The 56,975-nt window shown below is 70.0% G+C and carries 51 protein-coding genes and 1 riboswitch (1 of these 52 cut by a window edge); of the genes, 20 read left to right on the forward strand and 31 right to left on the reverse strand.

Going from position 1 to position 56,975, the window contains the following annotated elements:
- On the forward strand, window positions 1-660 hold the 3' portion of the coding sequence (locus BFN33_RS29825; protein ID WP_069763232.1) for a long-chain fatty acid--CoA ligase. The gene continues 1,137 nt to the left of window position 1, outside the view; only the last 660 of its 1,797 coding nucleotides appear in the window; its start codon lies beyond the left edge, outside the window; the stop codon is at window positions 658-660.
- Window positions 661-679: 19 nt separating this feature from the next.
- Here the strand turns inward: BFN33_RS29825 and BFN33_RS29830 are convergent, their stop codons facing one another.
- Window positions 680-2,260 (reverse strand): GMC oxidoreductase, encoded by a 1,581-nt coding sequence (locus BFN33_RS29830; RefSeq protein WP_069763233.1) that lies wholly within the window; start codon window positions 2,258-2,260, stop codon window positions 680-682.
- Window positions 2,261-2,343: 83 nt separating this feature from the next.
- Window positions 2,344-3,486, reverse strand: a complete 1,143-nt coding sequence (locus tag BFN33_RS29835; protein WP_069763234.1) for a glycosyltransferase family 4 protein — start codon at window positions 3,484-3,486, stop codon at window positions 2,344-2,346.
- Window positions 3,487-3,618: 132 nt separating this feature from the next.
- On the opposite strand from BFN33_RS29835, the gene BFN33_RS29840 reads away from it, so the two are divergent.
- Complete coding sequence (locus BFN33_RS29840; RefSeq protein ID WP_069763235.1) at window positions 3,619-4,860, forward strand: glycosyltransferase family 87 protein; 1,242 nt, start codon at window positions 3,619-3,621, stop codon at window positions 4,858-4,860.
- Between the two features lie 50 nt (window positions 4,861-4,910).
- Here BFN33_RS29840 and BFN33_RS29845 read toward each other — a convergent pair whose 3' ends face one another.
- The 5 genes from BFN33_RS29845 to BFN33_RS29865 form a co-directional block, all read right to left on the reverse strand.
- Window positions 4,911-6,104, reverse strand: a complete 1,194-nt coding sequence (locus tag BFN33_RS29845; protein ID WP_069763236.1) for a hypothetical protein — start codon at window positions 6,102-6,104, stop codon at window positions 4,911-4,913.
- A 34-nt stretch (window positions 6,105-6,138) separates the two neighbouring features.
- Window positions 6,139-7,149, reverse strand: coding sequence for a C40 family peptidase (locus tag BFN33_RS29850; protein ID WP_069763237.1), 1,011 nt, complete (start codon window positions 7,147-7,149; stop codon window positions 6,139-6,141).
- A gap of 225 nt (window positions 7,150-7,374) precedes the next feature.
- Window positions 7,375-8,409 carry an NlpC/P60 family protein gene (locus tag BFN33_RS29855; RefSeq protein WP_069763238.1) on the reverse strand — a complete coding sequence of 345 codons (1,035 nt, stop codon included), beginning with the start codon at window positions 8,407-8,409 and terminating at the stop codon, window positions 7,375-7,377.
- Window positions 8,410-8,618: 209 nt separating this feature from the next.
- Complete coding sequence (locus tag BFN33_RS29860) at window positions 8,619-9,962, reverse strand: NYN domain-containing protein (RefSeq protein ID WP_069763239.1); 1,344 nt, start codon at window positions 9,960-9,962, stop codon at window positions 8,619-8,621.
- A gap of 35 nt (window positions 9,963-9,997) precedes the next feature.
- Complete coding sequence (locus tag BFN33_RS29865) at window positions 9,998-10,237, reverse strand: hypothetical protein (RefSeq protein WP_020137397.1); 240 nt, start codon at window positions 10,235-10,237, stop codon at window positions 9,998-10,000.
- A gap of 171 nt (window positions 10,238-10,408) precedes the next feature.
- On the opposite strand from BFN33_RS29865, the gene BFN33_RS29870 reads away from it, so the two are divergent.
- The 3 genes from BFN33_RS29870 (at window position 10,409) to BFN33_RS50310 (ending at window position 12,461) form a co-directional block, all read left to right on the forward strand.
- A complete protein-coding gene (locus BFN33_RS29870; protein ID WP_069763298.1) occupies window positions 10,409-11,167 on the forward strand; it encodes a rhomboid family intramembrane serine protease in 759 nt (252 codons plus the stop codon).
- 42 nt (window positions 11,168-11,209) lie between these two features.
- Window positions 11,210-11,491, forward strand: a complete 282-nt coding sequence (locus BFN33_RS29875; protein WP_057611794.1) for an Lrp/AsnC family transcriptional regulator — start codon at window positions 11,210-11,212, stop codon at window positions 11,489-11,491.
- 559 nt (window positions 11,492-12,050) lie between these two features.
- Window positions 12,051-12,461: a hypothetical protein gene (locus tag BFN33_RS50310; RefSeq protein WP_079141069.1), complete on the forward strand. Its 411-nt coding sequence runs from the start codon at window positions 12,051-12,053 to the stop codon at window positions 12,459-12,461.
- A gap of 896 nt (window positions 12,462-13,357) precedes the next feature.
- On the opposite strand, the gene BFN33_RS29880 is transcribed toward BFN33_RS50310, so the two are convergent.
- The 6 genes from BFN33_RS29880 to BFN33_RS29905 form a co-directional block, all read right to left on the reverse strand.
- Window positions 13,358-14,719, reverse strand: coding sequence for an aminotransferase class V-fold PLP-dependent enzyme (locus BFN33_RS29880; RefSeq protein ID WP_069763240.1), 1,362 nt, complete (start codon window positions 14,717-14,719; stop codon window positions 13,358-13,360).
- A 120-nt stretch (window positions 14,720-14,839) separates the two neighbouring features.
- A riboswitch (SAM riboswitch) is annotated at window positions 14,840-14,956 on the reverse strand.
- A 71-nt stretch (window positions 14,957-15,027) separates the two neighbouring features.
- On the reverse strand, window positions 15,028-16,092 hold the full coding sequence (trpD, locus tag BFN33_RS29885) for an anthranilate phosphoribosyltransferase (protein ID WP_069763241.1): 1,065 nt from the start codon (window positions 16,090-16,092) through the stop codon (window positions 15,028-15,030).
- A 118-nt stretch (window positions 16,093-16,210) separates the two neighbouring features.
- The gene (locus BFN33_RS29890; protein ID WP_069763242.1) at window positions 16,211-17,857 is read right to left on the reverse strand and encodes a cytochrome bc complex cytochrome b subunit; all 1,647 of its coding nucleotides are present in this window, start codon (window positions 17,855-17,857) and stop codon (window positions 16,211-16,213) included.
- A complete protein-coding gene (locus BFN33_RS29895) occupies window positions 17,854-18,909 on the reverse strand; it encodes a ubiquinol-cytochrome c reductase iron-sulfur subunit (protein ID WP_069763243.1) in 1,056 nt (351 codons plus the stop codon). Before BFN33_RS29895 ends, BFN33_RS29890 begins: the two co-directional genes overlap by 4 nt.
- Window positions 18,906-19,715, reverse strand: a complete 810-nt coding sequence (locus tag BFN33_RS29900; RefSeq protein WP_069763244.1) for a c-type cytochrome — start codon at window positions 19,713-19,715, stop codon at window positions 18,906-18,908. Before BFN33_RS29900 ends, BFN33_RS29895 begins: the two co-directional genes overlap by 4 nt.
- A gap of 60 nt (window positions 19,716-19,775) precedes the next feature.
- Window positions 19,776-20,396, reverse strand: coding sequence for a heme-copper oxidase subunit III (locus BFN33_RS29905; protein WP_069763245.1), 621 nt, complete (start codon window positions 20,394-20,396; stop codon window positions 19,776-19,778).
- Between the two features lie 145 nt (window positions 20,397-20,541).
- On the opposite strand from BFN33_RS29905, the gene BFN33_RS29910 reads away from it, so the two are divergent.
- Entirely contained in the window at window positions 20,542-20,943 is a 402-nt protein-coding gene (locus BFN33_RS29910) for a response regulator transcription factor (protein ID WP_057611786.1), read from the forward strand.
- Between the two features lie 19 nt (window positions 20,944-20,962).
- Here the strand turns inward: BFN33_RS29910 and BFN33_RS29915 are convergent, their stop codons facing one another.
- From BFN33_RS29915 to coxB, 4 genes are all read right to left on the reverse strand, one after another.
- Window positions 20,963-22,222, reverse strand: a complete 1,260-nt coding sequence (locus tag BFN33_RS29915; RefSeq protein ID WP_069763246.1) for an Ig-like domain-containing protein — start codon at window positions 22,220-22,222, stop codon at window positions 20,963-20,965.
- Between the two features lie 131 nt (window positions 22,223-22,353).
- On the reverse strand, window positions 22,354-22,752 hold the full coding sequence (locus tag BFN33_RS29920) for a cytochrome c oxidase subunit 4 (protein WP_069763247.1): 399 nt from the start codon (window positions 22,750-22,752) through the stop codon (window positions 22,354-22,356).
- A complete protein-coding gene (ctaD, locus tag BFN33_RS29925; protein ID WP_069763248.1) occupies window positions 22,749-24,491 on the reverse strand; it encodes a cytochrome c oxidase subunit I in 1,743 nt (580 codons plus the stop codon). Before ctaD ends, BFN33_RS29920 begins: the two co-directional genes overlap by 4 nt.
- Window positions 24,488-25,453: a cytochrome c oxidase subunit II gene (gene coxB / locus BFN33_RS29930; protein WP_062037760.1), complete on the reverse strand. Its 966-nt coding sequence runs from the start codon at window positions 25,451-25,453 to the stop codon at window positions 24,488-24,490. Before coxB ends, ctaD begins: the two co-directional genes overlap by 4 nt.
- A 269-nt stretch (window positions 25,454-25,722) precedes the next feature.
- On the opposite strand from coxB, the gene BFN33_RS29935 reads away from it, so the two are divergent.
- On the forward strand, window positions 25,723-27,084 hold the full coding sequence (locus BFN33_RS29935) for a cysteine desulfurase/sulfurtransferase TusA family protein (protein ID WP_069763249.1): 1,362 nt from the start codon (window positions 25,723-25,725) through the stop codon (window positions 27,082-27,084).
- Window positions 27,085-27,102: 18 nt separating this feature from the next.
- Here the strand turns inward: BFN33_RS29935 and BFN33_RS29940 are convergent, their stop codons facing one another.
- Window positions 27,103-28,077 (reverse strand): carbohydrate kinase family protein, encoded by a 975-nt coding sequence (locus BFN33_RS29940; RefSeq protein WP_069763250.1) that lies wholly within the window; start codon window positions 28,075-28,077, stop codon window positions 27,103-27,105.
- A 152-nt stretch (window positions 28,078-28,229) separates the two neighbouring features.
- Here BFN33_RS29940 and BFN33_RS29945 point away from each other — a divergent pair, with 152 nt between their 5' ends.
- Window positions 28,230-28,439, forward strand: coding sequence for a hypothetical protein (locus BFN33_RS29945; protein ID WP_069763251.1), 210 nt, complete (start codon window positions 28,230-28,232; stop codon window positions 28,437-28,439).
- Window positions 28,440-28,603: 164 nt separating this feature from the next.
- Window positions 28,604-30,640: a hypothetical protein gene (locus BFN33_RS29950; protein ID WP_370743325.1), complete on the forward strand. Its 2,037-nt coding sequence runs from the start codon at window positions 28,604-28,606 to the stop codon at window positions 30,638-30,640.
- An 80-nt stretch (window positions 30,641-30,720) separates the two neighbouring features.
- Here BFN33_RS29950 and BFN33_RS29955 read toward each other — a convergent pair whose 3' ends face one another.
- Window positions 30,721-31,077, reverse strand: coding sequence for an iron-sulfur cluster assembly accessory protein (locus BFN33_RS29955; protein ID WP_020137379.1), 357 nt, complete (start codon window positions 31,075-31,077; stop codon window positions 30,721-30,723).
- Between the two features lie 269 nt (window positions 31,078-31,346).
- On the opposite strand from BFN33_RS29955, the gene nadA reads away from it, so the two are divergent.
- Window positions 31,347-32,531, forward strand: a complete 1,185-nt coding sequence (gene nadA / locus BFN33_RS29960; RefSeq protein ID WP_069763300.1) for a quinolinate synthase NadA — start codon at window positions 31,347-31,349, stop codon at window positions 32,529-32,531.
- A gap of 18 nt (window positions 32,532-32,549) precedes the next feature.
- On the opposite strand, the gene BFN33_RS29965 is transcribed toward nadA, so the two are convergent.
- From BFN33_RS29965 to BFN33_RS30000, 8 genes are all read right to left on the reverse strand, one after another.
- Entirely contained in the window at window positions 32,550-34,781 is a 2,232-nt protein-coding gene (locus tag BFN33_RS29965) for a PQQ-binding-like beta-propeller repeat protein (protein WP_069763252.1), read from the reverse strand.
- A 93-nt stretch (window positions 34,782-34,874) separates the two neighbouring features.
- Window positions 34,875-36,020, reverse strand: a complete 1,146-nt coding sequence (locus BFN33_RS29970; protein ID WP_069763253.1) for an RNA polymerase sigma factor — start codon at window positions 36,018-36,020, stop codon at window positions 34,875-34,877.
- On the reverse strand, window positions 36,013-36,435 hold the full coding sequence (locus tag BFN33_RS29975) for a YciI family protein (protein ID WP_069763254.1): 423 nt from the start codon (window positions 36,433-36,435) through the stop codon (window positions 36,013-36,015). The genes BFN33_RS29970 and BFN33_RS29975 overlap by 8 nt, the downstream gene beginning before the upstream one ends.
- Before the next feature lie 163 nt (window positions 36,436-36,598).
- A complete protein-coding gene (locus BFN33_RS29980; RefSeq protein WP_069763255.1) occupies window positions 36,599-39,706 on the reverse strand; it encodes an efflux RND transporter permease subunit in 3,108 nt (1,035 codons plus the stop codon).
- Window positions 39,707-39,849: 143 nt separating this feature from the next.
- Window positions 39,850-40,527: a response regulator transcription factor gene (locus tag BFN33_RS29985; RefSeq protein WP_069763256.1), complete on the reverse strand. Its 678-nt coding sequence runs from the start codon at window positions 40,525-40,527 to the stop codon at window positions 39,850-39,852.
- The gene (locus tag BFN33_RS29990) at window positions 40,524-41,753 is read right to left on the reverse strand and encodes a sensor histidine kinase (protein WP_069763257.1); all 1,230 of its coding nucleotides are present in this window, start codon (window positions 41,751-41,753) and stop codon (window positions 40,524-40,526) included. The genes BFN33_RS29985 and BFN33_RS29990 overlap by 4 nt, the downstream gene beginning before the upstream one ends.
- 115 nt (window positions 41,754-41,868) lie before the next feature.
- On the reverse strand, window positions 41,869-42,147 hold the full coding sequence (locus tag BFN33_RS29995) for a hypothetical protein (protein ID WP_069763258.1): 279 nt from the start codon (window positions 42,145-42,147) through the stop codon (window positions 41,869-41,871).
- A gap of 22 nt (window positions 42,148-42,169) precedes the next feature.
- Complete coding sequence (locus BFN33_RS30000) at window positions 42,170-42,943, reverse strand: PspA/IM30 family protein (protein WP_256122899.1); 774 nt, start codon at window positions 42,941-42,943, stop codon at window positions 42,170-42,172.
- A 226-nt stretch (window positions 42,944-43,169) separates the two neighbouring features.
- Here BFN33_RS30000 and BFN33_RS30005 point away from each other — a divergent pair, with 226 nt between their 5' ends.
- Together BFN33_RS30005 and BFN33_RS30010 are read left to right on the forward strand one after the other, a co-directional pair.
- Window positions 43,170-43,847, forward strand: a complete 678-nt coding sequence (locus BFN33_RS30005) for a DUF3043 domain-containing protein (RefSeq protein ID WP_088245420.1) — start codon at window positions 43,170-43,172, stop codon at window positions 43,845-43,847.
- Between the two features lie 83 nt (window positions 43,848-43,930).
- On the forward strand, window positions 43,931-44,632 hold the full coding sequence (locus tag BFN33_RS30010) for a bifunctional 2-polyprenyl-6-hydroxyphenol methylase/3-demethylubiquinol 3-O-methyltransferase UbiG (RefSeq protein WP_069763260.1): 702 nt from the start codon (window positions 43,931-43,933) through the stop codon (window positions 44,630-44,632).
- A 57-nt stretch (window positions 44,633-44,689) separates the two neighbouring features.
- On the opposite strand, the gene BFN33_RS30015 is transcribed toward BFN33_RS30010, so the two are convergent.
- Window positions 44,690-44,905 carry a hypothetical protein gene (locus BFN33_RS30015; RefSeq protein WP_062037728.1) on the reverse strand — a complete coding sequence of 72 codons (216 nt, stop codon included), beginning with the start codon at window positions 44,903-44,905 and terminating at the stop codon, window positions 44,690-44,692.
- Between the two features lie 152 nt (window positions 44,906-45,057).
- Between BFN33_RS30015 and BFN33_RS30020 the strand changes: the two genes are divergently transcribed.
- Window positions 45,058-46,260: a bifunctional adenosylcobinamide kinase/adenosylcobinamide-phosphate guanylyltransferase gene (locus BFN33_RS30020; RefSeq protein WP_069763261.1), complete on the forward strand. Its 1,203-nt coding sequence runs from the start codon at window positions 45,058-45,060 to the stop codon at window positions 46,258-46,260.
- On the opposite strand, the gene BFN33_RS30025 is transcribed toward BFN33_RS30020, so the two are convergent.
- The gene (locus tag BFN33_RS30025; protein WP_256122897.1) at window positions 46,249-46,851 is read right to left on the reverse strand and encodes a class I SAM-dependent methyltransferase; all 603 of its coding nucleotides are present in this window, start codon (window positions 46,849-46,851) and stop codon (window positions 46,249-46,251) included. The genes BFN33_RS30020 and BFN33_RS30025 overlap by 12 nt on opposite strands.
- A 126-nt stretch (window positions 46,852-46,977) precedes the next feature.
- Between BFN33_RS30025 and cobT the strand changes: the two genes are divergently transcribed.
- From cobT to BFN33_RS53300, 3 genes are all read left to right on the forward strand, one after another.
- On the forward strand, window positions 46,978-48,066 hold the full coding sequence (gene cobT / locus BFN33_RS30030) for a nicotinate-nucleotide--dimethylbenzimidazole phosphoribosyltransferase (protein ID WP_069763262.1): 1,089 nt from the start codon (window positions 46,978-46,980) through the stop codon (window positions 48,064-48,066).
- 61 nt (window positions 48,067-48,127) lie between these two features.
- Complete coding sequence (locus BFN33_RS30035; protein ID WP_069763263.1) at window positions 48,128-49,894, forward strand: phosphatidylglycerol lysyltransferase domain-containing protein; 1,767 nt, start codon at window positions 48,128-48,130, stop codon at window positions 49,892-49,894.
- A gap of 10 nt (window positions 49,895-49,904) precedes the next feature.
- Window positions 49,905-50,597: a hypothetical protein gene (locus tag BFN33_RS53300; RefSeq protein ID WP_069763264.1), complete on the forward strand. Its 693-nt coding sequence runs from the start codon at window positions 49,905-49,907 to the stop codon at window positions 50,595-50,597.
- A 185-nt stretch (window positions 50,598-50,782) separates the two neighbouring features.
- Here the strand turns inward: BFN33_RS53300 and BFN33_RS30045 are convergent, their stop codons facing one another.
- Entirely contained in the window at window positions 50,783-51,541 is a 759-nt protein-coding gene (locus BFN33_RS30045) for a hypothetical protein (RefSeq protein ID WP_069763265.1), read from the reverse strand.
- A gap of 73 nt (window positions 51,542-51,614) precedes the next feature.
- On the opposite strand from BFN33_RS30045, the gene BFN33_RS30050 reads away from it, so the two are divergent.
- Window positions 51,615-52,397 (forward strand): adenosylcobinamide-GDP ribazoletransferase, encoded by a 783-nt coding sequence (locus tag BFN33_RS30050; protein WP_069763266.1) that lies wholly within the window; start codon window positions 51,615-51,617, stop codon window positions 52,395-52,397.
- On the opposite strand, the gene BFN33_RS30055 is transcribed toward BFN33_RS30050, so the two are convergent.
- A complete protein-coding gene (locus BFN33_RS30055; RefSeq protein WP_069763267.1) occupies window positions 52,394-53,185 on the reverse strand; it encodes an endo alpha-1,4 polygalactosaminidase in 792 nt (263 codons plus the stop codon). The two genes, BFN33_RS30050 and BFN33_RS30055, sit on opposite strands and share 4 nt — an antisense overlap.
- A gap of 230 nt (window positions 53,186-53,415) precedes the next feature.
- Here BFN33_RS30055 and BFN33_RS30060 point away from each other — a divergent pair, with 230 nt between their 5' ends.
- The 3 genes from BFN33_RS30060 to BFN33_RS30070 all read left to right on the forward strand — a co-directional run.
- Window positions 53,416-54,963 carry a leucyl aminopeptidase gene (locus BFN33_RS30060; protein ID WP_069763268.1) on the forward strand — a complete coding sequence of 516 codons (1,548 nt, stop codon included), beginning with the start codon at window positions 53,416-53,418 and terminating at the stop codon, window positions 54,961-54,963.
- A gap of 313 nt (window positions 54,964-55,276) precedes the next feature.
- Window positions 55,277-56,665, forward strand: coding sequence for a dihydrolipoyl dehydrogenase (gene lpdA, locus BFN33_RS30065; RefSeq protein WP_069763269.1), 1,389 nt, complete (start codon window positions 55,277-55,279; stop codon window positions 56,663-56,665).
- Between the two features lie 61 nt (window positions 56,666-56,726).
- Window positions 56,727-56,975 (forward strand): biotin/lipoyl-containing protein (locus tag BFN33_RS30070; RefSeq protein WP_305144236.1); only part of this gene is annotated, 249 nt, incomplete at its 3' end.

Consider the following 56,975-nt stretch of genomic DNA (forward strand, 5'->3'; position numbering starts at 1 on the left):
TGTGCCGCGACCGCGTTCAACCCCTGGGACCGCACGAAGATCGGCACGGTCGGTCAGCCGCTGCCGGGCTCGGTGATCCGGATCGCGGACGACGGCGAGGTGCTGCTGCACGGCGAGCACCTGTTCAAGGGTTACTGGAACAACGAGGCCGCCACGGCCGAGGCGCTGACCGACGGCTGGTTCCACACCGGTGACATCGGCACCCTCGACGAGGACGGCTACCTCCGGATCACCGGCCGCAAGAAGGAGATCATCGTCACCGCGGGCGGCAAGAACGTCGCGCCGGCCGTGATCGAGGACCGCATCCGGGCGCACGCGCTGGTGGCGGAGTGCATGGTGGTGGGCGACGGGCGGCCGTTCGTGGGCGCGCTGATCACCATCGACGAGGAGTTCCTGGGCCGTTGGGCCGACGAGCACGGCAAGCCGGCGGGTTCCACCGCGGCGTCGCTGGCCGGGGACGCGGACCTGAACGCGGCGATCCAGGCCGCGATCGACGACGGCAACGCCGCGGTGTCGAAGGCGGAATCGGTGCGGAAGTTCCGCATTCTGTCCTCCCAGTTCACGGAGGAGACGGGCCACCTCACGCCGTCGCTGAAGCTGAAGCGCAATGTGGTGGCGAAGGACTACGCGGACGAGATCGAGGCGATCTACACGAAGTAGTACGCCTGTTGAAGGAGCGTCATGGCGCGGTGTCCTCGGCGAGGACCCGCGCCATCGTGCGTTCGGCGAGCGCGGTGATGGTGACGAACGGGTTGACCCCGATGTTGCCCGGGATCAGCGAGCCGTCGGTGACGTACAGCTTCGAATAGCCCTTCACCCGGCCGTAGTTGTCGGTGGCCCTGCCCAGCACGCAGCCGCCCAGCGGGTGGTAGGTGAAGTCGTCGGCGAAGACCCTGCTGGGGGAGCCGAAGAGGTCGTACCGGTAGATGGTCGAGTTGGCGGAGTTGATCCGGTCGAAGAGCTTCTTGGCCATGCCGGAGGAGACCGAGCTCTGCGCGGCGCTCCAGTCGAGGTTCAACTTCCCTCCGCTGTAGGAGAATCTGGCGCGTTGCGGGTTCTTGGTGATCGCCAGATACAGGCTCACCCAGTGCTCGAGTCCCGTGGGTAAAGGCGCGATCTCGGCGAAGACGGGGTTGTCGGTGTTGGCCCAGTCGTCGATGCCCATGACCGGCATGGTCGACTGGTTGGCGCCGACGGTGTCCCACAGGTGGTTGGCCCGTCCGAGCATCGTGTTGCCGTTGGGTCCCCAGCCGGCCCCGACGCTCGCGTCCAGTGCCGGGAGGGTGCCCGACTGCCGTGATCGCAGCAGGAGTTCGCTCGTGCCGAGGCTGCCGCCGCCCAGGAACAGATAGGTGCAGCCGTACTGCTTGGTCTCGACGACCGCGCCGGTGTAGTCGATGCGGTCGGCGGTCAGCACCCAGCTGCCGTCGCTCGCCCGGCTGATCCCGGTGACCTTCTCCATGGTGTGGATGGTGACGTTGCCGGTGCCGAGCGCGGACGCCAGATACGTCTTGTCGAGGCTCTTCTTGCCGTGGTTGTTGCCGTAGATGACCTCCTGGCCCAGGGCCGACTTGGTGGCGGTGCCGGCGGCCTCGCGCTGCATGTGGCCGAAGTCGTAGACGCTGGGCACGAAGGTGGTCTTCAGGCCGGTGTTGGTGGCGTGCTTCCGGGAGACCCGGCTGAACTGGTACCACTCGGTCGACTCGAACCAGGCCGGGTCGACGGTGTTGACGCCGAGCATGGCGCGGGCGCGCGGGAAGTACGTGCCGTACATCTCCGCGGTGTCGACGCCCGGGAACTGCTCGGCGAAGTAGGACTGGAGCGGGGTGACCGCCATCGAGCCGTTGACCAGGGAGCCGCCGCCGACCCCGCGGCCCACGAAGACGGACATGTTGGAGAAGCGGACGCGGTCCAGGACGCCGGGGTAGGGATTGATGTCCTTGTTGACGACGTCCAGCCACAGGAAGGTCGCCAGCGGCGCCTCGGTGCGGGTGCGGAACCACATGGACCGCTGGTCGGGGTTGGCGGTGTTGCAGAAGACGTTGCCGTCGGGGCCGGCGGTGTTCCAGAGCCGGCCCATCTCGAGGACGAGGGTGCGGATGCCGGCCTGGCCGAGGCGGAGGGCGGCGACGGAGGCGCCGTAGCCTGAGCCGACGACGATGGCGGGCGCGGACTCGACCGCTGCGGGCTCGTCCGCGCGGGCCGACTGGAGCCCGACTCGGGTGAAGCCGAGAGTGGCCGCCGTCTGGAGGGCGGCCATACCAAGGATCTGACGTCTCGTCAGCTGACGCTGTATCAGTTTTTCTGTCATGCGCGCAGCATCGGCGGATTATCGGGCTCCGGCTATAGCAGGGTCTTCAACTTTTCCGCCAACAAATCCCATCGCCACTTCTCCTCGACCCACTCCCGTCCCCGCTGCCCCATGCGGCTCCGCAGTTCCGCGTCGCCGAGGAGGACGGCGATCCGCTCGGCGGTCTCCTCGGCCGATCCGCCGCGCACGACCCAGCCGGTCTCGCCGTCGAGGACCGCGTCCGGAGCGCCTCCGGAGTCCCCGGCGACGACGGGCAGACCGGTCGCGGAGGCCTCCAGGTAGACGATCCCGAGCCCCTCGACGTCGAGCCCGCCCCGGCGGGTCCGACACGGCATCGCGAAGACGTCCCCTGCGCCGTAGTGGGCGGGCAGCTCGGCCCAGGGCACGGCTCCGGTGAAGCGCACGGAGTCGGCGACACCGGTCTCGTGGGCGAGCCTGCGCAGCTCCTTCTCGTAGGGCCCGCCGCCGACGATCAGCAGCACGGCGTCGGGCTCCTTCGTGAGGATGCGCGGCATGGCGAGAATCAGCGTGTCCTGCCCCTTGCGCGGCACCAGCCGGGACACGCACACGACCACCGGCCGGTCCGTCAGCCCCAGCCGCGCCCGCACGGCGTCGCCGCCCGACCCGGTATGGAAGGTCTTCTCGTCGACCCCCGGCGGCAACTGCACCATCCGCCCGGCCGCCTGCGGCGTCAGCGCGCCGGCGATCCGCGAGCGGGTGTACTCGCCGAGGTAGGTGAGGGTGTCGGTCGACTCCCCGATCCGGCCCAGCAGCTGCCGCGCGGCGGGCAGTTGGGCCCACCCGGCCTCGTGCCCGTGGGTCGTGGCCACCAGCCGCCGGGCACCCGCCCTCCTGAGCGCCGGCGCCATCAGCCCGAGCGGCGCGGCCGCCCCGAACCACACCGACGTACAGCCGTGCTCACGCAGCAGCCCGACGGCCCTGCGGGTGGCCCCGGGCGTCGGCAGCAGCATGGTCGTGGAATCCCGTACGACGGTGAAGGGCTGCTCCGCGTCGAAGGCGGCGGTCGCCTCGATGCCCTCCCGGCTCCGCTTCCATGTGGAGGCGTGGACGACCAGGCGATCGGGGTCGAGCCGGAGCGCCATGTTGTGCAGGAACGCCTGGATACCACCCGGGCGGGGCGGGAAGTCGTTCGTCACGATCAGGGTCTTGTCCATCGCCGCCGACCCTACCGAACCGGCAGCTCACAGCCGGGGACGGCCGCCCTTATGGCACCCTCACAGGAGAGCGGGACATCATGTTCTCCTCAAGTGACCATTTCGGGGCGACGGCGAACGGCGGGGAACCACGTGGAGACGACGGGCGTGCGGCGGTCCCTGACGTGGCTGCTGCTGACCTGGGGCGTGACCAGGCTGTTGCTGCTCCTGGTCGTCTTCAAGGTGTACGTCTTCCCCGGGCCGGACGTCACCAGTGACGTGTCGGTCATCTACCAGGGCTGGTACGACGTCCTGCGCACCGGAACGTTCCCGCAGTCCGACGTGACCTGGCAGTATCCGCCCGCCGCCGCCCTCGCGATCCTCTCCCCCGCGCTGCTGCCCTTCCTGGAGTACACACAGGCCTTCTTCCTCATGGCCTTCGCCGCGGACCTGGCCGCCCTCCTCCTGCTGCTGTACGCGGGGCTGCGTCCCGGACGGCGGCTGCGGGGAGCGTGGGTGTGGGTGGCGGGCGTACCTCTGCTCGGCCCGACCGTCTACTCCCGTTACGACGTGATGGTGACCGCGGTGGCCGTCGCCGCGGTTCTCGCGGCCGCCCGGCATCCGAAGGTGGCCGGGGCGCTGGTGGGCTTCGGGGCGCTGCTGAAGGTGTGGCCGGCGCTGATCCTCGTCGGGATCCGCAGGCGCAGCGTCTGGGCCTCGGCGGGGGTGACGGTCGCGGTGGTGGCCGGACTGTTCTCCGTCGCGATGCCCGGGGCCTTCGCCTTCCTGACCTTCCAGCGGGAGCGGGGCACCGAGGTGGAGTCGCTGGGCTCGCTGGTCTTCCACATCGCCCGGCACCACGGCTGGAACGGCTCGGTCCTGCTCAACTACGGCTCGGTCGAGTTCCTCGGCCCGTGGGTGACCGCGGTCAGCACGGCCGCGCTCGCGCTGACCGGCATGGCCTTCGGACTGCTGCTGCTGTGGCGGCTCGCGGCCACCCGGTTCGAGGCGCACACGGCGGCCGACGCGGCGCTGGTGGCGGTGCTGATGTTCACCACCACCAGCCGCGTGATCAGCCCGCAGTACATGGTGTGGCTGGTCGGTCTCGCGGCGGCCTGTCTGTGCTTCCGCGGGAGCCGGATGGGCGTGCCGGCCGCCATGGTGCTGATGGCGTGCTTCGTGACGGTCCTGGAGTTCCCGATCTGGTTCGCGGACATCGTGGGGAGCACCCCGCGCGGCATCACCCTCCTGATCGCGCGCAACGGCCTGCTGGTCCTCGCCACCGTCATCGGCATGCGCGAGCTGTGGAAGGCGACGGTCCACAAGCCCGCCCCGGCGCTCCCGGCACCGGATCAGACCGAGGCACCCGCCCAGGAGGCCTCCGCCTCCTCCTGAACCCCGGCACACCATCGGAACCCTGAGGCGGAGGCCGTCGAGCGTTTGGATCAGCCGAGCTGAGCCCTCAGGTACTCCCGCCACTCGGCGGTGAAAGTCTTCAAGTCGGTGCCGAGCACCTTCGCCATGGCCTCCTCCACCGCCCCCGGCCGCTCCTTGTGGGTGCCCACGGCCCGGTAGAAGGCGTCCAGCTTCGCCTCGCCCCACCGGTCCGCGATCATCCGGCAGGCCATCCAGCCGCTCTCGTAGGACTTGGCGAGCGCGGTCGCGCTGCCGGCGAAACCGAAGTCCGCGTCGGACGGCAGGACCGTCGGTATCCGGCGTTCCGCGACGGCTCCTCCCAGCTCCGGTGCGGCCTCGGCCGGGGTGCGTCCGGTGCCGCGGTAACCGACCCAGTCGGCGTACCCCTCCGACAGCCACAGCGGGGTCGCGGCGGTGGTGTCGGCGCGGGTGGCGACATGGGTGGTCTCGTGGGTGAGCACGACCTGCCCGCCCACGGTGCCGAGGAGGCCGTACGCGTCGGGGTTGACGATGATCCGGTCCGCGGGCGCCTGCGCCGGGGCGCCGGTCTCGCCGGTGGTGACGGCCGCGATCCCGCGGTACGAGGAGGCGGGCGAGCCGAGCAGGCCCCCCATTCCCTGCACGGACCTCGGTACGAGCACGACGACGTGCCGGGACCACCCGGCGCCCCAGGCGTCCGACACGGCGGGCACGGCGTGGTCGGCCAGATCCGCGAAGGAGTGCAGCTTCTCGCCGGAGTGTCCGACGCCGAGGACCATGCTGTGCCTGCCGCGGACGACGGTCACCTCGCCCTGGTCCCACAGCTGTTGTGGTGCCTTCCTGGCGGGCTTCTCAGCGACGACGTACCACTGGCCGGACGCGTCCAGGGAGAGGTCCAGGGTCCGGGCGACGGTGACGGGTGCGCTGTCGTAGCCCTGGACCTGGTAGCGCAGTTCCGCGTCGGCGGTGGCGGTGGAGCCGCTGCGGTGGACGCCGGTGACCTTGTAGGACCAGGAGGCGAGCGGTACCGCGCTGACGTCCTCGAACCAACTCGCGGTGCCCGTCCGGGCGATCGCCGCCTTGTCCCGGTCGAGGACGGCGGCGGCCCGCCGGTCGAGGACGCGCTGCACGTCGGCCTTGGCGGTGTCGGTGGCCGTCGGTCTCCCGCCGCAGGCCACCAGGGAGGTCAGCAGCAGGCACAGCACCACGACACCGTGTTTCGACGCCCGCCTTCGACCAGCCATGTTTCCCGATCGTACGGGTATCGGATGCCGTCGGTCAGGGGCGTGTGACCGTCGCCCCCGGCATCATGCCCACCGGGTCGTAGCGCACCGGGGCGCCGGGATAGGGGGCGTGGACGACCTGACCGTTGCCGACGTACATGCCGACGTGGCTGGCGTCGCCCCGGTACGTGACCAGGTCGCCGGGCATCGCCTGGGAGAGCGGGACCTGGCGGCCGGCGTAGCGCTGGGCCTGGGAGGTGCGGGGCAGGGAGACGCCGGCCTGGGCGTAGGCCCACTGCATCAGGCCCGAACAGTCGAAGCCGGTGGGCCCGTTGGCGCCCCACACGTACGGCATGCCGATCGCGGACTGCGCGGCGGCCACCGCGGCAGCTGCCCGACCCGAGGGCGCCACCGCACCCGAGAGGTCGGGCAGCCGGCCGGAGCGGGAGGCCCGGTCGTAGGCGGCGCGTTCGTCGGACGGCAGGGAGTTGAGCAGCTCGCGCGCTCTGGCGAGCTTCCTCTCGACGGTCCGCTTGTGGGAGGCGACCGCCTTGCGGCTCTTCTCCAGTTCGCCGAGCTTGAATGCCGCTTCGCTGCGCTCCTGGGCGAGTTCGCGCATGGCCACCTCGAGGTCCTTGAGCTCTCCCGCCTGGTGGGCGCTGATCCGGTCGAGGACGGCGGCCTTGTCGAGGTACTCGTCCGGGTCGTCGGAGAACAGCAGCGCGAGAGACGGGTCGAGGCCGCCGGAGCGGTACTGGGCGCCGGCCAGCGAACCGAGCGCCTCCCGCATGGAGTTGATGCGCTCCTGCTGCCGCGCGATGCCGTCCTGCGCGGTGCTGACCTCCTCGCGCAGCGAGTCGGCGCGCTCGTCGGCCTTGTTGTAGGCCTCGGTGGCGTGCTCGGCCTCCTCGTAGAGACGGTCCACCTCGGCCCGGGTGTCGTCGGACGGGGCGGCGACGGCCGGTACGGCGCCGAGCGCGGCAGCCGCCGCGGACAGCACGCCCAGGGCGGCACCGGCGCCCCGGTTGAACCCGGACGTCTGGACAAGGCGGCGATGGGACCCCACGGGAAGCCGCGCTCCTTCCACTGACGGACAGAGACGTTCCCCGGCGAGGGGGAAACGCGGCCGACAGTAGCCCCGCGGCGGGGACGTATCCAACGTCCTCCATGGGCACACAACGTGACACCCCGCCTATGACGCAGGTCATGGGCGGGGTGTGGAGTCAGTCGAGCTTGTCGCGATTCGCCCGAACGGACGGCGAGCAGTCGCGATCTTGAGCAGTCGGGAGGCTCAGATCCGCACGCCGAACTGGAACGGCATGTTGTTGATCGACTCGTAGCGCACGACCGTGCCGGTGCGCGGGGCGTGGATGACCTGGCCGTTGCCCGCGTACAGGGCGACGTGGTGCAGGTCGCCGTAGAAGATGACCAGATCGCCGACCTTGAGGTCGCTCATGCTGTAGATGCGGGTGCCGGCGTTGGCCTGGGCCTGCGAGGTGCGCGGGATGGTGATGCCGGCCTGCGCGTAGGCCCAGGAGGTCAGGCCCGAGCAGTCGTAGGAGGCGGTGCCGGTGGCGCCGTAGACGTACGGCTTGCCGAGCTGGGTCTGGGCGGCGTTGAAGGCGGCCTGGGCCCGGGCGGAGGACGCGGGGGCGTCACCGAGGTCCACGCGCTCGCTCGCGGAGCGGCTGGCACGGGCGTCGGCGGCGGCGATTGCGGCCTTCTCGGCGGCCGTCAGCGTGTTGAGGAGCTTCTGCGCCTCGCCGAGCTTGCCCTGAACGGACTTCTTCTGCTTGGCCAGTTCGGTGCGGGTGCTCGCGAGGTCCTTGAGCTTCTCGGAGGCCTCGGCGCGGTCCTGGGCCAGCTCGCGCTGCTTCTCCTGGATCTTCTTCAGCGCCTCGACCTGCTGGGAGCTGAGCTGGTCCGCGGTGGATGCCTTGTCCAGGTAGTCCTCCGGGTTGGAGGACAGGAAGAGCTGGAGCGAGGAGTCGATGGTGCCGCTGCGGTACTGCGCGGCGGCCGCGAGGCCTATGGAGTCCCGCAGTTCGTTCAGGTCGTCCTGGCCGCGGGCCACGTTGTCCTGGATGGTGGAGATCTCCTTCTGGAGCTTCTCCTGCTTCTCCTTGGCGCCGTTGAGCTTCTCGGTGGCCTGCTCGGCCTGCTCGTAGAGGGCGTCGACCTTCGCCTTGACCTCGTCCTTGCTCGGCTTCTCGCTCGGCGCGGCGTTGGCGGCATTGGCACTGAGGGCCACGGCGGCAGCGGCTGCGGTCGTGAGCACGGTCACGCGCGTACGGCTCGGCTGCTTGGGTCGACGGTGGGACGCCACGGAGGTGAACTCCTTCTTTTGAGTGATCACCCGCTCGGAGGTTCGAGCCCAGACCCTAGTGACCTTCCCGTGATCATTCAAATCCTCAGGAGCAAAATCTGGTCACGCCTTGCAATCTTTACACACAACTCACGTGCAGTGATCCGCGCTTGACGCTACGTTGCGTGATGATACGACCAATTCGGTCGTTAAACCGCTAACTTCGAGGTTTAGGACAGCCGCTTCAGAAGCACCGCAGAAGCGACCGGCCGTGCCCCCGCCTTGGCGATGCCGTCGGCGACCTCGCGGTCGGTCGAGGCGACGATCACCGGCCGTCCGGGCGGCTCGGCGCGCACCAGCTGGCGGATCAACTCGTCGGCGGTGACACCCGCCTTGGAGAACAGCACCCGCACCCCGCGCGGCGGCGCGAGCAGCACGGGCGCGGCCAGCTCGGCCCCGTCGAAGACACAGGTCACCTCGGCCCCCGTCTGCGCGGCGAGCTGGGAGAGCTGCCCGAGGAGCCTCAGGCGCTGCTTCTCCAGCGGCATCTGGGGATAGCCGGTCTTGGTGACGTTGTAGCCGTCGACCACCAAGTGCGCCTGGGGCAGGGCCAGAAGCTGGTCCAGGATCGCGGGGTCGTTCTCGGACAGTGCCCGCGCGGCGATGTCCTTCGGGGTCATGCGGCCCGGTTCGACCGCGTCCACCGTCTCGGCGGGCCGCACGGAGACCGGCGGCAGCGCCAGCTCCCGCCGCAGCCCCTGGGCCGCGTCCAGAACGGTGTCCAGAAGCAGACGCACGCGCATGTCCTCGACACTGCGCCCCTCCCGCGCTGCTCTGCGCGTGGCCTCCAGGGCGGCCTCCGACTCCCCGAGGCGGGCCTTCAGGCGCCGGGACTCGCTCTCGGCGGCGGACACCTGAGCCTGGCTCTCGGTGCGTGCGGCGTCCATCTCGGCCTGCAGCTTGCGCAGGGCGGCCTCGCCGCGCTTGACGTCACTGAGTGCCGCCCGCAGCTTGCGGTGCAGCGATTCGGCTTCCTTCCTGGCGGACTCCAGGTCGGTGCGCAGCCGCTCGGTCTCGGCACGCGTCTGGTCGCGGGCGGCCGTGAGCTCCTCGCGCAGCCGCTCCAGCTCGGCGCGGCTCTCCTCGTCGGCCCGCTCGGCGTCCGCCCGCAGGGCCTCCTCGCCGGCCGCGGTGACCAGCTTGACCCAGCCGGTCGGCCGCAGAACATAGGCCGCGGCCGCCACATCGAGCGGGTCCGCGGCCGGGGGCGGCGCACCGGAGTCGAGCGCACCGGCGAGCTCCGGCTGGGCCTCTCTGAACTTCTCCCCGATCCGCTGGCGGAACAGCGGATCGGTCTCCAGCGCGGCCGCCATGGCGTTGCCCGCGAACTTGGCCCGCCGGTTCGGCGCGAAGCGCGCGTACTGCCTGAGCTGTGCGGGCAGTTCGCCGACGGTCAGCCCGCCGAAGCCCTCCGAGACGATGTGCACGACCCTGCGTCGCACACCGTCGGGCAGCGGACGGTCGAGCACCTCGGCGGCGCCGTCGCCCGGCTCCCCGCCTTGTGTCTCCACCATCCGTCACACCCCATCACTGTGCGGGGCCGGCTCTGTCAGGAGTCGGCGCCCGGCCTGTCCACGAGTTCCACCTGGTCCACGGCATTGCACCAGCGGCACCGCACCGACTCGATGGTCTCACTGACCACCTCGCGCTCCTCGACCTTCGGCTCTCCGGCCAGGTCGAGGTGGACGTACTCGACGACCTTCGACGAGCGGGTCACGTCGAAGCGCGTGAGGTTGCCGCAGAGGGTGCAGCGCCACCGCGTCGAGGCGGTCGGGAGGGGAACCGTCATCGTGACTGTGCTCTTTCCTACTAGCCATTGTCCGTGACACACCGGCGGCCCGGTGCGTGTGGCTCGTAACCCTAAGGCCTGGCGGGTACTCGCCGCTCGGGCGTCCACAGGGCCTCCCCGACGGCGAGGCGGTCTGTGCGGTTGCGTCCCGTTACGCCATGCTCTGTGTTCGTGATCAGTAACTGGAGGGTGACGGTCGGTGGAGCGAAGAGGTCGCTGTGGGGGCCGGCACCGGTCACCTACGGCCTGATCGCCCTGTGCTGTCTGGTCTTCCTGGTCGGCCCCGCCTCGGGTCTCGATCCGGCGTACGGCTCCGGGGGCGCGGCCCTGGCCGCCCAGCGGGCCTACTTCCACCGGTGGGGCGTGGTGCCCGCGGAGCTCTTCGCGGACTCCCCCGGTGCCGCCCTCACCCCGGCGACCGCGCTGTTCGTGCACGGCAGCTGGGTGCATCTGCTGGGCAACATGCTCTTCCTCTATGTCTTCGGGGTGATGACCGAGGAACGGATGGGCCGGGTGCAGTTCCTCCTCTTCTACGTCGGCTGCGGCTACCTCGCCCTGCTGGGCTACGCGGCCGCCAACGCCGACTCCGAGCAGTCCCTGGTCGGTGCCTCCGGGGCGATCTCGGCGGTCCTCGGCGCGTTCCTGTTCCTGTTCCCCGGGGCCCGGGTGACCAGTCTTCTGCCGTTCCTCTTCTTCCTGCCGCTGCGCTTCCCGGCCTGGGTCGTCCTCCCCTTCTGGGCGGCCCTGCAGTGGCTGGCGGCGGGCCGCGCCTCCGACGGTCCGGGGGTGGCCTATCTGGCCCACCTGGTGGGCTTCGGCCTGGGCCTGGTCTTCGCGTGGGTGCGCTTCGGCCGTACCACTGCGGTGTCTTCCCGGGGGCCAGCCCCCGGACCCCCGGCAGAAAAACCAGGCCAGCCGGACCGCGAGTAGGGTGAGAGCCCCGCCACCGGCCTCCGAGGGAGAGAACCAGCAGTGATCACCGCGATCGTCCTCATCAAGACCAGCGTGGACCGGATCCCCGAGATCGCGGAGCGGATCGCCGCGCTGGAGTCCGTGAGCGAGGTCTTCTCCGTCACGGGCACGTACGACCTGATCGCCATGGTCCGGGTCAAGCAGCACGAGGACCTCGCCGAGGTCATCCCCGGCAGCATCAGCAAGATCCCGGGCGTGGAGGGAACGGACACCCACGTGGCGTTCCGGACCTACTCCCAGCACGACCTGGAGGCCGCGTTCGCGATCGGCCTCGACGGCTGATGTGATGCGCTCAAGCGCAACTAGGGGCGCTTATTCATAGCCATGTCACGAGTCCTGCGGATGTTGGGCTGCCCGCCACAGGCGTCGAAGCCGTTCCCCTCCAGTACAGGCGTTGGTCAACGCGCTCTGCCAGGTCCAGGACTGTGACCCACCGCCTTGCCTGCGCAGGAGCACCCAGCTGAGGGCAGTACCGCCTGCCGTGGCTCAAGGCAGCGCTCCGTGCCTCGCCGGTCAAGATGGCACCGATCGCTGCGAGCATCCATCTCAGTCGGCTCCCCGCACGACCTGCCTGGATGATTCTCACTACGGGGGGTCAGGTTCCGGAACGCTTTCCGGTGCGGAATGAATCAGTTAACGAAAACGACGCTCGTCGAAATCTGGAGGTTCCCGATCACTCTCCCATAAAAGGCATTAATCTATCGCCTCTTCCCATCAGCATGGCGAATTTCAGCCTACTTCACATGCTCGGGCACTAAAGCAACTCTTGACTCACTTCCGTCACCTTGGTTGCATCCCTCCCAGCGATCAAGCTGTGCTGCGACAAGCCCCTGGGGGAGAAATGAACCGCCTGATTGCCCGCACGCTGGCGACACTTGGCGTAGCCGGAGCCGCTGTGGCCACCACAGTGAGCGTTGCACCCAACGCGGCTGCTGCAACGTACAACGGCGGCTGCGGCGCCGGATACGGCGTGGTGAACTCGGCATCCGTCGGCACGGTGGGCACTGTCTTCCTCACCTACAACTCATCGACTGGGAGGAACTGCGTCGTCACCATTCGAAACTCTTCCGGCAGCGCTACCACCATCTGCGAGAAACTGTGGACCGACAGCGACAGCAACAGCAAATGCGAACCCAACCTGACGACTTGGGGAGGCCCCATCTACCTGTACGCCTCCGGTGAATGCGTCTCCTGGCGCGGCACCATCGGAAGCGTGACCGGCGGCAAAAACGACACGAACTGTGGTACATGATTTACCGGCCAGTGGCGGCTCAATGCCCATTCGTCTCGCGCAGCTCCGTAGTGGTGCGGGGCTTTCGCCAGTGCTGGGCAGCCCATTTGGAGGTATAGGCGGGGTCGACCGCGCTACCGGGCGGCCGGCGGAGAGGTTGTAGTCGAACCATCGAGCCGCCCGGTGGTCAGCGTTGGTGTCGACGCCGACCAATCCGCCCATGCGCACCTGGCCGAGGGGCACGGTCTTGGCCGGTGGAATCTGCCAGGCAGCCGTGAGGTACGTACGTTCGGTCCACTCCTGACCTCGGCGTTGGAAAGCAACGCCGGAGACAAGTCTCGTTCCCGAAGCGCTTGCCCCCCCTCCCCATCCGCTTGAAGGAACCGGCGCCTGGCCCGCAGCGGCGGCGCCAGGCACTTCGGGGAGCTGCGCCCGATCCAGGTTGTGCCGGGTGTTCAGCATTCGCTTGCCGCCGCGTGTCACCCGGACGCGCCCGGCTTCATGCTCGGCCCGCTCCGCCTGGAGCCGATCGGCGAGCGCACATAGGCGTCGGTTCTTGACGAACCACTCCTGTCGGGTGCGGTACCCGCCCGGGGTCCGCCCGCTTCCCGGTTCGCCCACCGGCAGCGACAGCCGATGGGAGATCGTGGCGACATCGGCCTCAAGGATCTGAATTTGCGCCGCCTTGGCACGCCGGGCCAATGCCCACTGATCATGCGTGGCCTTCGTGAGCGACCCGGCTCAACGCGAAGAGGATTCGCTGGTCAAGGCTCGTTTCCGCCCAGCCCACGCGTCGACCTCGTGATCAAACCCGGCAGCGCTCCGGTCCTTGTCGGCGGGCGGATACCAGCCCCGCGCTCCCCCTGCCTCCGCACGGCTGTCGAGCGAGCGTATACGCGGGGTAGGACGTCAGTACGTCAGACGGCCGGTACGCAACGGCCGTCCTCGGTGCGGTACGTCCACTTCGCGCCGTCCGCGACCAGTTCCTTCACGGCGCGCACAAACCGCTCCACGTGCTCGTCCGGTGTGCCCGCGCCGAAGCTCACCCGGATCGCGTTGAGGGACTTCTCTCCGGGCGCGGCCTCGGGGGCGCCGCACTCGCCCTGGGACTGCGGGTCGCTGCCGAGGAGGGTGCGGACGAGGGGGTGGGCGCAGAAGAGGCCGTCGCGGACGCCGATGCCGTACTCGGCGGAGAGGGCGGCGGCGAAGTGGGAGCTGTTCCAGCCCTCGACGACGAAGGAGATCACGCCGACGCGGGGGGCATCGTCGCCGAAGAGGGAGAGGACACGGACCTCGGGGACCTCGGCGAGGCCGGTCCGCACCTTCTCGATCAGGTGCTGCTCGCGGGCGACCAGGGTGTCGAAGCCGGCCTCGGTGAGGGCCCGGCAGGCGGAGGCGATGGAGTAGGCGCCGATGACGTTCGGGGAGCCGGCCTCGTGGCGGGCGGCGCTCTCGTGCCACTCCACGTCCACTCCCCCGTCCTCGCGCCGCGTGACCTTGCGGCTGGCGCCGCCGCCCGCGAGGTAGGGATCGGCGGCCCGGAGCCAGTCGGCGCGGCCGGCCAGCACGCCCGAGCCGAAGGGGGCGTAGAGCTTGTGGCCGGAGAAGGCGACCCAGTCGACGTCGAGGTCACGGACGCTCAACGGGTGGTGCGGGGCGAGCTGGGCCGCGTCGAGCACGATCCGGGCGCCGTGGGCGTGCGCGGCCGTCGCGAGTTCCCGTACGGGCCACAGCTCACCGGTGACGTTGGAGGCGCCGGTGACGCAGACCAGGGCCGGGCCCTGGGGATCCCGGTCGGCGAGGGCCTTCTCCAGGGTCTCGACGGCCTGCCGCGGGGTGCGCGGGGCGTCGAGGTAGGTGACCCGGGCGTCCTTCCACGGCAGCAGCGAGGCGTGGTGCTCGGTCTCGAAGACGAAGACCTGGCAGTCGGCGGGGAGGGCGGCGGCGAGGAGGTTGAGCGAGTCGGTGGTCGACCGGGTGAAGACCAGCTGGTCGTCGTCCCGGCAGTCGAGGAACTCGGTGACGGTCCTGCGGGCGTTCTCGAACAGGTCGGTCGACAGCTGGGAGAGGTAGCCGGCGCCGCGGTGCACGCTGCCGTAGTAGGGCGCGTACGCCGCCACGTCGTCCCAGACCCGCTGGAGGGCGGGGGCGCTGGCCGCGTAGTCGAGGGCCGCGTAGGTGACCTCACCGCCGGTGACGAGCGGGACGGTGACATCCCTGCCCAGAACGGGCAGCTGGGCACAAATGGTCTGAACGGAGGCAGCGGTGGAGACAGACATGGGGGACTCCCGTGAAAAGAAAGGTGAGATGGGTGTGCGGAGGCGGGGCTCGGCGCCCTATCGCATTCGCTTGCTCACGGAAGACTCCCTCGAATGACCAGGACCCCTGGTTTCGAGAGGGGCCCGCGCTTGCCGTAGACCTCGCTGCCTACGGCCTGGTCTTCACCCGGGGCACCCCGCCACGGACGGAGGGTTGCCGGACAGTCGGCCGGGGCCTCATGACTGTCACTCATGACCTGGTGCAAAAACGTACGTGAAGTGATCGCGGTCCCGCAACCCGTGTCCGGATGACGGGACCGCGATGCCGGCTAGGCGTGGCTCGCGGCCACCCAGCGTTCCAGCGTGCGCTTGGCGGACCCGGAGTCGATCGACTCGGCGGCCCTCGTCATGGCGGCGCCGATCTGCTCGGCCAGCGTCCCCGGACCCGGGTCCAGCGCCACCAGCGCCGCCGCCGAGTTCAGCAGTACGGCGTCCCGTACCGGGCCCGTCTCGCCGTCCAGCAGCCGCCGCGCGACCTCCGCGTTGTACGACGGGTCCGCGCCCCGCAGTGCCTCCACCGGGACCAGCTCGATGCCGACGTCCCGCGGGTCGAAGCTCTCCTCGGTGACCTTGCCGTCGCGCACGACCCACACCCGGGACGTGGACGTCGTGGTCAGCTCGTCGAAGCCGTCGTCGCCGCGGAAGACGAGGGAGGAGTTGCCCCGCTCGGCCAGGACGCCGGCGATGAGCGGCGCCAGGCGGGGGTCGGCGACGCCCACGGCCTGTGCCTTCACCTTGGCCGGGTTGGTCAGCGGACCGAGCGCGTTGAAGGTGGTCCGGATCCCCAACTGCCCTCGTGCGGCGGCCACATGACGCAGCGCCGGATGGAACTTGATCGCGAAGCAGAAGGTGATCCCGGCCTCCTCGGCCACCTCGGCCACCCGCTTCGGTGTCAGCTCCAGATTGACGCCGAGCTTCTCCAGGACGTCCGAGGCGCCGGACGCGGAGGAGGCGGCCCGGTTGCCGTGCTTGACGACCTTCGCGCCGGTGCCGGCGATGACGATCGAGGACATCGTGGAGATGTTGACCGTCTTCGCCCCGTCGCCGCCCGTGCCGACGATGTCGACGGTCCGGCCCGGCACCTCGATGACGTTCGCGTGCTCGTACATCGTCCGGACAAGGCCGGTGATCTCCTGGACGGTCTCGCCCTTGGCGCGCAGCGCCACCGCGAACCCGGCGATCTGCGCGTCCGTGGCCTCACCGCGCATGATCAGGTCCATCGCCCACGCGGTGTCGTCGGCGGACAGGTCACGGCCCTCCAGCAGGCCGTTGAGGAGAGCGGGCCAGGAACGGCCCGCCGCGGTGTCGCCTCCAGCGGGGGTCACAGCGCTCATGGGGCCGCTCCAGATGTCGTAGAACAAGGTGTTCCCACCCTATCCAGCCCGGGGCACGGCAAAGGGCCCCGTCCGGCGTTCGGACGGGGCCCTTCATCGCGCGTGGCGAGCGCAGCGATCAGTGGTGGCCGTGGCCGCTCGTGATCTCCTTGTACTCCTCGACGGTGGGCTTGGGGATCTGGGACTCCTCGCCGTAGTACGCCTCGCTCAGCTTGGCGCGCAGCTTCTCGGAGCCCTTCACCTTGCGCTCGACGCCGTTCTCGTCGACCGTGGCACCGATCGCGGCCGGCTCGTACTGATCGTGCGCCGTGAGCGTGTGCAGCTGCTCCTGGCTGAGCGGCTCGTGCACCTCGATGAACTCACCGTGCGGCAGGCGCTTGATGATGCCGGACTCGCGGCCGTGCAGCACCTTGTCCTTGTCGCGGCGCTGGAGGCCGAGGCAGATCCGCTTGGTGGCGATGAACGCGAGGACCGGGGCGACGAAGAACGCGACCCGGACGAACCAGGTGATGGCGTTGATCGACAGGTGGAAGTGGGTGGCCCACAGGTCGTTTCCACCACCGATCAGCAGCACCATGTACCAGGTGATCCACGCGACGCCGAAGGCGGTACGCGTCGGCGCGTTGCGCGGGCGGTCCAGGATGTGGTGCTCGCGCCTGTCGCCGGTGACCCAGGACTCGATGAACGGGTAGACCGCGATCGCGACCAGGACCAGCGGGAAGATCACCAGCGGGATGAACACACCCAGAACGAGCGTGTGACCCCAGAAGTTGATCTCCCAGCCCGGCATCACACGGATCAGACCCTCGGAGAAGCCCATGTACCAGTCCGGCTGGGCGCCCGTGGACACCTGGTCGGGACGGTAGGGGCCCATCGACCAGATCGGGTTGATCGAGGCGATGGCCGCGATGGCCGCGATGACACCGAAGACCAGGAAGAAGAAGCCTCCGGCCTTGGCCATGTAGACCGGCAGCAGCGGCATGCCGACGACGTTGTTGTTCGTCTTTCCGGGGCCCGCGAACTGCGTGTGCTTGTGGTAGAAGACCAGGATCAGGTGGCCGACGACCAGGCCGAGCATGATGCCCGGCAGCAGCAGCACGTGGATCGAGTAGAAGCGGGCCACGAAGTCGCCGCCCGGGAACTCGCCGCCGAAGAGGAAGAACGACAGGTACGTGCCGACGATCGGCACGGACAGGATCGCGCCCTCCATGAAGCGGACACCGGTGCCGGAGAGCAGGTCGTCCGGGAGCGAGTAGCCGGTGAAGCCGGTGAACATGCCCAGGACGAACAGCAGGAAGCCGAACAGCCAGTTGACCTCACGCGGCTTGCGGAACGCGCCCGTGAAGAACACGCGCATCATGTGCACGAACATGCCCGCGAGGAAGATCAGCGCCGCCCAGTGGTGGATCTGCCGGATCAGCAGACCACCGCGCACATCGAAGGAGATGTGCATGGTCGAGTTGAACGCCTCGGACATCAGCTGGCCCTGCAGCGGGACGTAGCTGCCGTGGTACTCCACCTCGTTCATCGACGGGTGGAAGAACAGCGTCAGGTACACACCCGTGAGGATGATGATGATGAAGCTGTAGAGGCAGACCTCACCCAACATGAACGACCAGTGGTCGGGGAAGATCTTGCGCATGTTGGACTTGGCCAGGGAGTAGATCCCCAGCCGGCCGTCGGCCCAGTCGGCGACGCGCTCGCCGGCCGGGGCTGCCTTGTCGCGCCGCGCCCCGTTGGCCGCGGTGCTCTCGTTTGTGCTCATCCGCGCTCCCAGAATGCAGGACCGACGGGCTCCTCGAAGTCGCCGAGCGCTTCGAGGTAACCCTGGTCGTTCACGCCGATGCGCAGCTGCGGCAGGGCGTGACCGGCGGGGCCGAAGATCACCCGGGCACCGTCGGAGAGGTCGAAGGTGGACTGGTGGCAGGGGCAGAGCACGTGGTGCGTCTGCTGCTCGTACAGGGAGATCGGGCAACCCACGTGGGTGCAGATCTTTGAGTACGCGACGATCCCCTCGTGCGACCACTCGAGTTCGCGCTTGTCCTTGATGTTGTCCGGCTGGATGCGGACGATCATCAGGGCGGCCTTGGCGATCTCGGTCTGGAACTCCTCGTCGTGCTCCTCCAGGCCCTCGGGCTTGGCGAAGGTCAGCGAGCCGACCGCGACGTCGGAGGCACGCAGCGGTTCGTTGGTGTTCATGTTGACGAGCAGCTTGCCCTTGGACCACAGGGTGTGGCGCAGCTTGGTGCCGGGCAGCGGGCCGAGGTCGCGCAGCAGCATGACGCCGGAGAGCGGGAACAGGGCCAGCGCGCCGAACATCGTGTTGCGGATCAGCTTGCGACGGCCGAGCGCCGACTCCTTGGCGCCCTGCTTGAAGTCCGCGTGGACCTTCGCGCGGACCTCGGGGGGCGCCTCGATCGGGTGGCGCTCGTCGGCGATCTCCTCGTCGGACATCAGGGTGCGGGCCCAGTGGACCGCACCCGCGCCGATCGAGAAGAGGGCGAGACCGAGGGTCAGGCCCAGCGCGAAGTTCAGCGCGTTGATGTGCCCGATCGGGAAGACGAAGATCGACTTGTCGTGGGGGATGCCCACGTACGAGGCGATGAACCCGACGGTGGCCAGCATCGACACCGTGAAGAGCATGGCCACCGTGCGCTCGGACCGCCTGGCGGCCCGCTCGTCGATGTCCTGCACCCGGTGCTCGTGGGGCGGGAGGCCGGGGTCCGCGAAGGGGTTCTTCTCGTCCGCGACACCTACCGCGCCGTGCGCGTCCTGCTCTGCGGGCAGGTTCTCTTCTGGAATGTCTTGGCTACTCATGACTTCTTGGCCTTTGCGGTCCGAGCGGCGACCCAGACGGCGACCGCGATCAGCGCGCCGAGGCCGAAGATCCAGGCGAACAGGCCTTCGGAGACCGGGCCGAGACCGCCCAGCTCAAGGCCGCCGGGGCTCACGGTGTCGTCGCCGTTGACCGCGTTCAGGTACGCGATGATGTCCTTCTTGTTCTGCTCCGACAGCGTGGTGTCGGGGAACGACGGCATGTTCTGCGGGCCGGTCTGCATGGCCTCGTAGATGTGCTTCGGGTCGACACCCTCGAGGCTCGGCGCGTACTTGCCGTGCGTCAGCGCGCCACCCTTGCCGGTGAAGTTGTGGCACTGCGTGCAGTTGTCACGGAACAGTTCGCCGCCCTTGGCGATGTCGGCACCGTCGGGGCCGTACTGCGCCTTGGTCGGGATGCTCGGACCTGCGCCCAGCGAGGAGATGTACGCGGCCAGCTGGTCGATCTCGGCCTGCGTGTAGACGACCTTCTTGCGCGGGATCTGCGCGCCCGGCTGCTGGGCCGGCATACGGCCGGTGCCGACCTGGAAGTCGACGGCCGCGGCGCCCACGCCCACGAGGCTCGGACCGTCGGAGGACCCCTGACCGCCGGTGCCGTGGCAACTGGCGCAGCCTACGGCGAAGAGCTTCTTGCCCTCGTCGATGGCCAGGGACTGGGCGGTTTCATCTGCCTGCGCCTTGCTCGCGGGTGCGAACACGGCGTACAGCCCCCCGGTGCATGCCAGCGCGAGGAGTAGGACGACGAGCGCCGCCAGCGGGTGGCGTCGTCGTGCGGAGAGCTTTTTCACGGATTACCCCGGTGTCAGGATCTTCTGCGTCGATGTCTGCGATGTCGGGAGCGGGCCCGGCTACTTGATCAGATAGATCGTGGCGAAGAGGCCGATCCAGACGACATCGACGAAGTGCCAGTAGTAGGACACGACGATGGCCGCGGTCGCCTGTTCGTGGGTGAACCGCTTCGCCGCGTACGTACGGCCGAGGACGAACAGGAAGGCGATGAGGCCGCCTGTCACGTGCAGACCGTGGAAGCCGGTGGTCAGGTAGAAGACCGACCCGTACGGATCGGACGAGAGGGAGATCCCGTCCTTCTTCACCAGCTCGGTGTACTCGTAGATCTGACCGCCGATGAAGATGGCACCCATGATGAAGGTGATCATGAACCAGCCCCGGAGCTTCTTCACGTCACCTCGCTCGGCAGCGAAGACGCCGAGCTGGCAGGTGAGGGAGGAGAGCACCAGGATCGTGGTGTTCGTCGCCGAGAACGGAACGTTCAGGGCGTGCGCCATCTCTTTCCAGTGATCAGGACCCGTCACCGATCGCAGGGTGAAGTACATCGCGAAGAGGGCCGCGAAGAACATCAGCTCGGAACTCAACCAGATGATGGTTCCGACGCTGGTGAGGTTCGGTCGGTTGACCGACGGGTGCGCGTGCCCGGTTGTCTCTGTCGTTGCTGTCGCCACGACCGACATTATGTCGGTCGCTTATCCCGCCCTCACCCCGGGGGGTGCCGTTCGGAGTGTCTCCCTGTTCCATACCGGTGTTGACGTGGTGTTCAAGGGAGTAGCATCCGGCCCAACGGGCCTGTCCTTACGACGCTGACGTCACGGAGGAACAATGCAGCCGACCGCCACGGTGCTGGTCTACAGCGACGATTCCAACACCCGCGAGCAGGTACGGCTCGCGGCGGGCCGTCGACCGGCTCCCGACGTCCCGTTGGTCGAGTTCCTGGAGTGCGCCACGCCTGCGGCGGTGCTCAAGGAGCTGGACAAGGGCGGGATCGACGTCTGTGTGCTGGACGGGGAGGCCGTGCCGATGGGGGGCATGGGGCTCTGCCGGCAGATCAAGGACGAGGTGTTCGACTGCCCGCCGGTGCTGCTGCTGATCGGGCGGCCGCAGGATGCGTGGCTGGCGACGTGGAGCCGGGCGGAGGCCGCGGTGACCCATCCGGTGGATCCGGTGGAGTTCGCCTCGGCGCTGGCTTCCCTGCTGCGGGACCGGAAGGCCCTGAGCGCCTGAGAGCCGCCCCCACGGCCCTCTAGATGCTCTGTGGCCTCAGCCTTGCCGTCTGGTCGGGGCGGGTGTCCGGGGTGCCGGCCACCAGGGCGCTGCCGTCGCGCCATTTCGTCCAGTCCAGGTTCCAGTCGCCGAAGCCGTTGCCGAACGGCTCCATGGTGTTGCCGTCCGAGTTGACGACCTGGACCACGTCGCCCTCGTGGACGGTGTTGAAGAACCACTCGGCATTGGACGTGCTCATGCCGGTGCAGCCGTGGCTGACGTTGGCGTAGCCCTGGGAGCCGACCGACCAGGGGGCGGCGTGGACGTACTCACCGCTCCAGGTGACGCGGGTGGCGTAGTAGACCGGGAGGTCGTACGAGTCCGAGGACCCCTCGGCGATCCCGATACTGGTGCCGCGCATACGTACGAAGTACTCCTTGCCCAGCACGACCTTGACGCCGTTGCGGGTCTCGAAGCCGGGCTTGCCGGTGGTGACCGGGAGCTCGTTGATGACCTCGTCGTTCTTGTAGACCGTCATCGAGTGTGACGAGGCGTCCGTCACGGCGATGATGCGGTCCCCGGTGGTCAGCTTCAGGGGCTTCGCCTTGCCGCCCCAGAGCCGGTCGCCGATCTTGATGCCCTCCAGCTCGCTGCGGACCTGGATCGTGGCGTGCGCCGGCCAGTACTCCTTGGGCCGGTAGTGCAGTTCCTTGTCGTCCACCCAGTGCCAGGCGCCCGGTACGGCGGGCGTGGAGTCGACCCTGAGGGCGCGCTCTATGACGGCCCGCTGAGCCTTGTCCTTGACGGGTCTGTCCAGCTTGGCGGTGACGGGCTGGCCGACGCCGTACGTGCCCGACTTGGGGCCGAAGGTGACCTTCAGACGCGTCTTGCCCAGCGGCTTGCTGGTGTCGAAGTCGAGGACCTTGCGGCCCGGTGCCCCGTCCTCGTCCTCGGTGCTCACCCGGACGGTGTAGTGGGCGTTTGCGGCCAGCGGGGAGGTGCTGCGCCAGCGGGTGCCGTCGGCGGAGAGTTCGCCCGCCAGATAGCGGCCTGTGGCGTCCGTGGCCGTGACGTCGGTGATGCGGCCGTCGTCTTCGTCGGCGGTGACCTCGAGCGGCTTGTCCGGGTCGGCCTTCTTGCCGTCGCCGGTGGGCGCGTTGAAGGAGATCTGGTCCGCCGCGTCGAACGGTGTGGCCGCCAGCGGGTTCCCGTCGGACCCGCAGGCGGCGGCGCTCGCGCCGAGGGCGATCACCAGCAGCGTGCAGCTCACGAGGATGCGGGTACGCGGTGCGTGGTTCATGACTTCACGCTAGGAAGCCCCGTCAAGAACGGCGCGCTGGGTGACTCGTACGAGGGACAAGGATTACGGCAGAAGCAGGAGCCCGGACCCTCCTGACGGAGAGTCCGGGCTCCTGCTGAGCTGCGCTCGTGCTACTGCGTGCGGTTCTCACCGCGGTAGTACTCGAAGACCCAGCCGTACAGGCCGATCAGGATCACCGGCACCGAGAAGTACATCAGCCACCAGCCGATCGCGACCGACAGGAAGGCGAGGGCGCCGCCGAAGCCGAGGGCGAGCGGCTGCCAGCTGTGCGGGCTGAAGAACCCGACCTCGCCGGCGTCGTCCGCGACGTCGGCCTCCTTGTTGTCCTGCGCGCCGGCGTCCACCCGCCTGGCCGTGAAGCCCAGGTAGAAGCCGATCATGATGGACAGCCCGAAGGCCAGGAAGAGCGCCGTGGTACCGGCCGGCTCCTTCGACCACACGCCATAGACGATCGCCATGACGAGGATGAAGACGCTCAGCCAGATGAACATCCGTCCCTGGATCTTCACTTGCCGGCCTCCTTGCCGCCGTTGCCGGCCAGAGCCTTCTCACCGTGACCGGAGTTCTCGAGCTGGTCGAGAGCGGCGATCTCGGGGTGGTGCAGGTCGAACGCCGGGGATTCGCTGCGGATCCGCGGCAGGGTGAGGAAGTTGTGGCGCGGCGGCGGGCAGGAGGTCGCCCATTCGAGCGAGCGGCCGTAGCCCCACGGGTCGTCGACGCCGACCGGCTTGCCGTACTTGGCCGTCTTCCACACGTTGTAGAGGAACGGCAGGATCGACAGGCCGAGCACGAAGGAGCTGATCGTCGAGATCGTGTTCAGGGCGGTGAAGCCGTCGGCCGCCAGGTAGTCGGCGTAACGACGCGGCATGCCCTCGGCGCCCAGCCAGTGCTGGACCAGGAAGGTGCCGTGGAAGCCGATGAACAGCGTCCAGAACGTGATCTTGCCGAGGCGCTCGTCGAGCATCTTGCCGGTGAACTTCGGCCACCAGAAGTGGAAGCCGGAGAACATCGCGAAGACGACGGTGCCGAAGACGACGTAGTGGAAGTGCGCCACCACGAAGTACGAGTCCGAGACGTGGAAGTCCAGCGGGGGCGAGGCCAGGATGACACCGGTCAGACCACCGAAGGTGAAGGTGATCAGGAAGCCGGTGGCCCAGAGCATCGGTGTCTCGAAGGACAACGACCCCTTCCACATCGTTCCGATCCAGTTGAAGAACTTCACGCCCGTCGGTACGGCGATGAGGAACGTCATGAAGGAGAAGAACGGGAGCAGCACACCGCCGGTGACGTACATGTGGTGCGCCCACACCGTCACGGACAGACCCGCGATCGCGATGGTCGCCGCGATCAGACCCATGTAGCCGAACATCGGCTTGCGGGAGAAGACCGGGATGACCTCGGAGATGATGCCGAAGAACGGCAGGGCGATGATGTACACCTCTGGATGGCCGAAGAACCAGAAGAGGTGTTGCCACAGCAACGCTCCTCCGTTCGCGGCATCGAAGACGTGTGCCCCGAATTTCCGATCCGCCTCCAGCGCGAACAGCGCGGCGGCGAGGACGGGGAAGGCGAGCAGGACCAGCACCGCGGTCAGCAGCACGTTCCACACGAAGATCGGCATGCGGAACATGGTCATGCCGGGCGCGCGCATGCAGATGATCGTGGTGATGAAGTTGACCGCACCGAGGATCGTGCCGAAGCCGGAGAAGGCCAGACCCATGATCCACAGGTCGGCGCCGATGCCCGGCGAGCGGACGGCGTCGGAGAGCGGGGAGTAGGCGAACCAGCCGAAGTCGGCCGCGCCCGAGGGGGTGAGGAAGCCACCGACCGCGATCGTCGAGCCGAACAGGTACAGCCAGTAGGCGAACATGTTCAGCCGCGGGAACGCCACGTCGGGCGCGCCGATCTGCAGCGGCATGATCCAGTTGGTGAAGCCGGCGAACAGCGGCGTCGCGAACATCAGCAGCATGATCGTGCCGTGCATCGTGAACGCCTGGTTGAACTGCTCGTTCGACATGATCTGCAGACCCGGCCGGGCCAGCTCGGCGCGCATGAAGAGCGCCATCACGCCGCCGATGAGGAAGAACGCGAACGACGTGGCCAGGTACATCGTGCCGATCGTCTTGTGGTCAGTGGTGGTGAGCCACTTGATGACCACGCTGCCGCGGTTCTGGCGCCGGACCGGAAGTTCGTCCGCGTAGTGGGACCCCGCTTCGGCGGCACCCTGGGGTTCGTTGAGGATGCTCACAGGTTCGTCGTCTCCCGGTCCTTCTCGTGGGCGGTCTGCTCGATGCCCGCGGGAACGTAACCGGTCTGCCCCTTCTTCGCGAGGTCCTTGAGGTGCTGCTCGTAGCGCTCGGGAGAGACGACCTTCACGTTGAACAGCATCCGGGAGTGGTCGACGCCGCACAGCTCGGCGCACTTGCCGAGGAAGGTGCCCTCCTTGTTGGGGGTCACCTCGAAGGCGTTGGTGTGGCCCGGGATGACGTCCTGCTTCATGAGGAACGGCACCACCCAGAAGGAGTGGATGACGTCACGCGAGGTGAGGACGAAGCGGACCTTCTTGCCCTTGGGGAGCCAGAGGGTCGGGCCGGGGTTGCCGGTCTGCGGGTTCCTCGTGGCGGGCGTACCGAAGTCGTAGACACCGCCGGCGTTCGCCGGGAAGTCGTTCTTGAACCGGGTCGGAATCGCGTCCAGGTTCTTGTCGGTCTTCGCGTCGCCCGTGGAACCCGCGACGGGCTCGATGTAGTTGAAGGCCCAGCTCCACTGGTAGCCGACGACGTTGACGGTGACGTCGGGCTCATCCTTGAGGCTGAGGAGCTTCGACTCGTCGCGGGCCGTGAAGTAGAAGAGGACCGAGACGATGACGAGCGGAACGACCGTGTACAGCGCCTCGATCGGCATGTTGTACCGGGTCTGCGGAGGAACCTCGACCTTGGTACGGCTGCGCCGGTGGAAGATCGCGCTCCACAGGATCAGGCCCCACACCAGCACACCGGTGGCCAGCGCGGCAGCCCAGGAGCCCTGCCACAGGGAGAGGATCCGCGGAGCCTCTTCCGTGGTCGGGGTGGGCATACCAAGGCGGGGGAAGTCTTCCCAGTTGTACGAGCAACCGGTGGCGGTCGCCAGGACCAGGCCCGCAATCATTGCCTGCAGCAGCTTCCGCCGCATCGGGCGCCGCGGCGAGCGGTCGGAGCCGTTGGGACTCACGTAGCGCCTTCCCGAGAGTCTCGCCCGCGCGGATTGGCTGCGGCCTGCCCTTACTCGGTGGTCGGTCGCCGCCCTGCGTCGGGCAGGGGTTTGGATGTTTATGCGGACCAAACCCTAGCCGACGCTCTCCGGGGGTTCAGCGGGAGGGGTGGCCTAGTGGGTGGGTTGGTTCGCTGGATTGGCGGCTGCGGGTTGTTTGTGGCTTATCGCGCCCCGCGGCGGAGCCGCTGTCGGATACAGCCCCGCGCTCCTGGGGTTAGCGTGGCTGTGTGTCATATTTCGACGCTGCCTCCAGTGCGCCCCTTCACCCTGTTGCCCGTCAGGCGCTGTTGGCCTCTTTGGATGAAGGGTGGGCTGATCCCTCCCGGTTGTACCGGGAGGGGCGGCGGGCCCGGATGTTGCTGGACGCCGCTCGGGAGGCCGCTGCCGAGGCCGTGGGGTGCCGGCCTGACGAACTGACCTTCACGTCCTCCGGGACGCGGGCCGTGCACGACGGGATCGCGGGGGCGTTGGCCGGGCGACGGCGGATCGGACGTCACCTGATCGTGTCAGCCGTCGAACACTCCTCGGTACTGCATTCGGCGGAGCCGTTCGAGGTGACCGAGGTTCCGGTCAGCCGTACGGGTGCGGTGAGCCCGCAGTCGTACGTCGAAGCTCTTCGCCTCGACACCGCGCTGGCGTGTCTCCAGTCGGCGAACCATGAGGTGGGCACCGTGCAGCCGGTGGCCGAGGTGGCCGCCGTGTGCCGTCGGGCCGGGGTGCCGTTGCTGGTGGACGCGGCGCAGTCGCTCGGGTGGGGGCCGGTCGGGGGTGAGTGGTCGCTGTTGACCGCCAGCGCGCACAAGTGGGGCGGCCCGTCGGGCGTCGGCCTGCTCGCCGTGAGAAAAGGTGTCCGCTTCTCACCCCAGGGACCGACCGACGAGCGGGAGTCGGGGCGGGCGCCGGGGTTCGAGAACCTGCCGGCCGTCGTCGCGGCGGCGGCCTCGCTGCGGGCGGTGCGGGCCGAGGCCGCGCAAGAGGCCGTACGGCTGCGGGAGCTGACGGCGCGGATCCGGGCCCGGGTGCCTCAGCTGGTCGCCGATGTGGAGGTGGTCGGGGATCCGGAGCACCGGCTGCCGGGGATCGTCACCTTCTCCTGTCTCTATGTCGACGGGGAGACCCTGCTGCACGAGTTGGATCGCGCCGGTTTCTCCGTCTCCTCCGGTTCGTCCTGCACGAGCAGCACGCTGACGCCGAGCCATGTCTTGAAGGCGATGGGGGTGCTGAGTGAGGGCAATGTGCGGATTTCGCTGCCGTTCGGGGCGGTCTCCGAGGAGGTCGACCGGTTCCTGGAGGTGCTGCCGGGAGCGGTGACGGCGGTACGGGAGAAGTTGGGAGCCCCGACGCCGACGACCGCCGTGCACGGAGACGCCCTGGTGGTGGACGCCCTCGGCAAGCGGTGCCCGATCCCGGTCATCGAACTGGCGAAGGTCATCGGAGACGTGCCGGTGGGCGGGACCGTCCGGGTCCTGTCGGACGACGAGGCGGCCCGCCTGGACATCCCCGCCTGGTGCGAGATGCGGGAGCAGGAGTACGTGGGAGAGGAACCGGCGGAATCAGGAACGGCATATGTGATCCGCCGGATCAGGTGATGCTGCCAGGGGCGCGAGTCAGACCAGGTGCCCCTGGACCTCCGCCGCGGCCTCGTCGCCGTACGCCTTGGTGAACCGCTCCATGAAGTTCCCCCGCCGCAGCCGGTACTCCTGCGTCCCCACGGTCTCGATGACGAGCGTCGCCAGCATGCAGCCCACCTGAGCCGCCCGCTCCAGCGGGACTCCCCAGGCCAGCCCCGACAGGAACCCGGCACGGAACGCGTCGCCGACCCCCGTGGGGTCCGCCTTGCGCTCCTCCTCCGCGCAGCCGACGACGATCGGCTCCTCGCCCGCCTTGTCGATCCGCACGCCCTGCGCGCCGAGCGTGGTGACCCGGTGGCCCACCTTCGCCAGGATCTCCGCGTCGGACCAGCCCGTCTTGGACTCGATGAGCCCCTTCTCGTACTCGTTGGAGAAGAGGTACGTGGCGCCGTCCAGCAGTATCCGGATCTCGTCGCCGTTCATCCGGGCGATCTGCTGGGAGAAGTCCGCGGCGAAGGGGATGCCACGCGACCGGCACTCCTCGGTGTGGCGGAGCATCGCCTCGGGGTCGTCGGCACCGATGAGGACGAGGTCGAGGCCGTCAACCCGGTCGGCCACCGTCTTGAGCTCGATCTGGCGGGCCTCGCTCATCGCGCCCGTGTAGAAGGAGCCGATCTGGTTGTGGTCGGCGTCGGTGGTGCACACGAAGCGGGCGGTGTGCAGCGTCTCGGAGATGCGGACGGACGCGGTGTCGACGCCGTGCCGGTCCAGCCAGGCGCGGTACTCGTCGAAGTCGAAGCCCGCGGCGCCGACGAGGATCGGGTTGGTGCCGAGCTGGCCCATCCCGAAGGCGATGTTCGCGCCGACGCCTCCCCTGCGTACGTCGAGGTTGTCGACCAGGAAGGAGAGCGAGACCGTGTGCAGTTGGTCCGCGACGAACTGGTCGGCGAAGCGGCCGGGGAAGGTCATGAGGTGGTCGGTGGCGATGGAGCCGGTGACTGCGATGCGCACGGCGTGGCTCTCCTGGGTGGAGGGTGTATTGACGGTTCACGCTATCGGGTCCGTATGGGGTACTGCGAGGCGGCCGACGGCGCGGTGAAGCAGGTAAAACTACCCGATAGTAGATCTTTCTTCGCGGGCCCGGGCGTGCATACGGTGCCGTCATGACCAACCTTGAGCTGTACGTCTCCGCCCCGACCGACCTGGACGGGGGCCTCGCGTCGCTGCTCGGTGACTGCGCCCGGATGGCTCCGCACTGGGCCGTTCCCGACCGGATCGTCTCCCTTCCGGTTTCTCCCTCACTCATCCACGGTGTGACGGTGCCCGAGGGTTCCGCCAGGGTGCTGGAGGCGATGTCGGAGTACGGCGACTGAGGCAGGGCGCTCGCGTCGGCGCGTTCGAGGGAACCGCGCGCTCCCCCGCTGCGTCCCATCGCCGTCCCCCGGAAAGGGGATGCGGCATACGACCCGTTTGCCGACCTTTTTGACAGGGTCGGGTCAGGGTCGAGGGACAGTTGCGCAGCAGAAGGAGCGATGCGGTGAACACCGAGCGACCCGACAACGACGAGGCCTCCGGCGGCGGGGACGGGAGCTCTGCGGAAGCGCGCCGTGCGGGGGCGCTCGGCGCCGAGGCAGTGAGCAGTGCCGAGGAGACGCGGGGTTCCGACGTTCCCGGCGACGAGGCGAGCCCCGCCGTAACGCCTTCCGAGGAGGGGAGTCACGCGGGGGCCGAGCAGGACGGTGGAGCGGAGGGCGCCGAGGAAGCCGGTGCCGTTGGAGGCTCGGCGGACCAGGCGGAGGGAGCGGCGGACGACTCTCCGGCCTCCGGCACGGCGGCCGGAGCCGATGCCGACGCCGCTGTCGACTCCGACGCCGACTCGGACTCCGACTCCGACTCCGACGAGCCGGACGGCCTCGCGGCCCCCGGCGCTCATGCCGACGCCGACGCCGACACGCCACTGGCTCCTGCCGATGGCCACGGCTCGTCGGCCCCCACCCGCTCCGGCCTTGGCAAGCTCCCGGCACCCGACGCCGCTGCCGGTGCCGATGAACCCGAGGGCCCGGACACGGCTTCCGACCACGATCACGTTCCCGACGTCGCCGCCCTCTCCGGCCCCGGCGTCCCCCGTTCCGGTCGGCACCGCTCCCCCGCCGTCATCGCCGCCGTCGCCGCAGCCGTCCTGCTGGTCGGAGGCGGTGGGGCGTACCTCGCCGCCAGTGCTTCCGGAGGGTCCGGCGACGGCACGGCCTCCGGCGCGTCGGGGGACGACACTCCCCCGCCCCTCGCGCTCGACGGTTACGGCGGGACCGGTGGGGCAGGGAACGGGATCGCACCCGGGGAGCCGAATCCGTACGGCGCGACGTACCGCGTCGACGGCAGTCTGCCAAAGGGGCCCGGCTCGGCGCCGGTCTACCGGACGCAGGGGCAGGTCACCGAGCGCGACGTGGTGCGGCTCGCCGAGGCGCTCGGGGTCGACGGGACGCCGGTGGCGCAGGGGCAGGTCTGGCGGGTCGGGGCCAAGGACGCTTCGGGACCCAGTCTCCAGGTGAACCGGCAGGCACCGGGCGCGTGGACCTTCCAGCGCTACTCCCCCGCCACCGACAACTGCGGCAGCGCCACCGTGTGCGGGGCGGAGCAGACCCCCACCGGTCCTCCGGTGAGCGTGGCGGTCGCGGAGAAGGCCGCCGCGCCGGTACTGAAGGCGGCGGGCCAGGACGGCGCGAAGCTCGAGGCGAGCCAGGTCATGGGCGCCCAGCGGGTCGTGAACGCCGATCCGGTCGTGGGCGGGCTGCCCACGTACGGCTGGACGACCGGCGTCACCGTGAACGGCCAGGGTGAAGTGGTCGGCGGCACCGGCCGACTGAAGGCGCCGGTGAAGAGCGACACGTATCCCGTGCTGAGCGCCGAGAAGACGCTGGGCCTGCTGAACAAGGTGCCCGCGACCGACCACCGCATGGGGATCGGCGGCTGCGCCAGCCCCGTACCGCTGAAGGACCGGCTGGAGGCACCCTGCGGGGAGTCGACGGCGAGCCCCGCCAAGAACACGCTCACCGTCGAGAAGGCGGCGTTCGGGCTGGCCTCGCAGCTCGTGGCCGGCCGGCCGGCGCTCGTGCCGTCCTGGCTGTTCGAGGTGCGGGCGACGGGTGCGAAGGACGCCTTCACGGTGACGTATCCGGCGGTCGACCCGACGTACATCGCTTCCCCGGCGACGGCGACGCCCACGTCACCCGCCACACCCACGGCACCCTCGGACCAGCCGACCTCGGCGCCGAAGACGCGGGACGTCAAGGTGGACGGCTACTCGGCCGAGGGCGACGAGCTGACCCTGAGCTTCACGGGCGGGGTGTGCGGGGACTATGCGGCGACGGCGAGCGAGACCTCGGGCGAGGTGACGGCCAAGGTGACCTATACGCCGTGGCCGGACAAGGTCTGCATCATGATCGCCAAGGAGATCCAGAAGACCGTGCCGCTCGACGAGCCGCTCGGTGACCGCAAGGTCGTGGGCTCGGACGGCAAGGAGATCCCGCTGAAGAAGGCGGGGGCACGGCTGCCGGAGACATCCGGGGCCCGGTAGCCCTGGAGACACGCGAAGGCGGCGGCCCCTCGGAAGGGGCCGCCGCCTTCTGTCGCTCGAGCCTTGGTCGAACCCCAGGCTTAGCTGAAGGAGTCGCCGCAGGCGCAGGAGCCGGTCGCGTTCGGGTTGTCGATCGTGAAGCCCTGCTTCTCGATGGTGTCCACGAAGTCGATGGACGCGCCGCCCAGGTACGGGGCGCTCATACGGTCGGTGACGACCTTGACGCCACCGAAGTCCTTGACGACGTCCCCGTCGAGGGAACGCTCGTCGAAGAAGAGCTGGTAACGCAGGCCGGAGCAGCCGCCGGGCTGAACGGCGACGCGCAGGGCCAGGTCGTCACGGCCTTCCTGGTCGAGCAGGGCCTTGACCTTCGCCGCGGCGGCGTCGGACAGGATGATGCCGTCGGTGACGGTGCCGGTCTCGTCCGATACGGACATCTACATCTCTCCCGGGTTGTACGGAGACTGCTTACCGACGATTGCAACCGCCGGGGCCGCGGATTCATTCCGGGCCGAGCAACTTGTCTTTTCGCCTGTCCTCTTCATGCTCGCACACCCGCGGCGAAGCGAACAGCGGCCCGAGAACCACCCCTCCTCGGGAGGACCGGGATTCACGTCACATCGACGTTATAGGCATCGTCAAAGTGACATGAACCGGGTTATGATAGATAACGTCAGTTCGACGAAAAGTAGAAAGGGTGCGTGTCGTGACCACCGCCCAGACCACGGAGCTCGACGTACAGCCGACTCCGCTCGCCCTGTTGCTGCTCGGCCGCGAGGCCGACCCGAGGAGCGAGCGGGGCGTCGAGTGTCCCGGCGACCTGCCCTCGCCCTCCGACCCGGACCTGGTCGAGCGCGCCCGTGCCGCCAAGGAGAAACTCGGCGACAAGGTGTTCGTCCTCGGCCACCACTACCAGCGTGACGAGGTCATCCAGTTCGCCGACGTCACGGGCGACTCCTTCAAGCTGGCCCGGGACGCGGCCGCGCGCCCGGAGGCCGAGTACATCGTGTTCTGCGGTGTGCACTTCATGGCCGAGTCGGCGGACATCCTCACGTCCGACGACCAGAAGGTGGTCCTCCCCGACCTCGCCGCCGGCTGCTCCATGGCCGACATGGCGACGGCCGAGCAGGTCGCCGAGTGCTGGGACGTGCTCACCGAGGCCGGCATAGCCGAGCAGGTCGTGCCCGTGTCGTACATGAACTCCTCGGCGGACATCAAGGCGTTCACGGGCAAGCACGGCGGCACCATCTGCACGTCGTCCAACGCCAAGAAGGCTCTCGAGTGGGCCTTCGAGCAGGGCGACAAGGTCCTGTTCCTGCCCGACCAGCACCTCGGCCGCAACACCGCGGTGCGGGACATGGGGATGACGCTGGAGGACTGCGTCCTCTATAACCCGCACAAGCCGAACGGCGGCCTGACCGCCGAGCAGCTGCGGGACGCGAAGATGATCCTGTGGCGCGGCCACTGCTCGGTGCACGGCCGCTTCTCGCTGGAGTCGGTGGAGGACGTCCGCGCCCGGATCCCCGGTGTGAACGTCCTCGTGCACCCCGAGTGCAAGCACGAGGTCGTGGCCGCGGCGGACTACGTCGGCTCGACCGAGTACATCATCAAGGCGCTGGAGGCGGCCCCGGCCGGCTCGAAGTGGGCCATCGGCACGGAGCTCAACCTCGTACGACGGCTCGCCAACCGTTTCGCCCCCGAGGGCAAGGAGATCGTCTTCCTGGACAAGACGGTCTGCTTCTGCTCGACCATGAACCGCATCGACCTGCCCCACCTGGTCTGGACCCTGGAGTCGCTGGCCGAGGGCAAGCTCGTCAACCGGATCGAGGTCGACAAGGAGACGGAGGCGTTCGCGAAGCTGGCGCTGGAGCGGATGCTGGCGCTGCCGTAGCACCGCCACGAGAAGCGCTCACCCCGATGCGGAGGTCCGCTCGGGGTGGGCGGGGTCGAGGGTGAAGATGTCGCCTGCCTGGGTGGTGACGACCAGGGCGCCCTCGTGGAGCAGCACCTCGGGCAGCCGCTCGTTCAGGTCGTTCACCCACTTGGCACGCGGCAAGGACTCCCACAGCAGCGTGCCCTTCTTGGCGTCCAGGGCCGCGACCCGGCCGCTGGCGCTGGACAGATAGACCACGCGGGCGCGCGGGGCGGGGATCACACCGCTCGGCTGCTCCAGGCTCGTCGGGGTCTGCCACAGCTGCTTGCCGGTGCGGACCGACACCGCGGTCACCTGGCCCGAGGTGCCGGTGAACCACAGGGTGCCGTCCGCCGTCGTCACGGTGCCCTCGACCTCCTTCGCCAGTTCCGTGGTCGTGGCGGCACCGGTGTCCGGGTTCACCAGCCGGATCCGGGAGAAGGGTCCCTTGTCCTCGGAGGCCAGGTGCCCCGCCTCGAGGTAGAGCAGGCGGCCGTCGTACGTGCCGACGAGAATCGCCTGACGGGGCACCGTCAGGCGCCGCACCGAGCCGTCGGAGCGGTCGAAACCCAGGACCAGCGTGTCCTTGCCGGCCGTCTTGGCGGGTCCGCAGTCCAGGTAGAGGCCCTCGTTCACGCGCGCTGGGTCGCACTGCATCCCCGGCGGAAGAGGCGCCTTCCAGCGCTCGGCGCCGGTGCGCGCCGAACGTGCGGTCACCGATCCGCGCTCCATGTCCGGGACGAGCAGGAGGTCGCCCGAGAGGTACGGGTGGCTCGACGCGGAGTCCACCGTGCGGCGCCACAGCCGTTCCCCTGTCCCGGTGTCGAGGGCGATGACCGAGATCACGAGATCCCCGCCCTCGGGTTGGTAGTGCTGCTCGACCAGCATGACGTCGTCCGCGACCCCGAGGAGCGAGAAGACGTACGACCTCTTCCTCATGACGGACGGCACCCCGTCGGCGCGCCAGTCGACCCGTCCGGTGACGCCGTCGAGGCGCATGGGCAGAACCGTTTTGCCCGCGCAGTAGACGGAGCCCTCGTGCATCTGGCACTCCGGGCCGCTGTCGAACCCTCCCTCCAGGAGGGTGATCCCCTTCTTCAGGCCCCGCTCGGCGTCGGCGTACACCGTCGTCTGCCAGGGCTGCCAGCCGCTGGGCAACGCCGTCCAGCGGGAGACGGCGGTCTGCGCGCCGGCCGTGCCGCCGCCCTCCCCGTCGTCGCCACCCGTCCGTCCCGGTCCGGTCAGCAGATACGCCGTCAGACCGAGCGCCACCACGCCGATCGTGGCGGTCGCCGCCCACAGCGGGCGCAGCCGGCCTCGGCGGCCCGGCGACGTGGCCGACCTCGGGTCCGGGGCCCCGGTCTCGGAAGGGTCCGGCAGATCCCCGGACAGCGTCACCGTCTGCGGGCCGTCCGTCGCCTCCTCGGGCAGCACCCTCGCCAACTCCCGAGCCACGTCGTCCAGTTGGAGACGGTCCGCGGCCTTCTTGGCCAGGCAGCTCCGCAGGACGGTGCGCAGGTGCGGTGGTACGCCGTCCAGGACGGGTTCGTCGTGCACCACCTGGTACGCCGTGAGGTAGGGGCTGTCCGCGTCGAACGGCCCCCGGCCCGTGAGGGTGTACACCAGCAGCGCGCCGAGCGCGAAGACGTCGGAGGCCGGGCCGACGGTGCGGGCGTCGGTGAGCTGTTCCGGGGACATGAAGGGCGGAGTGCCGATCATCTGGCCGGTCTCGGTCAGGGGGTTGTTCTCCGCCGCCCGGGAGATGCCGAAGTCGATGACTCGGGGGCCGTCGTCGGCCATCAGGACGTTGGCGGGCTTGAGGTCGCGGTGCACGACACCGGCCCGGTGGATGTCCCGCAGGGCCTCCACCAACCCCAGTGCCAGGCGCCGCAGTTCGGTCTCCCGCAGTGGGCCGAGTTCCGAGATCCGGTCGGCGAGCGAGCGGCCGGGGACGTACTGGGTCGCCATCCACGGCCGAGCCGCCTCCGGATCGGCGTCCACCACCGGTGCGGTGAAGGCGCCGCTCACCTTGCGGACGGCCTCTATCTCCTGGCGGAAGCGGGTGCGGAAGACGGGATCCTCGGCGTACTGGGCGTGCACGACCTTCACCGCGACCTCGCGCCCGGAGCGGGATCTGCCCCGGTAGACGATGCCCATTCCCCCGGACCCGAGCCGGTCGACCAGCTTGTACCCGCCGACCGATTTCGGGTCGTCCTTGTTCAACTGCACGCTCGCGTCCCCTTCCCCCGTGCGGCACTGCGAGCACCCAGCATAGGTAACGGGGTGCCAGGCCTCGCCTCATGAAGGTCCCGCGTCGCTCCGTCAGTGCCGGGTACGGGAGTTGAGCCGGGCCGCCTGGCGGGTCAGGTAGTCGCGTTCGGCGAGGTTGGGGGCCTTGTGGGCGGCCTCGGCGTACAGGCGGGCCGCGGTCGTCGGGTCGCCGGCGCGTTCGTGGAGATAGGCGGCGGCCGCGGTGTGGCGGGGCAGCGAGTCCTCGACCGCGGCCAGGGCGGCCAGGCCCGCGCGGGGGCCGTCCGCCTCGCCCACGGCGACCGCGCGGTTGAGGCGGACGACGGAGTTGTCGGTGAGGCGGGCGAGTTCGTCGTACCACTCGACGATCTGCACCCAGTCGGTCTCCTCGGCGGTGGGCGCGTCGGCGTGCAGGGCGGCGATCGCGGCCTGTGCCTGGAACTCGCCCAGCCGGTCGCGGGCGAGGGCGCTCTGCAGGATCCGGACGCCCTCGGCGATCGCCGCGGTGTCCCAGCGGGTGCGGTCCTGCTCGGCCAGCGGCACCAGGCTGCCGTCGGGGGCGGTGCGCGAGGCGCGACGGGCGTGGTGCAGCAGCATGAGGGCGAGCAGCCCCGCGACCTCGGGGTGGTCGATGGCGGCGGCGAGCTGCCGGGTGAGCCGGATGGCCTCGGCGGCGAGGTCGACGTCGCCGGAGTAGCCCTCGTTGAAGACCAGGTAGAGGACGCGCAGCACGGTGGCCACGTCGCCGGGCTGGTCGAAGCGGACGCCGGAGACGGTGCGCTTGGCCCGGCTGATGCGCTGCGCCATGGTCGCCTCGGGCACGAGGTAGGCCTGGGCGATCTGGCGGGTGGTGAGTCCTCCGACGGCGCGCAGGGTGAGGGCGACGGCGGAGGACGGGGTGAGCGAGGGGTGGGCGCACAGGAAGTAGAGCTGGAGCGTGTCGTCCACGGCGGGCGCGGGTCCTGGCGCCGGTTCCTCCTCGATACGGTCCTCACGCCGGCGGCGAGCGGTGTCCGAGCGGGTCGCGTCGAGGAACTTGCGCCAGGCCACGGTGACCAGCCAGCCCTTGGCGTCCCGCGGCGGGTCGGCCGGCCAGACCCGGACGGCCTCGACGAGCGCGTCCTGGACGGCGTCCTCGGCCGCCGCGAAGTCGGCTCCGCGGCGGACGAGGACGGCGAGCACGCTCGGCGTGAGGCTTCTGAGCAGCGCCTCATCCACCGGGGTGGCACTCCGGGTCGGTGGGCGACGCCGCGTAGAACGGGCGCAGCTCCAGCCACTCGTGGATCGGCTTCCCGCCGGCGCCGGGGGCGGCCGACAGTTCCCCGGCCAGTTCGACGGCCCGCTCGTAGCTGTCGACGTCGATGACCATCCACCCGGCGATGAGGTCCTTGGTCTCGGCGAACGGCCCGTCGGTGACAGGCGGGCGGCCCTCGCCGTCGTAACGCACCCACGTCCCCTCGGGAGCGAGCGCCTGCCCGTCGACGTACTCTCCGGTCTTCTCCAGCCCTTCCGCGAAGTCCCGCATGTACTGCATGTGCGCCGAGATCTCCTCCGGCGTCCACTGCTCCATGGGGACGTCGTTGGCCGGAGCGGGGGCGCCACGGTAGTGCTTGAGCAGCAGGTACTTGGCCATGATGTCTCTCCTGGGTCCTGTTGCGGCCCATTCTGGCCGCTCTCACCACGGGGACGGAGCGGGGCGCGGGTTCTCGACATCGTCGCGGGGATTGTTTTTCCGGCTCTCGTAAACGGCGGGAGCCCCCGCAGCCGACGCTGCGGGGGCTCGTGCCCGGCGGGTGTCACACGCCGGCCGGTTCCGGTTCCTCGGCTGCCGGGGCCGGCTGGGACGCGGGCCCGTCCTTCTTCGCGGCCCGCTTCTTCGCGCGGCGCTCCTTGCGCAGCTCCAGCATGGTGTAGAGCGTCGGCACCAGAAGGAGGGTCAGCAGGGTCGAGGTGATCAGGCCGCCGATCACGACCACCGCGAGCGGCTGGGCGATGAAGCCGCCCTCGCCCGTGACGCCCAACGCCATCGGGAGGAGGGCGAAGATCGTGGCCAGGGCCGTCATCAGGATGGGACGCAGCCGGTGCCGGCCACCCTCCACCACGGCTTCGACGACGCCGTATCCCTGCTTGCGGTACTGGTTGATCAGGTCGATCAGCACGATCGCGTTCGTCACCACGATGCCGATGAGCATCAGCATGCCGATCATCGCCGGGACGCCCATCGGGGTGCCGGTGGCGATGAGGAGGCCGATCGCGCCCGTTGCCGCGAAGGGGATCGAGACCAGGAGGATCAGCGGCTGTGCCAGCGAGCGGAAGGTCGCCACCAGGAGCATGAAGACGATCGCGATCGCCGCCAGCATCGCCAGACCCAGGTTCTTGAACGCCGAGTCCTGGTCCGAGGTGACGCCGCCGATCTCGGCCGTGGCGCCCTTGGGAAGCTTCAGGGCGTCGAGCCTGGACGTGAGGTCCGCGCTGACCGCGCCGGTGTTGTCGCCGGTCGGCTTGGCGGTGATCGTGGCGGCCCGCTGACCGTCGATCCTCGTCATCGACACCGGGCCGTCCACCAGCTTCACGGTGGCGATGTCGCCCAGCTTCACCGGGCCGAGCCGCAGGTTCCGCAGCTGGTCCAGGGTCACGGCCGGCTTCGCCGACTTGATGACGACGTCCCGCTCGGTGTCGTCCAGAGTCGCCTGCGCGGCCGTCGTGCCCTTGACCGCCTGGGTCACCGCGGCGCCCAGCGTCTGGTCGTCGAAGCCCGCCGCCGCGGCCTTGTCGTTCGCCTTCACCGAGATGCGCGGCACGCTCTGCGCCAGGTCGCTGGTCACGTCCGTGACGTCGTCCAGGCCGGCCACCGTCTTGCGCACCTGCTCGGACGCCGCACGCAGGACGCCCGCGTCGGCCGCCTTCACGACCACGCTGAGGTCCTGGCTGCCGAAGCCGTCACCGGCGGCGACGGTCGTCGTGCCGATGCCGTCGAGCTTCCTCAGGCCGGCCTCGATGTCGTCCTGGACCCGGTCGTACTGCGCCGAGTCGTCCAGCATCACCTGGTAGGACGCCTGGTTGGTGTCCGTGCCGCCGCCGAATGCCGCCATGAAGCCGGAGGAGCCGATGGTGACCTGGTAGTCCTTGACGCCCTTCGTGCCGGCGAGCAGCTTCTCGACCTTCCTCGCCTGGGCGTCGGTCGCCGCCAGGCTGGTGCCGGGCTTCAACTCCTGCTTGACGGTGAGGACTTCCTGCTCTCCCTGGTCGAAGAGGTTCGTCTTGAGGAGCGGGGCCATGCCGAAGGTGCCGATCAGGATCACGACCGCCAGCAGCACGCTCGTCAGACGGCGCCTCGTGGCGAACCGCAGGACGGGGACGTAGAGGCGCTGAAGCCTGCTCCGCGCCTCCTTCTCCTCCGCGATCCGGCGTGCCTCGTCGGCGTCCTCGGGGGTGCCCTTCGGGGCGCGCAGGAACCAGTACGACAGGACCGGGACGACCGTCAGCGAGACCAGGAGCGACGCCAGCAGGGCCGCGGTCACGGTCAGGCTGAACGCGCCGAACAGCGCGCCCACCATGCCGCCGACCAGGCCGATCGGGAGGAACACGGCGACCGTGGTCAGGGTCGAGGACGTGACCGCTCCGGCCACCTCGCGGACGGCGCCGAGGATCGCCGAGTGCCGTTCCTCGCCGTAGCCGAGGTGCCGCTTGATGTTCTCCAGTACGACGATGGAGTCGTCGACGACCCGGCCGATCGCGATGGTGAGCGCGCCCAGCGTCAGCATGTTGAGGGAGAGGTCGCGGGTCCACAGGACGATCAGGGCCAGGACCACGGAGAGCGGGATGCTGACCGCCGTCACCAGCGTCGAGCGGACCGACGCCAGGAAGACCAGGATCACCAGGACCGCGAAGAGCAGGCCCAGCGCGCCCTCGGTGGTCAGGCCCGAGATGGCCTTCGAGACCGCCGGGCCCTGGTCGCTGACGACGGTGACCGTGGCGCCGGAACCGAGGTCCCCGCGCAGGTCGGACAGCTTGTCCCGGACCGCGTCCGAGATGGCGACCGCGCTGCCGTCGTGGTCCATGGTGACCGCGACGGAGAGGCTGGGCCTGCCGTCGGTGCGGGTGATGGAGTCGGCCGGGGCCTGCTCCTGCCGCACGGTGGCCACGTCGGCCAGCCGGACCGGCTCGCCCGAACCCTTCACCATGAGGTTCTGGATCTGCTCCAACGACGTGAAGCCGCCGCCCACCTGGACGGTCCGGTTGGCGCCGGCCTCGTCGAAGGAGCCGGCCGGGAGGGTCGCGCCGCCCGCCTGGAGGGCCTGCGCGAGGGACTGGGCGGTCAGGCCCGCCGTCGCCAGTTTCCGGTCGTCCGGGGTGACGGAGACCTGGAGGTCGCGCACACCGCTGACGGTGACCTGGCCCACGCCGTCGATGTTCTTCAGATCCGGTACGACGGTGCGGTCCAGCTGGTCCGCGAGGGCCTGCTGGTCCTTGTCCGAGGTGACGGCGAGGACGACGGTCGGCATGTCGTCCGTCGAACCGGCGACCACCTGCGGGTCCACGTCGTCGGGCAGTCGGGCCCGGTTGACGGCGAGCTGGACGTCGGCGACGAGCTGCTTGGTGTCGTTGCCGTAGTCGAAGGACGCCATGATGACGGCGTTGCCCTCGCTCGCCGTGGAGGTGACGCCGGAGATGCCGTCGACGGCTTCGAGGTTGTTCTCGATGGGCTCGACGACCTGCTTCTCGACGACGTCGGGTGCGGCACCCTGGTAGGGCGCGATCACCGACACCATCGGCAGTTCGATGGTGGGCAGGAGTTGCTGCTTCAGCTGCGGGATCGCGATCGCGCCGAACGCGATCGCGATGAGGGACATCAGGCCTATCAGGGCCCGTTGCGCGAGGCTGAATCTGGACAGCCAGGACATGGGTCAGGGTTCTCTCTTCTGTGAGCGGCAGAAGTGGCGTGGTGGCCCCTCAACCCTGTGGCATGCGTGTGAGGTGATCCGTAGCCTCCAGGACCATTTCCTTATACGGCGCCTACTCCGGGCGCAGTACGGGACGGTTGAGCTCACTCCACCCTTGGACGTACCAGCCCCGACTCGTACGCGATCACCACGAGCTGGGCCCGGTCCCGGGCTCTCAGCTTGGCCATGGCCCGGTTGACGTGGGTCTTGACGGTGAGCGGGCTGACCTCGAGGCGCTCGGCGATCTCGTCGTTGGAATGGCCGCCGGCGACCTGGACGAGGACCTCGCGCTCGCGGACGGTGAGGGCGGCGAGGCGTTCGGAGCGCACCGGGTCGTTGTCGTCCGCGTCGCCCTGGGCGAGGAAGCGGGCGATCAGACCCTTGGTGGCGGCCGGCGACAGCAGGGCCTCACCGCCGGCCGCGACCCGGATGGCGCTGAGGAGTTCCTCGGGTTCGCTGCCCTTGCCGAGGAAGCCGGAGGCACCGGCCCGCAGGGACTGCACGACGTAGTCGTCGACCTCGAAGGTGGTCAGGATGACCACGCGGACATGGGCCAGGCCGGGGTCCTCGCTGATCATGCGGGTGGCCGCGAGGCCGTCCGTGCCGGGCATCCGGATGTCCATGAGGACGACGTCGGCGCGCTCCTGCCTGGTCAGCCGGACCGCCTCGGCGCCGTCGGACGCCTCCCCGACCACCTCCATGTCCGGCTCCGAGTCGACGAGCACCCGGAAGGCGCTGCGCAGCAGTGCCTGGTCGTCGGCGAGCAGGACACGGATCGTCATACGGGCTCTCCCGGCTTGTCCCTGGCGGTGGTTCGGGTCTTGACCGGCAGGATCGCATGGACGCGGAAACCGCCGCCGTAGCGGGGACCGGTGGTGAGGGTGCCGCGCAGGGCGGTGACCCGCTCGCGCATGCCGAGGAGGCCGTGGCCGCCGCCGCTGTCGGGGGCGTCGTCCTCGCCGGTGCCGTTGTCGAGGACGGTGATCTCCACGTCGGTGCCGACGCGTACGACGCTGACCTCGGCCTTGACCTCCGCGCCCGCGTGCTTCTGGACGTTGGTGAGGGCTTCCTGGATGACCCGGTAGGCGGCCAGGTCGACGGCGGCTGGGAGTGTGGTGCCGTTGTCGGCGCGGGCGACCTCGACATGGAGGCCCGCGCTGCGGAAGGTGCCGACGAGTTCGTCGAGGCGGGCGAGCCCGGGGGCGGGTTCGGTGGGGGCTTCTGGGTCGCCGGACTGCCGGAGCAGGCCGACGGTGGCGCGGAGTTCGTTGAGCGCGGAACGGCTGGCCTCGCGGACGTGGGCGAGGGCTTCCTTGGCCTGGTCGGGGCGCTTGTCCATGACGTGCGCGGCGACTCCGGCCTGGACGTTGACCAGGGCGATGTGGTGGGCGACGACGTCGTGCAGGTCGCGGGCGATGCGCAGGCGTTCCTCGGCGACGCGGCGGCGGGCCTCCTCCTCGCGGGTGCGTTCGGCCTTCTCCGCGCGCTCCCTTATGGCCTGGATGAAGGCGCGGCGGCTGCGGACGGCGTCGCCCGCGGTGGCGCCGATACCGGTCCAGGCGAAGATGCCGAGGTTCTCCTGGGCGTACCAGGGCAGCGGGCCCGCGAGCATCGCGGCGCCGGTGAGCACGGTCATGGTGAGCAGGCCGACCCGCCAGGTGGTGGGGCGGTCGGTGCGGGAGGCGACGGTGAAGAGGGCGATGACCGCGGACATGGCGACGGGGGCGCGGGGGTCGCCGGTGACGGACTCGATCAGGGAGACGGTACCGGTCAGGGCGAGGACCGTGAGCGGGGCACGGCGGCGGAAGACCAGGGCCAGAGCGCCGAGGACCATGAGCACGAGGCTGAGCGGGTCCGGGGTGCGCAGGCTCCAGCTGACGGCGTCCCGCTCATGGGGCTCGACGAAGGAGCCGGCCATCATGCAGAGGAGGACGCCCGCCGCGAGGACGGCGTCCAGGGCCAGGGGGTGTGCCCTGAGCTGCTGTCTGGCGCGCTGGAGAGTGCTCACGTCCGCAACGGTACGGGTGCTCCGACAGGGGCGGAACGGAGGCTGCCGGTACGTCCCGGGCGGCCGGGCCCCCGACGCGGTGACCGCCGTCCCCGGGAGCGCACTGTCCGCCCGGTCACCCGGGGATGAGGCCGTCGTCGCTGAGCAGGTCCCGGACCTCCTCCAGGGTGGCGTCCGGGGACGGGAGGATCAGTTCCGAGGGTTCCAGGGAGTCGTCCGGGAGTGGCTCGCCCAGTTCGCGCACCCTGGTGAGGAGGGCTTGGAGGGTGCGGCGGAAACCCGGGCCGTCGCCGTTCTCCATCTCGGCCAGCAGCTCGTCGTCCAGCTTGCTCAGGTCGGCGAGGTGGCTCTCGGCCAGCCTCACCTGCCCCTCCCCCATGATCCGTACGATCATGTCGCCCTCCTCGGCGTGGGCCCTACTGCTTGTCGAAGCGTGGGGTGTCCTGCGGCTGCTGCTGGGACTGCGGCTGGCCGGTGCCGCCCTCGATGGCCTGCTGCGACGACGAGCCTCCCGCCAGCTCCGCCTTCATGCGCTGCAGTTCCAGCTCTACATCCGTACCACCGGAGATCTGGTCCAGCTCGGCCTGGATGTCGTCCTTGTGCATGCCGGACTGGTCGTCCAGGACGCCGGAGGCGAGCAGTTCGTCGATCGCGCCGGCCCGCGCCTGCAGCTGCGCCGTCTTGTCCTCGGCACGCTGAATCGCCAGGCCGACGTCGCCCATCTCCTCGGAGATGCCGGAGAACGCCTCGCCGATACGGGTCTGGGCCTGGGCCGCGGTGTACGTCGCCTTGATGGTCTCCTTCTTCGTGCGGAAGGCGTCCACCTTGGCCTGGAGGCGCTGGGCCGCAAGAGTGAGCTTCTCCTCCTCGCCCTGGAGCGTGGAGTGCTGTGTCTCGAGGTCCGTCACCTGCTGCTGGAGCGCGGCACGGCGGGACAGCGCCTCGCGGGCGAGGTCCTCCCGGCCGAGCGCGAGCGCCTTGCGGCCCTGGTCCTCCAGCTTGCCCGACTGCGACTGCAGCTGGTTGAGCTGGAGTTCCAGGCGCTTGCGGGAGGTGGCGACATCGGCCACGCCCCGGCGCACCTTCTGGAGCAGCTCCAGCTGCTTCTGATACGAGTAATCGAGGGTTTCGCGCGGGTCCTCGGCCCGGTCAAGGGCCTTGTTCGCCTTCGCGCGGAAGATCATCCCCATACGCTTCATGACACCGCTCATGGGCTTCGCGCGCCCCCTTCTGACGGACTTCCAGCTCCAGCTCTGCGACAGAACCCACAGTACGGGCCCTGCATCCATTGACGCACTGTTCCGGGACGGATGCGCTCATCCCCAAGGACGACTGACCAATCCCCTGCTCCGGCGTAAGGAGTAGGTGACCGTCAGGGTGTGCAACCGACACCGGACGTCCCCTCTGTCCCCCTACATGACGACTGGTGTTGCCGGATCGTTCCCCACCGGGCTGGGGTCCAACCCCGGACACCCCTTACCCTTGGGTTTTGTGTTCCGTAGCCGTGCCACCAAGGAAGAGAAGGCCGCCGTCGCCGACAAGGCGCAGCTGACCGACTCCAAGCAGCCCCGCGACCCGCAGGCCCCCAAGGGTCGGCCCACGCCGAAGCGCAGTGAGGCCCAGTCCCAGCGCCGCAGCGTCGCCAATACGTCGCTGTCGCGCAAGGACGCCTCCAAGCGCCAGCGCGAGGAGCGCCGCAGCGCGCTGGAGAGGCAGCGCCAGGCGCTGGCCGGCGGTGACGAGCGGTATCTGCCCGCGCGGGACAAGGGCCCGGTGCGCAAGTTCGCCCGCGACACCATCGACGCGCGGTTCAACGTGGCGGAGTTCTTCCTGCCGATGGCCGTGGTCATCCTCGTGCTGAGCGTGGTGCGGGTGGGTGCGCTGCAGAGCATCGCGCTGCTGCTGTGGCTCGTCGTGATCGTGCTCATCGTGCTCGACTCGGTGCTCACCGGTTTCCGTCTGAAGAAGCGGCTCGCCGAGCGCTTCCCGGACCAGAGCCGCAAGGGCGCGGTCGCCTACGCCCTGATGCGCTCCCTCCAGATGCGTCGCCTCCGGCTGCCCAAGCCGCAGGTCAAGCGCGGAGAGCGGCCCTGAGTACGACGTCTTTCTCCGGGGGCGCGGCGGATGCCTGGCTGAACAAGCTGGGCGGGCTGCGGAATGTCGTACGACAGGAGCTGGTGGCCCGGCAGCTCGACGAGCAGATAGTCGGGCGGTACCCGGTCGGACAGCGGCTGCGGGTGCTCGACGTGGGCATGGGCCAGGGCACCCAGGCGCTGCGGCTGGCGCGGGCCGGGCACCAGGTGACCGGCCTCGAACAGGACTCCACGATGGTCGCGGCGGCCCGGGAGGCCCTGTCCGCCGAGCCCGAGGGCATCCGGGAGCGGATGCGGATCATCGAGGGCGACGGCCGGGACACCGGGGTGCACTTCCTGCCGGGCAGCTTCGACGTGGTGCTGTGCCACGGTGTGCTCATGTACGTCGAGGAGCCGGATCCGCTGCTTGCGGGGCTGGCGCGGATGCTGGCACCGGGCGGGCTGCTGTCGTTGCTCGTGCGCAACGGTGACGCGCTGGCGATGCGGCCGGGGCTCGCCGGGGACTGGGCCGGTGCGCTGGGCGCCTTCGACACCACCGCCTACCGCAACCGGCTCGGTCTCGATGTGCGGGCCGACCGGCTGAGCACGCTGACCGCGACGCTCGCCGGCATCGGGGCACCGCTGCAGGCCTGGTACGGGGTGCGGGTGTTCACGGACACGGCGACGGACGACACCGAGACGCCGGCCGACGTGGAGGCACTGCTGGCCTGCGAGGAGCGGGCCGGGCGGACGGATCCGTATCGGGGCGTCGCCGCGCTGCTGCACCTGTGCGGAGTGCGGGGCTGAGCGCTCTGTCGCAGTGCGGAGGGGGCGAGGGGGCCATGGCACCCTCGCCCGTCGAGGTCAGGCCTCCTCGGCCGCGCGCAGGCTCATCGGACCGTAGATCTCCGTGGCGTCCTCGAAGAGCCGTACCTGTTCCGCGCCGCCCGCGAGCAGGTCCTTCCAGTACTCGCCGAGCCAGGACTCGGCGTCTCCCTGGGTGGTGAACTCCTCCGGCTCCACGGCGGGCTGGGTCTCCGCGCCGTCGGCCTTCTCGAATCGCCAGATCCATGTAGCCATGTGAGCCTCCCGTGTTTGATCCGTTACGAAGAGCACCCTAAGCGGTAGTCCGTCGGCCGCGGGCCCGTGGGGGTTGCTCGCACGGTCGCCCGCGCCACCTCGGGGAGCCTCCGCTCGCGCAAGATCAACGCGGACCGGCGAGAATCGTTTGCGTGGAACTCACTCTGCTCGGTACCGGTGCCCCCAACGGCCTTCCCCGCCCCGGCTGTCCCTGTGCCGCCTGTGCGGTCGCCGTCGGGGCGGACGCGCGCGGTGCCACCGCCGTCCTCGTCGACGAGATCCTGCTGCTCGATCTCACCCCCGGTGCCGCCTTCGCGGCCGCCCGCGCCGGGCACACGCTCGGTGGCGTACGGCAGGTTCTGCTGTCGCACCCCCACGACGGGCCCCCCGTCGAGGTGCCCGCCGGGGTTCCGCAGCCGGGGCGGGTGCCGGACGGACGTGAGTTGACGTTGCTGACGGGGCATCGGGTGCGGGCCGTGGCGATGGACGCACCGGGGACCGGGTACGCCGTCACCGGGCCCGACGGACAGCGGGCGCTGTACCTGCCGCCGGGTGGTTCGCCCGCCGGGCTGGAGGAGGGGGCCGTCGAGTCGTACGACATGGTGCTCGCCGATGTCGTACGGCGGCCGGACGCGCTGGCCCGGCTGCGGGCCGTGGGCGCTGTCGGGCCCACGACGGACGTCGTCGCCGTGCATGTCGATCATGACGTGCCGCCGGGCGCCGAGTTGCGGCGGCGGCTGGCCGCGGCGGGAGCGCGGGCCGTGCCCGACGGAACGACTCTGGTCGTCGGGGCCTACGAGGACGTTCCGGATGTGCCGCGGCGGACGCTGGTGCTGGGCGGGGCGCGGTCCGGGAAGTCGGTGGAGGCCGAGCGGCGGCTGGAGGCCTTCCCCGAGGTGCTGTACGTGGCGACCGGCGGGTCGCGGAACGGGGACACCGAGTGGGCCTCCCGGGTTTTCGCCCATCGGGAGCGGCGGCCCGGGTCGTGGCGTACGGCCGAGACGTGCGACCTGGTGCCGCTGCTGAAGGACGACGGGGCGCCGCTGCTGATCGACTGTCTGTCGCTGTGGCTGACGGACGCGATGGACGCCGTGGGAGCGTGGGACGACGCGGAGTGGGCCGACGGCGGGGAGCGCGAACTGCGGGCGCGTGTGCGGGAGTTGACGGAGGCGGTGCGGGGCGCGCGGCGGACCGTGGTGGCCGTGTCCAACGAGGTGGGGTCGGGAATCGTGCCGGCCACCGCGTCCGGGCGCCGGTACCGGGACGAGCTGGGGCGGCTGAACGCGGCGTTCGCGGGCGAGTGCGAGCAGGTGGTGCTGGTGGTGGCGGGGCAGGCGATGGTGCTACGGGGCTGAGCTGTCCGTGTTCTTGCGGGCGATCACCCGGTACGCCTTCGCGAAGCGGGTGCCGGCGAGGAGAAGGGCCAGGGCATGGTCCAGCGCTCTGGCGGCGGAGGCCGGCGGTCCGGTCACCGTCGGGGGGAGGCGGGTCGTCACGCGGCCCGGGATGTGCGCGGATCTGCGGGCCGTGGTGACGATCGTGCACCCCTGGGACAACAGCTCGGCGCGGGGATCGTCCGTGGATTCCACGAGGAGGTGGCCGCCGGGGCGCAGGACGGCGAGGGCGGCCCGGAGGTCCTTGGCGCGGGGCCGCTGGTTCAGCAGGCTGACCACGTCGTAGCGGGCACGCAGGTGGGCGGTGATCTGCGGGTCCGTCAGACGGCCCAGGTAGCCCTCCTCCAGGCGTTCGACCGCCTGGGCGTGCAGGACGCGGTGGCTGAGGTCCAGGCCGTCGAAGGCCGTGTAGGGGAAGAACGTTCTCGCCGCCTCCGGGAAGTCCGCGTCCCCCGTCTCCACATCCAGCCAGCTCTCCGGTTCGGGGAACGGCAGTATCGCGCGGGCGGTGGAGCGAAGACGCCGTACGGAAGGGGCGGCTGGTGCGGGCATGAGGCCTCCCGGTGACGTACGGCAATTCGCTGCAAAACGGAACGTATGGGATCCCGATCCCGGGTGCAATGACGTCATGGCCATGTGGCGCCCCCGTGTTCGATCAGGGCCGGTACTGTTCGGCGAATGAGCTCGCTTAATCTCGACGACTTCTCCGATCTGATCGAGCGCCCCGACGGCGGGGTGCGTCGCGACGCCGAGGCGCGCCGGGAGCGTCAGATCGTGCCGCCCGGGGCGCTGGGGCGCCTCGACGAACTCGGTGAGTGGCTGGCCGCGGCGCAGTCGGCCGTACCGGTACGGCCGATCGAACGGCCGCGGGTCGTGCTGTTCGCCGGTGACCACGGGGTCGCCGAACTGGGTGTCTCGGGGCGGGCCGCGGGCAGCGCCTCGGAGTTGGTGCGGGAGGTCCTGGAGGGCGGCCGTCCGGTGTCGGTCCTCGCGCGGCGGCTGGGTGTGCCGGTGCGGGTCGTCGACATGGCGCTGGACTGCGATCCGGCCGAGCTGCCGGAGGACGTCGTACGGCATCGGGTGCGGCGCGGGAGCGGTCGTATCGATGTCGAGGACGCGTTGACCCTCGAGGAGGCGGAGGCCGCCTTCCGGGCGGGGGTCGCGGTGGCCGACGAGGAGGCCGACTCCGGTACCGATCTCGTGGTGCTCGGCGATGTGAGTGTGGGCGGGACCACGGTGGCCGGGGTGCTGGTCGCGGCGCTGTGCGGGACGGACGCGTCCGTCGTGACCGGGCGGGGCGGGACCCGTATCGACGACCTGGCCTGGATGCGCAAGTGCGCGGCGATCCGGGACGCGCTGCGGCGGGCGCGGCCGGTGCTCGGGGACCAGTTGCAGTTGCTGGCGACCGTCGGCGGGGCCGACCTCGCCGCGATCACGGGCTTCCTCCTCCAGGCCGCGGTGCGCAAGCTGCCCGTCGTGCTGGACGGGGTGGTCGTGGCCGCGTGTGCGCTGGTGGGTCAGCGGATCGCGTTCCGGGCGCCGGACTGGTGGCTGGCCGGGCAGAACAGCGGTGAGCCGGGACAGACGAAGGCGCTGGACCGGATGGCCTTGGATCCGCTGCTCGACCATGGTGTGACGGTCGGGGAGGGTGCGGGCGCACTGCTGGCGCTGCCGCTGGTGCAGGCCGCGGCGGCGCTGGCCGCCGAGCTGCCGGAGAAGCCCGCGGTTCTTGAGGAGGAGCCGGAGAAGGTCTCCGACGAGGAGTAGTCCGGGACAGGTGGGTGCCCTTGCGACGGAATCTCCGGCGCAAGGGGCATGATCGCCCTTCATGGGAGATGTCCGGGTTGCACCTGTTCGGAATGTCCGCCGGTCCACCGGCGCCTCGCGGCGGGCCGCCGGGTTCGCCGTCTGGTACCTGCGGGTCGTCGCGTTCGTCAACTTCCTCAGCGCGGTGTGGGTCTCACTGGGGCAGGACGTGCGCCGGCACAACCAGCAGGACTTCTTCACGCCGTATCTGCTGACGGCGGGCTTCGCCTCCGGGGTGTTCACGGCCTTCCTCGCCATCACCATGCGGCGGCGCAAGCGTGCGGCGTGGATCCTGAACCTGGCGCTGTCGGGGGCGTTCCTCGCGCTGTTCGTCCTCGCGATGGCCTTCCCGGAGATCCGTCGGTACGCGCAGAACTGGATCTCGCTCGGCCTCACGGCCGCGTTCGTCGCCGCGCTGCTCGTCGGCCGGCGGGAGTTCTACGCCAAGGGCGACCGGGCCAATCCGCGGCTCGCCGCCGCCGTGGCCGTGGGCGGACTCCTCGTGTGCTCGCTGCTGGCCGCGCTGCTGGTGACGGTCACCAACAAGGCCTCGAGGTCCTCGTCCTTCGGGGAGCGGTGGTGGTACGGCACCCTGCGACTGGTCTCCGTGGCCGCCGACGACTCCCGCTTCGACGGGATCCTGACGCCGAACTGGGTCAACGTCGTCATCAACGTGCTCAGCACGATCCTCGTCCTCGCCGTCTTCTACGCCGCCTTCCGCTCCCGGCGTGCGGTCGACGCGCTCACCGAGGACGACGAGCGGCGCCTGCGCAAGCTGTTGGAACGGCACGGCGAGCGGGACTCGCTCGGGTACTTCGCGCTGCGCAGGGAGAAGAGCGTCGTCTGGTCGCCGACCGGGAAGGCGGCCGTGACCTACCGGGTCGTCAGCGGGGTCTCGCTGGCCTCCGGCGATCCGATCGGCGACCCGGAGGCCTGGCCGGGGGCGATCGAGCCGTGGCTCGCCGAGGCGCGGGCGCACGGCTGGCTGCCGGCCGTGATGGGCGCGGGCGAGGACGCGGGGACGGTGTACGCGCGGCACGGCCTGAACGCGCTGGAGCTGGGCGACGAGGCGATCGTCGAGGTCGCCGAGTTCACGCTGGAAGGGCGGGCGATGCGGACCGTCCGGCAGGCCTACAACCGGGTCAAACGGGCCGGGTACACGGTGCGGATCCGGCGCCACGAGGACATCCCCGCCGAGGAGATGGCGGCGCTCGTACGGCGTGCGGACGACTGGCGCGACGGGGCCACCGAGCGCGGGTTCAGCATGGCGCTGGGGCGGCTCGGGGATCCGGAGGACGGCCGGTGCGTCGCGCTGGAGTGCAGGTCCGGCGACGGTGAGCTGAAGGCGGTGCTGTCCTTCGTGCCGTGGGGGCCGCACGGGCTGTCCCTCGACCTCATGCGCCGGGACCGCGACGCGGACAACGGGCTCATGGAGTTCATGGTCATCGAGCTGCTGAACCGGGCCCAGGAGATTCAGATCACCCAGGTCTCACTCAACTTCGCCATGTTCCGTTCGGTCTTCGAACGTGGTGCACGTCTTGGTGCCGGGCCGGTACTGCGGCTGTGGCGGTCGCTGCTCAGCTTCTTCTCCCGCTGGTGGCAGATCGAGTCCCTGTACCGGGCCAACGCCAAGTACCGGCCCATCTGGGAACCGCGGTTCCTGCTCTTCGAGAAGAGCGCGGACCTGCCGCGCATCGGCATCGCCTCGGCCCGCGCGGAGGGGTTCCTGGAGGTGCCGGGACTGCCGGGGTGGCTACGGCGGCGGGAGCACCTGAGCACGCACAGATGAGGACCGTGGGATGAAGACGCTCGTCCGCTGGACCCGCGCGGAGTGGGGGCCGCTGTACGCCACGGTGCGCGGACCGCTGCGGCGGCGGACGTGGCGGGCGATCCCCCTGGCGTTGACGGCCGTGGGGCTGACGGCGGCCCTGCACTTCGTGCAGAACCAGTCGTGGGGCTACGGCTTCGTCCAGGACGTCGGTGCCGTACGCGCCGCGGACCCGCTGTGGCTCGCCCTGCTCCGCACTCCCCTCTCCCTGTTCGTGCCGGCCCTGGACCTGCCGGTGTGGGGCGCGCTGGCGCAGCTCCTGTTCGTGTTCGGGATCGCCGAGATCTGTCTGGGCCGGTGGCGGACGCTCGCTCTGGCCTACGCGGCCACGCTCGCCGGAACGCTGTACGCGCGCGTGGGCGTCTGGCTGGGCCCCGACAGCCCGCTCGGCCTGTCCGCCGCGGACGCACATGTCGTCGACACGGGCCCGTCGGCGGCCGTGGTGGGCCTCGCCGTCTTCGTCGGCCTGCGCTACGGCGCCCGGGTCACCGCGGGTGCCGTCATCGCGTCGATGGTGGCGGAGGTGCTGTTGAAGGAGAACCTCGCCGGCAGGGAACACCTGGCGGCGATCGCGGCAATGCTGGTGCTGTGCGCGATCCCGGCGGCACGTCGGCGGCGGGTGAGGGAGGAATCCGGGTCGGGGCTGCCGCCCGGCGAGCCTTGAGACGAGCACCAGCGCGGATCATGTCCCGCGTCCTCACCCGCGCCCGTCACCGCCGACAGCCACCCGTGCGCCCGCGCCTCGGCGAGCCACGGCTCGATCGCCCCCGGCCAGGTCTCCGTCACGGCCGCCTTCCCGGTCGGCGACCGGACGACGCGCTCACCCCTGACCAGGATCCCCGCAGCGCGTCAGCGCCGTTCCAGAGACGGGGCCGGGTCCGGTTTGCCGCCGATCAGGTCCTGGAACTTCCGGCGGGGGCCCGACCAGCGCTTGTCGCGGCGGTAGGCGCGCAGGGTGGCCCGGGCGCGGGCGCGCGGGCGACGGCGGTAGAAGCGCCGGGCCCAGGGGGAGCCGGGGCGGGCCAGTCGGATGACACCGATCAGGCCGATGAGCGGGATGATCACGCTGAAGATCGCCATCCGGGTCTTGCCCTTGAACAGGACGAGCATCGCGAAGAGAAAGTTGATCACCACGCTGGTGATGACGCCGCCGCGGTCCTGGGCCTCCTCCTGTGTCACGTCGTTGACACCGAACGGCGAGAAGCCCGCGAGCATCAGGCCGACCAGCGCCGCGGTGAGGACGACGACCTCGACACTCTTGCGGCCCTCCTCGGTCCAGTAGACGTCGTCGAGATGCAGGATCAGCGCGAACTCGTCCAGCACCAGACCCGCGCCCATGCCGAAGACGACCGCGCACAGCCCCGCCACGAAGCCGGTCCGCCCGCCCGCGACCGCGCCGAAGCCGCCGACGACGGTGAGGACGACTCCGGGCACCACGTGGTGGATGTGCACCCCTCCGGTGCTGACGTTGCCGAAGGGCCCCTTGCCCGCCCGGATGAGCCGGGTGACGACCCGCGTGATCAGGAAGGTCAGCACGAACGCGGTCAGGGCGAGGAGCAGCGGCAGCTTGCCGGGTTCCACGATGTTGCGGTGCAGCCAATGGCCCATGGACCCAGTCTCCGGTCGGCGGGGGTGGGCCGCCCGGCGGCCACGGCGTCCGGGCTACCCTGCCGACGTGTCCATGACCCCACCCCCGCTCGACGGTCTCCGCTTCGCCTTCGGCACGCTCAGCGTGCTCCCCGTGAAGGTGACCCGCTGGGACCGGGAGGCGGCGCGCGGCGGAATGCTGTGCGCTCCGCTGGTCGGGGTCGCACTGGGGTGTGTGTCGGCCGCGCTGGGCCTGCTGCTCCTGGCCCTGGGCTCCTCCGCACTGCTCGCCGCGGTCGCCACGGTCGCCGTACCGGCGGTCCTCACGCGGGGCCTGCACCTCGACGGCCTCGCGGACACCGCCGACGGCCTGGGCAGCGGCAAGCCCGCCGAGGACGCGCTGCGGATCATGAAGCAGTCGGACATCGGACCGTTCGGGGTGATCACCCTCGTCCTCGTGCTGTTCGCCCAGGTGGCCGCGCTGTCGCAGCTGTACGGCGACTCGTGGGCGCGGGGTGCGACCGCGGCCGTGGTCTCGGCGACCGCCGCGCGCCTGGTCCTGACGCTGGCGGCCCGCGCCGGGGTCCCGCCGGCCAGGCCGGAGGGACTGGGGGCCGCGGTGGCGGGGGTGGTCCCCGTACGAGGCGCGGTACCGGTGGCCGTCGCGGTGACGCTGGGGGCGGCCGGAGCGGGGGCGCTCCTCGGGTCGTACGACGTCGTCCGCACCGTCCTGGCGGTCGCCGCCGCCGTGGGAGCGGCCGAGCTTCTGCTGCGGCACTGCACGCGCCGCTTCGGCGGAGTCACCGGGGACGTGTTCGGGGGGCTGGCGGAGACGGCGGCGACGACGGCACTGGTGATCCTGTCGATGAACGTCTAACAGGCCTCGCGCCACACCCCGAGTTCGTACTTCTTCAGCATCGAACTCAGCTTCAGCCGCCGGGACTCGGCGCAGAAGCGGCTGGTGGGCAGTTCGTACTCGACGTGGAAGACCGCCTTGTCCGCCTTGACGAACGGCTCCATGTCCGCGCATTCGGCGTACTGCGCGCACTGTTCGTTGACCGCGAAGTCGAAGTCCCCGACCAGCTCCGGGATCTGGTCGAGGTCGTTCTTCAGACCGACCGACATTCCGCGGTCGTGGGCCAGTTGGGCTATCAGCCGGTTGTAGCGGAGCTGGTCCGCCGCCGTCAGTCCGAAGCCCGTGCGGTTCTTGTAGCCGTCCATGTTGTCCGGCTCCACCGCGTCGAAGCCCTTCTCACGGCACATGTCGATGCGGTCCGCCATCAGCGGTTCCAGGGTGTCCGTGGCGCGGATGTCGAGCCAGCGCTCCCCGTCCCAGCCGTTGCCGCGTCCGATCACCGACTTGGGGAACCTGCCGGCGTCGGGGCGCCAGTCCTCCCACGCGCCGGTGGAGAGGTAGCAGATGACCTTGCGGCCCTTGCGGTGCAGGGCCGACACCACCGCCTTGGACTGGTCGAAGCCGTCGATGTCGTACACCGGCACGTCCACGGACGTGTCGACACGGCCGGTCAGCTGCCACTGCCAGGCGACGCCGGGGCGGGGCCGCCAACGGGAGTCGCCGGAACCGGAGTCGGGGGCGGAGTCGGGGGTGGTCGAGCATCCCGTCACCAGAAGGAGCAGGGTGACGAGCAGAATAGGGCGCTTCAACGGACGGGCTCCAGACAGTGCGACGGCGTACTCCAGGGATGATCTCGTGTGCCGCAGCCGGAGGTACGCTCGGCCGACCCGAGCGTAGGCTCGTCCCGGGTGGTCGCCGACAGGGGTGAAGGCCCCGATCGGGGCCCGTGCTCGGACACGAAATAGGGTCGGCCGTCGGGCCCGGTCGACCCACCCGCTCGACCAAGGCAACTTCACATCGGAAGCGAGAATTCACCACCGTGACTGCTCTCACTCTCAGCTCCTCCGCGGCGCCCGGCCTGCGGGCCGACGCGATCGTGATCGGTGTCGCCAAGGGCGCTGCGTCCAGGTCCGGGGACCTGGTTGTGGCGCCGGGCGCCGAATCCGTGGACAAGGCCTACGACGGCAGGCTCGCCGGCGTCCTGGAGACCCTCGGTGCCTCCGGCGCCGAGGGCGAGGTGACGAAGCTGCCGGCACCCTCCGGCCTCAAGTCGCCGCTCGTGGTGGCGGTGGGTCTGGGCGCCGAGCCCGAGAAGGACTCCTCCTTCGCCCCGGAGGCGCTGCGCAAGGCCGCCGGTGTCGCCGCCCGCGCGCTGGCCGGCTCGAAGAAGGCCGTGTTCGTGCTGCCGCTCGGCGACGCCGCCGACCTCGGCGCGGTCGCCGAGGGCCTGCTGCTCGGGGCGTACTCCTTCACCGCCTACAAGGAGAATGCGCCTTCGAAAAACGACGCCAAGGCGAAGAACGGCAAGGCTCCGCTGGCCGAGGCGGTGCTGCTGGGCGGCAAGCCGCGGGACGCCGCGTACAAGGCCGCGCTGGCCCGGGCCACCGCCGTCGCCGAGGAGCTCAACCGCGCGCGCGACCTCGTCAACATGCCGCCGAACGACCTGAACCCCGAGGTGTTCGCCTCGATCGTGCAGGCCGCGGGCAAGGAGCACGGCCTCAAGGTGCAGGTGCTCGACGTGAAGGCGCTGGAGAAGGGCGGCTACGGCGGCATCCTCGGCGTCGGCGCGGGGTCGGCGTCGGGGCCGCGGCTGGTGAAGCTGTCGTACACCTCGTCCAAGGCGAAGAAGCACCTCGCGCTGGTCGGCAAGGGGATCACGTACGACTCGGGCGGCATCTCCCTGAAGCCGGCGGGTCACAACGAGACGATGAAGTGCGACATGAGCGGGGCGGCGGCGGTGTTCGCGGCCGTGGTCTCGGCCGCGCGCCTGGGTCTCGAGGTCAACGTCACCGGGTGGCTGGCACTCGCCGAGAACATGCCGTCGGGGTCGGCCACGCGCCCCGGTGACGTGCTGCGGATGTACAGCGGCAAGACGGTCGAGGTGCTCAACACCGACGCGGAGGGGCGGCTGGTGCTCGCCGACGCTCTGTGGGCCGCGTCGGCGGAGAAGCCGGACGCGATCGTGGACGTGGCGACGCTGACGGGCGCGATGATGCTGGCGCTGGGGAGCCGGACGTTCGGGATCATGTCCAACGACGACGCGTTCCGCACGGCGGTGCACGAGGCCGCGGAGGAGGTCGGGGAGCCTGCCTGGCCCATGCCGCTGCCGGAGCACCTGCGCAAGGGGATGGACTCGCCCACCGCCGACATCGCGAACATGGGTGAGCGGATGGGCGGGGGCCTGGTCGCGGGGCTGTTCCTGCGGGAGTTCGTGGGTGAGGGGATCACCTGGGCGCACCTCGACATCGCGGGTCCCGCGTTCAACGACGGCGGGCCGTTCGGGTACACGCCGAAGGGCGGGACGGGGTCCGCGGTGCGTACGTTGGTGCGGCTGGCGGAGCTTGTCGGCTCCGGTGACCTGGGGTGATGTTCGCCTAAGAGCTCGGTGCCATCGGTTGTACGGCGTGTGCAGGGGTGTGGGAGCTGGTCGAGCCACGCGGCGGAGCCGCACATGGACACAGCCCCCGCGCCCCTTGCGTGTCTCACCTGACCCCTTCTTCTCATGTGAGCGTGTGGTGTCTCACACCCCGGCCCGGCGTCTCGTTCAGGGCTGACAAGTGCGAAGATGGGGCTCGGCAGGACAGGGCCCCCACACAGGGCCGAAGAAAGAGCGGCCGGACACCAGCCGCCGCGCGGTCACTGGAGACCGGCGTACGGCGCACATGCATGGAGGACGTGACGTGGCGAACGACGCCAGCACCGTTTTCGACCTAGTGATCCTCGGCGGTGGTAGTGGCGGTTACGCCGCGGCCCTGCGCGGGGCTCAGCTGGGGCTTGACGTCGCCCTGATCGAGAAGGACAAGGTCGGCGGTACCTGCCTGCACCGGGGATGCATCCCCACCAAGGCCCTGCTGCACGCCGGCGAGATCGCCGACCAGGCCCGCGAGAGCGAGCAGTTCGGCGTGAAGACCACCTTCGAGGGCATCGACATCGCCGGGGTGCACAAGTACAAGGACGGCGTGGTCGCCGGCCTGTACAAGGGCCTCCAGGGGCTTGTCGCCTCCCGGAAGGTCCACTACATCGAGGGTGAGGGCCGGCTGTCGTCGCCGACCTCCGTCGATGTCAACGGCCAGCGCATCCAGGGCCGCCACGTGCTCCTCGCGACCGGCTCCGTGCCGAAGTCGCTGCCGGGCCTGGAGATCGACGGCAACCGGATCATCTCCTCGGACCACGGCCTCGTCCTGGACCGCGTGCCGAAGTCCGCGATCATCCTGGGCGGCGGTGTCATCGGCGTCGAGTTCGCCTCCGCGTGGAAGTCCTTCGGGTCGGACATCACGATCATCGAGGGTCTCAAGCACCTCGCCCCTCTCGAGGACGAGAACTCCTCCAAGCTTCTTGAGCGCGCGTTCCGCAAGCGCGGCATCAAGTTCAACCTGGGCACCTTCTTCCAGAAGGCCGAGTGCACCCAGGACGGGGTCAAGGTCACCCTCGCCGACGGCAAGGAGTTCGAGGCCGAGCTGCTGCTGGTGGCCGTCGGCCGCGGGCCCGTCTCCGCCGGTCTCGGCTACGAGGAGCAGGGCGTCGCGATGGACCGCGGCTACGTCCTGGTCGACGAGTACATGCGCACCAACGTCCCGACCATCTCCGCCGTCGGTGACCTGGTCCCCACGCTCCAGCTCGCGCACGTCGGCTTCGCCGAGGGCATCCTGGTCGCGGAGCGTCTGGCCGGTCTCAAGACCGTTCCGATCGACTACGACGGTGTCCCGCGGGTGACCTACTGCCACCCCGAGGTCGCCTCCGTGGGCATCACCGAGGCCAAGGCCAAGGAGATCTACGGCGCGGACAAGGTCGTCGCTCTGAAGTACAACCTCGCGGGCAACGGCAGGAGCAAGATCCTGAACACCGCGGGCGAGATCAAGCTCGTCCAGGTGAAGGACGGTGCCGTGGTCGGCGTCCACATGGTCGGCGACCGCATGGGCGAGCAGGTCGGCGAGGCCCAGCTGATCTACAACTGGGAGGCGCTGCCGGCCGAGGTCGCCCAGCTCATCCACGCCCACCCGACGCAGAACGAGGCGCTCGGCGAGGCGCACCTGGCCCTTGCGGGCAAGCCGCTGCACGCGCACGACTGATCCCTCGGTCGACGAAGCGACGATCACAGACTTCCGCAATTCGTAAGGAGCAACCGAAACCATGGCGGTTTCCGTAACCCTTCCGGCGCTCGGCGAGAGCGTCACCGAGGGCACCGTCACCCGCTGGCTGAAGGCCGAGGGTGAGCGTGTAGAGGCCGACGAGCCGCTGCTCGAGGTSTCSACCGACAAGGTCGACACCGAGATCCCCTCCCCCGCCGCCGGCATCCTGGCCTCCATCAAGGTCGCCGAGGACGAGACGGTCGAGGTCGGCGCCGAGCTGGCCGTGATCGACGACGGCACCGGCGCCCCC

Origin of the sequence: Streptomyces sp. LUP47B, from assembly GCF_001746295.1 — a bacterium.
In the GTDB taxonomy this organism is placed as follows: domain Bacteria; phylum Actinomycetota; class Actinomycetes; order Streptomycetales; family Streptomycetaceae; genus Streptomyces.

Coding starts and splice junctions, on each gene's coding strand:
- BFN33_RS29830 (WP_069763233.1), bottom strand. CDS start 2,260: ATGGCCGCCCTCCAGACGGCGGCCACTCTCGGCTTCACCCGAGTCGGG.
- BFN33_RS29835 (WP_069763234.1), bottom strand. CDS start 3,486: ATGGACAAGACCCTGATCGTGACGAACGACTTCCCGCCCCGCCCGGGT.
- BFN33_RS29845 (WP_069763236.1), bottom strand. CDS start 6,104: ATGGCTGGTCGAAGGCGGGCGTCGAAACACGGTGTCGTGGTGCTGTGC.
- BFN33_RS29860 (WP_069763239.1), bottom strand. CDS start 9,962: ATGGTGGAGACACAAGGCGGGGAGCCGGGCGACGGCGCCGCCGAGGTG.
- BFN33_RS29865 (WP_020137397.1), bottom strand. CDS start 10,237: ATGACGGTTCCCCTCCCGACCGCCTCGACGCGGTGGCGCTGCACCCTC.
- BFN33_RS50310 (WP_079141069.1), top strand. CDS start 12,051: ATGAACCGCCTGATTGCCCGCACGCTGGCGACACTTGGCGTAGCCGGA.
- BFN33_RS29880 (WP_069763240.1), bottom strand. CDS start 14,719: ATGTCTGTCTCCACCGCTGCCTCCGTTCAGACCATTTGTGCCCAGCTG.
- trpD (WP_069763241.1), bottom strand. CDS start 16,092: ATGAGCGCTGTGACCCCCGCTGGAGGCGACACCGCGGCGGGCCGTTCC.
- BFN33_RS29890 (WP_069763242.1), bottom strand. CDS start 17,857: ATGAGCACAAACGAGAGCACCGCGGCCAACGGGGCGCGGCGCGACAAG.
- BFN33_RS29895 (WP_069763243.1), bottom strand. CDS start 18,909: ATGAGTAGCCAAGACATTCCAGAAGAGAACCTGCCCGCAGAGCAGGAC.
- BFN33_RS29905 (WP_069763245.1), bottom strand. CDS start 20,396: ATGTCGGTCGTGGCGACAGCAACGACAGAGACAACCGGGCACGCGCAC.
- BFN33_RS29910 (WP_057611786.1), top strand. CDS start 20,542: ATGCAGCCGACCGCCACGGTGCTGGTCTACAGCGACGATTCCAACACC.
- BFN33_RS29915 (WP_069763246.1), bottom strand. CDS start 22,222: ATGAACCACGCACCGCGTACCCGCATCCTCGTGAGCTGCACGCTGCTG.
- BFN33_RS29945 (WP_069763251.1), top strand. CDS start 28,230: ATGACCAACCTTGAGCTGTACGTCTCCGCCCCGACCGACCTGGACGGG.
- BFN33_RS29955 (WP_020137379.1), bottom strand. CDS start 31,077: ATGTCCGTATCGGACGAGACCGGCACCGTCACCGACGGCATCATCCTG.
- BFN33_RS29975 (WP_069763254.1), bottom strand. CDS start 36,435: ATGGCCAAGTACCTGCTGCTCAAGCACTACCGTGGCGCCCCCGCTCCG.
- BFN33_RS29980 (WP_069763255.1), bottom strand. CDS start 39,706: ATGTCCTGGCTGTCCAGATTCAGCCTCGCGCAACGGGCCCTGATAGGC.
- BFN33_RS29985 (WP_069763256.1), bottom strand. CDS start 40,527: ATGACGATCCGTGTCCTGCTCGCCGACGACCAGGCACTGCTGCGCAGC.
- BFN33_RS29995 (WP_069763258.1), bottom strand. CDS start 42,147: ATGATCGTACGGATCATGGGGGAGGGGCAGGTGAGGCTGGCCGAGAGC.
- BFN33_RS30000 (WP_256122899.1), bottom strand. CDS start 42,943: ATGGGGATGATCTTCCGCGCGAAGGCGAACAAGGCCCTTGACCGGGCC.
- BFN33_RS30005 (WP_088245420.1), top strand. CDS start 43,170: ATGACGACTGGTGTTGCCGGATCGTTCCCCACCGGGCTGGGGTCCAAC.
- BFN33_RS30015 (WP_062037728.1), bottom strand. CDS start 44,905: ATGGCTACATGGATCTGGCGATTCGAGAAGGCCGACGGCGCGGAGACC.
- BFN33_RS30025 (WP_256122897.1), bottom strand. CDS start 46,851: ATGCCCGCACCAGCCGCCCCTTCCGTACGGCGTCTTCGCTCCACCGCC.
- cobT (WP_069763262.1), top strand. CDS start 46,978: ATGAGCTCGCTTAATCTCGACGACTTCTCCGATCTGATCGAGCGCCCC.
- BFN33_RS30035 (WP_069763263.1), top strand. CDS start 48,128: ATGGGAGATGTCCGGGTTGCACCTGTTCGGAATGTCCGCCGGTCCACC.
- BFN33_RS53300 (WP_069763264.1), top strand. CDS start 49,905: ATGAAGACGCTCGTCCGCTGGACCCGCGCGGAGTGGGGGCCGCTGTAC.
- BFN33_RS30045 (WP_069763265.1), bottom strand. CDS start 51,541: ATGGGCCATTGGCTGCACCGCAACATCGTGGAACCCGGCAAGCTGCCG.
- BFN33_RS30050 (WP_069763266.1), top strand. CDS start 51,615: ATGACCCCACCCCCGCTCGACGGTCTCCGCTTCGCCTTCGGCACGCTC.